This is a genomic window from uncultured Kocuria sp., assembly GCF_947500125.1.
In the GTDB taxonomy this organism is placed as follows: Bacteria; Actinomycetota; Actinomycetes; order Actinomycetales; family Micrococcaceae; genus Kocuria.
In genome coordinates this window covers 1-41031 of sequence record NZ_CANMRA010000030.1, presented here as the reverse complement: position 1 = coordinate 41031, position 41031 = coordinate 1, and the positions used below count along the sequence as shown (strand labels likewise).

The following is a 41031-nucleotide window of genomic DNA, read 5'->3' as shown; positions in this document are numbered from 1 at the left end:
GGCTTCAGGATGGAGGCGGCGTCGATCGCGCCCACGGCCGCGCCGGCGACCTCCGCCGCCGGGACGCCCACCCCGCCCGCGCGCGGCCCGTGGGGCGCCTATCCGGACCGGCGCGAGGCGTGCGCGGCGGTCGCCGACGACTTCCTGGCGCTCGCCCTGCTGCCGGCCGGGCTCTCGGCCGGGCCGTCCGTGGCGGAGGTGCAGGACGTCGAGGACGAGGTGGAGGCGGTGCGGGAGGCCGCTCCTCCGGCGCTGGCCGCGGATCTCGCGCGGGTGCAGCTGCTGGTCGACTCCTACGGCGAGGCCCTGGCGGAGGACCCGTCGGCGCGCTTCGACGGGCAGGCGCTCGACGAGGCGCTCGACCCCGTGCGGGACTGGCTGGACGAGGCCTGCCGGGGCGGGGACTGAGCCGGCGGGCTCAGCGGTGCAGCGTGGCGCCGGGCGCCTCGCCGAACCGGACCCGGTAGGCGGTCGCGAAGCGCCCGGGGTGGGCGAAGCCCCAGCGGGCCGCGACGGCGGCGACCGTCTCGCCCGCGGCCGGGTCGACGCGGAGCAGGTCGCGGCGGGCGGCGTCCAGGCGGGCCTCCCGCAGGTGGCCGACGGGGGTACGGCCGAGCTCCCTGCGGAACGCGGCCTGCAGCCCGCGGGGGCTCATCCGTGCCGCCGCGGCGATCTCGGCGAGACCGATGTCCTCGTGCAGGTTCTCGTCGACGAAGGCGATCGCCCGGCGCAGCTGGGCCGGCAGCGCCGGTGCGCCCCCGGAGGGCGCCGGTTGCGCCAGGAAGGTGTTCGGGAAGCAGTGCAGCAGGGCCGTGGCCATCGCCCGGGACGCCTCGGCCCGCACCAGGGGGGTGCTCAGCGCCTCGGTGTTGGGCAGGAGGTCCTGGTGGAAGTGCCGGACCTGGGAGAGCCAGTACCGCGTCATCCCCGGGGACACGGGCGCGCTGCCCGTGAAGCGCAGCGCGAACTCCGGCGCGCCGAGCAGGTCGCACGCGAGCGCCTCGACGGAGTGGGCGTCCAGGACCACGGTGCTCAGCTCCAGCAGCCCGTCCCACCGGCCGCCGTACAGTCCCTGCGGCAGCAGGAACGGCAGGGGCGTGGTGATCCGCTCCTTCCCGGAGCTGACCGTCAGCCGGCCGGTCAGCACGTGCACGACCGAGTACGTGCCCGAGACGTCGCCCGTGCCCGAGGACTCCGAGGTGGCCAGCAGGAACCGGTGCGCCAGGAGCGGGCCCACCGAGGCCGTCGCCATGCGCAGCTCGAACGAGCCGTCGGTCGGCGCCCGCATGCCGAGCCCGGTGTAGAGCTCGGACATGGCCGCGATGCCCCGGTCCGGGTCCCGCGTGGCGAACGACGTCCGCCGGAGCGGCCCCGCTCCGGGCCGGGAGTCCTCTCCCGGCCCGGAGCTCCCGGACGTGGTCATCGGTGTCCTCGGCGCGTGCGGCGGCGGCCCCGGGACGGGGCCGCCGCCGCACGGTGCGCTATCGGCGGTTGAGGAGGCCTCGCAGCCTGCCGGCGAGACCGCGCCCGCCGGACCTGCCCGCGCCCGCCTGGCCGGCGGCGTTCATGCCGCGGGTGCCCCGGCGGCCGCCGACGGCGCGTCCGGCGGTTCCCCCGCCGGCACGCCCGGTGAAGCTCCTGATGATGCTGTTCAGTCCCACGGTGGACTCCTCGGTGGTCGGCCTGTCGAGCGACTGTCGTCAGCTCACTGCCGACTCTACGCTCGCAGGACGTCCCGGGCCACGGGGCGTTCAGCGCACCTCGTGGCCGGCCGCGCGCAGCGCGTCCTTGACCTCGGCGATCGCGTGGACGGGCCCGAAGTGGAAGATCGAGGCGGCGAGCACGGCGTCGGCGCCCGCGTCCACGGCCGGTGGGAAGTGCTCGGGGGCGCCCGCGCCGCCGGAGGCGATCAGGGGCACGTGCACCCGGGCGCGCACGGCCCGGATCATCTCCAGGTCGAAGCCCTGCTGGGTGCCGTCCGCGTCCATGGAGTTGAGCAGGATCTCCCCCACGCCGCGGTCCTCGGCCTCCCGCGCCCAGTCCAGGGCGTCGAGGCCGGTCAGCGTGCGCCCCCCGTGGGTCGTGACCTCGAAGCCCGAGGGGGTGTTGCCCGTGCGCCGGGCGTCGAGGGAGAGGACGAGCACCTGGCTGCCGAAGTGCCCGGTGATCTCGTCGATGACCTCGGGCCGGGCGACCGCGGCGGTGTTGATGGACGCCTTGTCCGCGCCGCAGCGCAGCAGCCGGTCGACGTCGGCGACCGCGCGGACGCCGCCGCCCACCGTGAGGGGGATGAAGACCTGCTCCGCGGTGCGGGAGACCACGTCGAAGGTCGTCGCCCGGGCCGCCGAGGACGCCGTGACGTCGAGGAAGGTCAGTTCGTCCGCGCCGGCCTCGTTGTAGCGCTTGGCGAGCTCCACCGGGTCACCGGCGTCGCGCAGGTTCTCGAAGTTCACGCCCTTGACGACTCGACCGGCGTCGACGTCCAGGCACGGGATGACACGTACGGCAACGCCCACGGGCGGCACCTCCTCGGCTGCGGGATGGGGCGGGTGGACGGGATCAGATCCGGGCGGCCTGGATCGGGGAGACCAGGATGGCGCGGGCCCCGACGTCGTAGAGGGCGTCCATGACCTTGTTGGTCTCGGACTTGGGGACCATGGCGCGCACGGCCCAGGCGTTGCCGCGGCCGAGCCGGGAGATGGTGGGCCCCTCCATGCCGGGGGTGATCTGGGTGGCGGCCTCGACGTACTCCTCGGCGACGTCGTAGTCCATCATCACGTACTGCCGGGCCACGAGCACGCCCTGCAGGCGGCGCCGCAGCACGGCCAGGCCCTCGGGCTCGGTGGCGGCACGGCTGCGGATGAGCAGCGCCTCGGAGGTCATGATGGGCTCGCCGAAGACCTGCAGGCCCGCGGCGCGCAGGGTGTTGCCGGTCTCCACGACGTCGGCGATGGCGTCGGCCACGCCCAGCCGGATCGAGGACTCCACGGCGCCGTCGAGGCGGACCACGGACGCCTCCACGCCGCGCTCGGCGAGGAAGTCGCGCAGCAGGCCGTCGTAGCTCGTGGCGATCCGCCGGCCCGCCAGCTCGGCGATCGACGAGAACTCGCCCGCCGGTCCCGCGAAGCGGAACGTGGACCGGGCGAAGTCCAGCCCCAGGTCCTCGTCCGCGTGGGCGCCGGAGTCCAGGAGCAGGTCCCGGCCGGTGATCCCGACGTCGAGGATGCCCCCGCCCACGTACACCGCGATGTCCCGGGGGCGCAGGTAGAAGAACTCGACGTTGTTCTCGGGGTCCACGAGCACCAGTTCGCGGGAGTCCCGGCGCTGCCGGTAGCCGGCCTCCTTGAGCATGGTGACGGAGGATTCGGACAGGGCGCCCTTGTTGGGCACTGCGACACGCAGCATGGGGTTCCTTCTCGGCTCAGGGGCTTCGGTGGGGCGGGGACGCCGGTGCGTCGGCGTGCTCAGAGGTGGCGGTAGACGTCCTCGAGCCGCAGGCCCTTCGCGACCATCATCACCTGCAGGTGGTAGAGCAGCTGCGAGATCTCCTCCGCGGCCTGCTCCGAGGTCTCGTACTCGCAGGCCATCCAGACCTCGGCGGCCTCCTCGACGACCTTCTTGCCGATCCCGTGCACGCCGGTGTCGAGCTCGCGGACCGTGCCCGAGCCTTCCGGTCGGGTCACGGCTTTGTCGCTGATCTCGGCGAAGAGGGTCTCGAAGGTTTTCACGACTACCAGGGTAATGGGTCCGCGACGGCCTCCCGACCGGCCGGGGCCCGCACGGCGCCCGGAGCGGGGCTCAGACGCCGAGGGAGCGCAGCAGCAGCGCGGTCCGCACCGCGGCGGCCGTGGCCTCGTAGCCCTTGTCCTCCTGGGAGCCCTCGAGACCCGCACGGTCGAGGCCCTGCTGCTCCGTGTCGCACGTGAGCACGCCGAAGCCCACGGGCACGCCGGTGCGCACGGACACGTCCGTGAGCCCCTGCGTGGCCGCCGAGCACACGTAGTCGAAGTGGGGGGTGCCGCCGCGCACGACCACGCCGAGGGCCACGACGGCGTCCAGGCCCGGGGCGAGGCGCGCCGCGGCGACGGGCAGCTCGAAGCTGCCGGGCACGCGCACGATCGGCGCGTCCCGCACGCCGGCGTCGGCGAGCGCGCGGCGGGCGCCGTCGAGCAGCCCGTCCATGATCACCGTGTGCCAGCTCGAGGCGACGACCGCGACCCGCAGACAGCTCGCGTCGGCGGTGCTGAGGTCGATGTCGGGGGCTCCGTGTCCGCTCATGGGGTGAGGTCTCCTGTGCTGTCGGTGGTGCTGTCGGTGGTGCTGTCGGTGGTGGTGCCGGTGGTGCTGCCGTTCCGGTCGGCCGGGGCCCCTCCGGTGCGGTGGGCGGTGGTGTCGTCGACGTGGTGCAGGCGGTGCCGCATGCGGTCCCGCTTGGTCACGAGGTAGTCGTGGTTCTCCGGGCGGGCCGGCACCTCGTTGGGCACCATCGCCACGACCTCGATGCCCAGGTCGGCCAGGCGCTCGGCCTTGGCGGGGTTGTTGCTCAGCAGCCGGATCCGGGTCAGCCCGAGCCGGTGCAGGATGGCCGCCGCCGCACTGTAGTCCCGGGCGTCGGCGGGCAGGCCGAGCAGCTCGTTGGCCTCGACCGTGTCCGCACCGGCGTCCTGGAGCTTGTAGGCGCGCAGCTTGTTGACCAGGCCGATCCCGCGGCCCTCGTGGTTGCGCAGGTAGAGCAGGGTGCCGCCGTCGTCGGCGATCCGCCGCAGCGCCAGGTGCAGCTGGGGTCCGCAGTCGCACCGGTAGGAGCCGAAGACGTCCCCCGTGAGGCACTCGGAGTGCAGCCGCACGAGCGGCGGGCGGCCCACGGGCACGCGGTCCGGGGTGGGGGCGGTGAGGCTGAGGTGCTCGGCGACCGCGGCCCCGGGTCCGCCCGGCAGCTGCCAGCCGATCACCTCGAACCGGCCCTCGGGCGTGGGCACGACCACCGGCTCGGAGCTGACGAGGGGGGCGTCCGGCCTCATCGGCGGTGCTCCTGCAGCTGCGCCGCCAGGTCCTCGATGCTCACGAGCGGGATGCCGTGCCGGTCGGCGAAGGCGCGCAGGGCGGGCAGGCGCATCATCGAGCCCTCGTCGTGGACGAGCTCGGCGATCACGCCGACCGGCTCGAGACCCGCGAGGGAGCACAGCTCGACGGCGGCCTCGGTGTGCCCGCGGCGGACCGCGACCCCGCCGTCGGCGGCGCGCAGGGGCAGCACGTGCCCGGGCCGGGTGATGTCCCCGGGGCCGGCGGCGGGGTCGGCGAGGACCCGGGCGGTGAGCGCGCGGTCGGCGGCGCTGATGCCGGTGCTCACCCCGTCGCGGGCGTCGCAGGTGACGGTGTAGGCGGTGCCCTTCGAGTCCTCGTTGACGTCGACCATCGGCGGCAGCCGCATCGCGTCCGCCCGCGCCCCGGTCATGGGCACGCACACGACCCCGGAGGTGTGCCGGATCGTGAAGCCCATCAGCGCGGGCGTCGCGTGCTCGGCGGCGAACACGATGTCGCCCTCGTTCTCCCGGTCGGCGTCGTCCACGACGACGACGGGCCGCCCCTGGGCCATGGCCTCGACGGCCGCGTCCACGGGGTCGAGCCGGATCCCGGCGGCCGTCCCGTCCCCGCCGCGGCCCGTTCCCTCGTGGGTGCTGCTGGTGCGCATCATGCTCCTTCTCCTGCCGTGGGCCGGGCCGTCCCCGGCGCCGGGGTGCTGTCGGTCCGGGCGAAGGCCAGCAGCCGCTGGGCGTACTTCGCGAGGACGTCGACCTCGAGGTTGACGGACGCGCCGACGGGGCGGCGCCCGAGGGTGGTCTCCGCCAGGGTCGCCGGGATGAGCCCGACCTCGAACCAGTGCTCGGCGGCCCCGGGCTCGCTGACCGCCGTCACGGTGAGGGACACGCCGTCGACGGCGACCGAGCCCTTCTCGGCGACGAACGGGGCCAGCTCGGCGGGCACGGCGACCCGGACCCGCTCCCACTCCCCCAGGTCCTCCCGGACCGAGACGGTGCCCGTGCCGTCCACGTGGCCCTGGACCACGTGCCCGTCGAGCCGCCCCCCGGCGGGCACGCAGCGCTCCAGGTTCACGGTGTCGCCCGCGGCCAGTCCCCCGAGGGTGGTGCGCACGAGGGTCTCGCCGATGACGTCGGCCAGGAACTGCCCGGAGCCGATCTCGTCCGTGCGGGTGGCCGTGAGGCAGACCCCGTTGACGGCGAGGGAGCCGCCGTGCGGCAGGTCGGCGACGAGCGGCCCGGCGTCCACGAGGAGGCGGGCGCTCGTGCCGTCCGGGGCGGGGGCGACCGAGCGCACGGTGCCCTGGCCGGCGACGATTCCTGTGAACATGCGGTGCTTCCTCTGTCTCTCGGTCTTCGGTCGGTCCGTCCCGGGCTCTCGGGCTCGGAGCGGCTCTGGTCGTGGTCCCGGTGCGGTGGCCGGGGCGGTCGTGGGGCGGGGGTGCCGGGCGCCGCTCAGTCCGGCGGCGCGGGCCGCAGGTGGATCCACAGGTCCGGGCCCAGCTGCTGCACGGGTCCTCCGCCGGTGGGGTCGAGCCGCCACCGGGAGGCGTCCGCGAGGGTGCCGATGCCCAGCTCCTCGAAGGCCGGCCGTCCCGCCCCGAGCACGAGGGGCGCCTGGTAGAGATTGAGCTCGTCGACGAGTCCGGCGCGCAGGAAGCCCGCGGCCACGGTGGCCCCGCCCTCGATCAGCACGTGGCGCGCGCCGGCGTCGTAGAGCTCGGCCAGGGCGGAGTGGGGGTCGTGGGTCGCGACGTGCCGGAAGCGCCCGTCGCTCCCGCGGATCGCGGCGTCCGGCGGCACCGGGCGCAGGCCCATGGCCACGCGCAGGGGCTGCCGCGGGACGGCGCCGCCGTCGCCGGTGCGGGCGGTGAGCCGGGGGTCGTCGGCCAGGACCGTGCCGCTGCCCACGAGGACGGCGTCGGCGCGGGCGCGCAGCTCGTGGCCGTGCTCGCGGGCCGAGGACGACGTGATCCACCGGCTGGTCCCGTCCGCGGCGGCGATCCGGGAGTCGAGGCTCTGGGCGACCTTGAGGGTCACGAACGGGCGCTGGGCGCGCATCGTCTCGCCCCAGCGGTCGTTGAGCCGCTCCGCCTCCTCGGCCAGCAGTCCGGCGCGGACCTCGACCCCCGCGGCCCGCAGGGTGGCGGCTCCGCCGGAGGCGGCGACCGTGCGGTCAGGGGCGCCGTAGACCACCCGGGGCACGCCCGCCGCCGCGATCGCCTCGGCGCACGGGCCGGTGCGGCCCCAGTGGTTGCACGGCTCGAGGGTCACGTACATGGTGGTCCCGCGCAGGTCGGTGCCGGCGGACACGGCGCGCTCCAGGACGTCGACCTCGGCGTGGACGGTGCCCGCCCCGCGGTGGTGGCCGACGTGCAGGATCCGGCCCTCGGCGTCGACGAGGACGGCTCCCACGAGCGGATTGGCCCCGCGCGGGCCGCGCGCCGCCGCGTGCAGGGCGGTCCGCATGACCGACCGCTCGGCGTCGTCGCCGGTCCGGTGCTGCGGGTCCATCGCGTCGTCCTCTCCCGGGTCGGTTCCGGGGCGCAGGACAACGGTGCCGCCGTCGGGACCCAGCGGTCCGGACGGCGCCGTGGCCGGTGCCGTCGACGGCACGGCACGAGAGCCGTTGAACGTGTTGCCTTCCATCCAGACTGTGACTGTCGGTACCGGAGTTCCACCGGTTCGGCCGGGCGACTCGCCGGTGCGGGCGCTGGGCGCCTGCACGGACGTGGTCGTCCGGTTCGCGGACTGTGACCGCCGGTTCGGACTTGCACCGACCCCGGAACACGTTGTTCGTGCCTCGATTATGTCACAGGGCGTGCCGGCGGCGGCCCGCCGCCGTGTCACGGCGGGCCGGCTCAGCCCTGCGCGGAGCGGGCCGCCCCGCGCAGGGCCGTGATCGCCGCTCCGGGGTCCCCCGCGCCGTAGACGGCGGAGCCCGCCACGAAGGTGTCGGCCCCGGCCTCTGCCGCCCGCACGATGGTCTCCTCCGTGATCCCGCCGTCCACCTGCAGGGCCACCCGTCCCCCGCCCGCCCGGATCGCCTCGGCGGCCCGCCGGATCTTCGGCAGCGTGACGTCGAGGAAGGCCTGTCCGCCGAAGCCCGGCTCCACCGTCATGACCAGGAGCATGTCCAGCTCCGGCAGCAGGTCGAGGTACGGCTCCACGGGGGTCGCGGGGCGCAGGGCCATCCCGGCCCGGGCACCGTGGGCGCGCAGCTCGCGGGCCAGCTTCAGCGGGGCGCGCGCGGCCTCGGCGTGGAAGGTCACCGACTCGCAGCCCAGCTCCGCGTAGCCGGCGGCCCAGCGGTCCGCGTCCTCGATCATCAGGTGCACGTCCAGCGGGAGAGGGCTGACGGCGAGGATCCGCTCCACGAGGGGCATGCCCAGCGTCAGGTTCGGGACGAAGTGGTTGTCCATGACGTCCACGTGCACGGCGTCGGCGGTGGCGATCCGGCCCAGCTCGGCCTCGAGGTTGACGAAGTCGGCGGAGAGGATCGAGGGGTGGATGCAGGTTCGGGACACGGGGACTCCTGGTGGTGGTCGGTCGGGCGGGGCGTCAGCGCTTGCGCAGCAGGGCCAGGAACATGGCGTCCGTGCCGTGGACGTGCGGCCACAGCTGGACGGTCGCGGCTCCGGCGTCCCCCTCCCACGGGCGGGACGGGTCGCGGTCCCCCTCGAGGCTGCCGGGCAGGGCCGCGGCCCGGACCGGTTCCAGGGCGTCGACCAGCTCGGCGTCCCGGCGCCCGGCCAGCACGTCCTGGACGACGGTGAGGGTCTCGGCCGCGTGCGGGGAGCAGGTCGCGTAGGCGACCAGGCCGCCGGGACGCGTGACGTCCAGGGCTGCCTCCAGCAGCTCCCGCTGCAGCGGCCCGAGCTCGGCCAGGTCCCGGGGGCTGCGCCGCCAGCGCGACTCCGGGCGCCGGCGCAGCGCCCCGAGCCCCGTGCACGGGGCGTCGACGAGCACCCGGTCGAAGCCGGCCTCCTCCGCGGTGCGGCCGGCGAGCAGCTCGTCGGCGCGGCGGCCGTCCCCCGTGCGCACCGACCAGGCGCGCTCCGGGACCGGGCGCAGGGCCCGGCGCACGAGCTCGGCCCGGTGCGGGGCCACCTCGTTCGCCGTCAGGTGCGCCCCCTGCCGGTCGGCGAGCGCCGCGAGCAGGGCCGCCTTCCCGCCCGGGCCGGCGCACAGGTCCAGCCAGCGCTCGCCCTCCGCCCCGCCGTCGGGGGCGCCGCCCTGCCCGGCGGCGACCAGGGCGCGGGCCACGAGCTGGGATCCGGCGTCCTGGACCCGGACCCCGCCCTCGCGGACGGAGGCCAGCCGGTGCAGGTCGCCGCCGCTGCTCAGGGCCGAGCCCGGGACCAGGGCCCCCTGCTCCGCGCCCGCGGCGAGGGCCTCCGTGAGGTCGCCGAGGCCGGGCAGGGCCACGAGGTTGACCACAGGGGCGGCGTTGTCCGCCTCGAGCAGGGCCTCGATCTCGGCGGGGTCCCGCCCGTGCGCGCCGAGCGCCTGGCGCATCGCCCGGACCACCCAGGCGGGGTGGGCGTGGGCCAGGCCGAGGCGGGCGGTCTCGTCGGCGGCGTCGGCCGTCAGCTCCGCGATCCAGGCGGGCAGGTCCCGGGCCGCGACCTTGCGCAGCACGGCGTTGACGAGCCCGCCGGGGCCCGCCCCGACGACGGCCCGGACGAGGCCCACCGTCTGGTCGAGAGCGGCGTGGTCGGGCACGCGCATGGCCAGCAGCTGGTGGGTGCCCAGGCGCAGGGCGTCCAGGACCGCGCCGTCGAGCTCGCCCAGGGGGCGGTCGACGCAGCGGGCCAGCACGGCGTCCCAGGTGCCCTGCCAGCGCAGCGCCCCGTAGGCCAGCTCCGTGGCGAAGCCCGCGTCCCGCCGGTCCAGGCGGTGGGCCCGGACGAGCTTGGGGAGCACCAGATTGCCGTAGGCGCCCTCCTCGGACACCGCGCGCAGGGTCTCGAACGCCGCCAGGCGGGCCGGGTCGGCCCGCCGCGTCCTCCCGGCGGGCGCCGAGGAGGAGAAGGCCCGGTCGGCCTGTGCCGGCCGGTTGCGCTCGTGCCCCCTGGCGTTGCGCCGGGCGCCCGCAGGCCGCCGGTCGCGCTCGCCCCGTCGGTCGCCCCGCTGCCGGTCGTCGCGATCGCTCACTGGAACACCACCTCGTCCTCCGTGCTGCGGCCCCGCGCCCAGGCGGTGGCCTCCATGGTCGTCTTCCCCGACGGCTGCACCCGGGTGAGCTGGACCGCGTACGAGCCCGTGCCCACGAGCACGGCGTCCCCGCGCAGGACGCACCGTCCGGGGGCGAGCCCCCGCACGTCGGGCCGGGGCACCACGCGCTCGAGCTTGAGCCTCCGGTCGTCGAGCCGGGTCCAGGCGCCGGGCTCGGGGGTCGCCCCGCGCACCCGGTGGGCCACGGCCACGGCGGGCTCCGTCCAGCGGACCCGCCCGTCCTCGGCGGTGAGCTTGGGGGCGTGGGTCACGTCGCCCTGCTGCGGGGCCGGGCGGGCGGAGCCGTCGGCCACGGCGCGCAGGGAGTCCGCCAGCAGGGGCGCCGCCGTGCGGGACAGGCGCTCCAGGACCGTGCCGGCGGTGTCGTCGGGACGGACCTCGTCGGTCATGGTGCCGAGGACGGGCCCCGTGTCCAGACCGGCCTCCAGCAGGAAGGTGCTGGCGCCGACCACCGTGTCCCCGGCCATGAGGGCGCGCTGGACGGGGGCGGCGCCGCGCCACTGCGGCAGCAGGGAGAAGTGCAGGTTGATCCAGCCGTGCGGCACGGCGTCCAGGGCGGCCTGCGGGATCAGGGCCCCGTAGGCGACGACGGCGGCGACGTCCGCGCCCAGTCCCCGGATCCGCTCGGTCAGCTCGGCATCCACCCGGTTGGCCTTGAGCACGGGGATGCCCCGCCGGTCGGCCTCCTCGGCCACGGGCGAGGGGGTGAGCACCTTCTTGCGCCCCACGGGGGCGTCGGTGCGGGTGAGGACGGCCACGACCTCGACGTCGGGCCGCTCGGCCAGGTGGACCAGGGACGGCACGGCGACGGACGGCGTGCCGGCGTAGAGGATCTTCACGGCTCTCCTGACGGGTGGGGACGGGGGCGGGTGCCGGGCTCAGGCCGAGCGGAACGGGCCGGAGCCGAAGGAGGATCCGGCGCCGAAGGAGGTGCCGACGTGCGCGGCGCGCTGCCCGGCCACGCCGCGCACCACCCCGTCGTAGTCGGCGGCGCGGATGGCCCGCATCGCCTCCTTCTTGGCGGCGCCGACCAGCCGGTCGACGTAGAGCCGCCCGTCCAGGTGGTCGGTCTCGTGCTGCAGGCAGCGCGCCAGCAGGCCGGTGCCCTCGACGGTCACGGGCGCGCCGTGCTGGTCGAGGCCGGTGACCCGGGCCCAGTCCCGGCGCGGGGTGTCGTAGGCCAGGCCCGGGACGGAGAGGCAGCCCTCGCCGCCCTCCTGGGGCTCCTCGCCCACCTCCAGGACCGGGTTGACCACGTGCCCCTCGCTGCCCTCGACGGCCCAGGTGAACAGCCGCACGCTCACGCCGACCTGGGGCGCGGCGAGGCCGACCCCGCCGACGTCCAGCATCGTCTCGTGCATGTCCGCGACGAGGCGGCGCAGGGCGTCGTCGAACGCCGTGACCTCCTCCGCGCGGGTGCGCAGGACGGGATCACCGATGGTGCGGATGGGCAGGACGGACATGGAGGGACCTCGCTCTCGACCCGGCAAGTCTACGGGCCGACCGTCCCCCGCGGGCACGCGGGGGGACCGGCGGCCTACGGCTGCTCGCGCAGCGGCGGCGGCGGCACGGGGCGCAGGGCGGGACCCGCGGCGGCGAGAGCCGTCTCCTGGGTCCACAGCCGGTGCAGGGCGCAGAACTTGTACCAGTGCTGCTCGAGCACCGCCGGGACGGCCTGCACGGGCACGACCTCCGTCTCCCCCACCGCCACGCCCAGCAGCAGGTCCGCCTTGCCGTACGCCCACGGCTCCCAGGTGCCGGCGTCCGCGTCCACGAGGGACTCCTCCGCCTTGAGCCCGGCCACGAGCTGGGTCACGACCTTGGGGTCGAGTGACTTCACCCGCCCGTCCCGGTCCGTGCCCTTCGTCTTGTAGTCGATCAGGCACACCTTGCCCGCGATCCGGGCCACGAGGTCGAGGGTTCCCGCGTAGCCCACGGTGGAGTTCCAGACCGTGACCTCCACCGCGAGCGGCTCGGGGGTGTAGAGGTCCCACCACTCGTCGAAGCGCGAGGCGAAGCGCTCCTCGCCGTGCTCCGCCAGGGCGGCCCGGGCGTCCGCCGCCCGGTGGGGCCGGCCGAGGGCCCGCAGGGCGATCTGCTCCGCGTAGGTGTGCACGCGGTCCCCGCGCGCCGCGGCATCGTCACGGTGCCGTTCGGCGGCCTTCGCCGCGTCCCGCACGACGGCGCGCAGCTGGGCCGGCGAGCCCAGCGCCGCGCGCAGCCGGTCGTCCCGCACGGCGGCCTGCGCGGCGGAGTAGCCGTACCAGCCGTCCAGGTCCGTGGCGGCCCGAGAGAGGACCGTGGTGATGGACGGGACGGTCGCCTGGTCCGCGACGGACCTCGCGTACATCCGTCCGTACTCGGTCTGTTCCGCCAGCCTGGGCTGTGTCACGCTGCTCGTCGCCTCTCCTTCGTCCCCGCCCCGGGGCCCGGGGCGGTCCCGGCGCTCCGGGTCCTGGCCCGCAGGCTACCGACCGCCTCGGACACGGGACCCGGCGGCACCGGCCGTGCGGTCCCGCGCCCGGTCCGGGCCCCGGGCGCGACGAAGGCCCCGGCTCGTGGGAGCCGGGGCCTTCCTGGTGGTGCGCGATACTGGGATCGAACCAGTGACCTCTTCCGTGTCAGGGAAGCGCGCTACCGCTGCGCCAATCGCGCTCGACCGGCGGTCTCCGGGGAGATCGTCGAGCGTGGTGGGTGTGCACCGAGGTGGAGACGGGATTCGAACCCGCGTAGACGGCTTTGCAGGCCGCTGCCTAACCACTCGGCCACCCCACCGGGACCTGGTCCTCACGGACAGGGCCGTCGGTCACGACATCGTTCATGCCGATCACTGCGAGCGGACGACGGGAGTCGAACCCGCGACATCCACCATGGCAAGGTGGTGCTCTACCAGCTGAGCTACGTCCGCATGTCTTGCGTCGGTCGACCTCTCGATCTTCCGATCAGGAACTCTAGCACAACCCGTTCCGGCGGTGTTCGCGCCGATCCGGGGCGTGCCGGGATCGACGAGCTCACGATCCGGAAGCGGCCTCGCAGCCGTTCCGTCCGCAGGAGCCCGTCGCTGTTCCTGACAGGTGAAGACTGTACGGGACCGATTTCCGAAACGCCAAATCACGGGCGGCGCCGCGGCGGGACGGGGGCCGGCGGGCCGTGCCCGGACCCGAATTGGCCCGCGGCGCGGATGTGGGTTATGGTTTTCGAGCAGTGAGCGCGATTGGCGCAGTGGTAGCGCGCTTCGTTCACACCGAAGAGGTCACTGGTTCGAACCCAGTATCGCGCACGAGCAGTGCACAGAGGGCCCCGGCTGGAATTCCAGCCGGGGCCCTCTGTCGTCGTCGAGGTGGTCGTCGAGCTCCTCGATGAGGTCGGCGTCGAGGTCCACGGGAGCGCCACGGGGCGCGCGGGCCCGGCGCCGGGAGCCCGGGACGGTGCGCCCGTCCTCCGTGCGCCGCGGCGCACGGAGGACGGGCGCGCACGCTCAGACCGCCGAGACGTCCCCGAGGATGCCCTCACGGGCCAGGGCGGTGAGCCGGGACACGGCGCGGAAGTACTTCTTCTGGTAGCCGCCGGCCATCATCTCCTCGGTGAAGACCTCGTCGAAGGGTCTGCCCGAGGCGATGATCGGCAGGTTCTTGTCGTAGAGCCGGTCCGCCAGGACCACGAAGCGCAGGGCCACGGCCTGCTGCTCGATGGTGTGCACGTCCTGCCAGACCACGGCGTCGATCCCCTCGAGGAGCTTGCGGTACCGGGAGGGGTGCACGCCCGCGAGGTGCTCCACCAGGTCGGCGAACCGGTCCGCGGCCACGACCCGGCCCGAGAAGTGCTCCTCCACGGCACGGTCGAGCTCACCCTCGGACAGCGGCGCCGGGGCCTGCGGCAGGCCCCGGTGGCGGAAGTCCTCGCCGTCGATGCGCAGCACCTCGAACTGGTCGGCCAGCACCTGGATCTCCCGCTGGAAGTCCTGGGCGGCGAAGCGGCCCTCCCCGAGCGAGCCGGGCAGCGTGTTGGACGTCGCCGCGATCCGCACCCCGGAGTCGGCGAGCTCGCGCATCAGCCGGGACATGAGGACCGTGTCCCCGGGGTCGTCGAGCTCGAACTCGTCGATGCACACCAGGGTGTAGGTGCTCAGCGCGTCCACGGCCTTGCGGAACGTCAGGGCCCCCACCAGGTTGGTGTACTCCACGAAGGTGCCGAACGCCTTGGGCCCGGGCACCGCGTGCCACAGCGACGCCAGCAGGTGGGTCTTGCCCACCCCGAAGCCGCCGTCGAGGTAGATCCCCGTCCGGACCTCGTCCCTGCGGGAGCCACCGCCGAAGAGCTTGCTGAAGAACCCGCCGCCGGAGCCGGTCGAGCGGTGGACGGAGTCCGCGAACTTCCGCAGCTCGCGCACCGCCTCCTCCTGGGACGGCTGCTGCGGATCGGGGCGGTAGGTGTCGAACGAGACCTCCCCGAAGCGCTCCGAGGGCCGGAACGCCGACAGCAGTTCGTCCGCCGACACGTGGGGGCGCCGCTCGGTGAGGTGTTCGATCTGGATGCTCACGTGGGAGACCTCTCTGTCCGCCGTGCCCGGCGGTTCGCTGGTTCGGCGCGCCGAGCGGCGCACGCGCGTGCTCCGGCGATTTTACCGGCTGACCGCCGCCAGGGATGCGCTCGCCGCGAAATCCGGGCCCGGTCGGGCCCGGGCGGCTCCCCCGGCGGGACCGGCCGCCGCCGGGACCACTACCCTGGAGGGGACGCCGGTCCGTGCGGACCCGTGCCCCGAAATCCCCACCCCGGAAGGAGTCCCCATGGGCGTTGCCGTGGAGAACAACGAAGATTTCGCGCAGTACGCGCACCCCGAACGACTCGTGTCCACCCAGTGGGTGGCCGAGCACCGGGACGACCCGGGAGTCGTCGTGGTCGAGTCGGACGAGGACGTCCTGCTCTACGAGACCGGCCACGTGCCCGGCGCCGTGAAGATCGACTGGCACACCGACCTCAACCGCCCCGACACCCGCGACTACGTCGACGCGGAGGAGTTCGCCGAGCTCATGGCGCGCAAGGGCATCTCCCGCGACACCACGATCGTGGTGTACGGGGACAAGTCCAACTGGTGGGCCGCCTACGCGCTGTGGGTGTTCGAGCTGTTCGGCCACCCGGACGTCCGGCTCATGAACGGCGGGCGGGACAAGTGGGTGGCCGAGGGCCGCGAGCTGTCCACCGAGAAGGTCGTGCCCGAGCGCGCCGACTACCCCGTGGTCGAGCGCGACGACACCCCGATCCGGGCCTACCAGGAGGACGTGCTGGCGCACCTGGGCGAGCAGCCGCTGATCGACGTCCGGTCCCTGCCGGAGTACACGGGCGAGCGCACGCACATGCCCGACTACCCCCAGGAGGGCACCCTGCGCGGGGGGCACATCCCGACCGCGGCGTCCGTGCCGTGGGCGCGGGCCGCCGCCGAGGACGCCACGTTCCGCTCGCGCGAGGAGCTCGAGGCGATCTACCGCGACGAGGTCGGACTCTCCGACGACGACGACATCATCGCGTACTGCCGCATCGGCGAGCGCTCCAGCCACACGTGGTTCGTGCTCAAGCACCTGCTGGGCTTCGAGCGGGTCCGCAACTACGACGGGTCCTGGACCGAGTGGGGCAACTCCGTGCGCGTGCCGATCGTCCTGGGCGAGGAGCCCGGCGAGGTCCCGGGGTCGGCCCGATGAGCGGGGCCCTGCCCGCCCAGCTCGAGGAGCTCGTCGCGGACTTCACGGCGGTGCCGCAGGAGGACAAGCTCGAGCTCCTGCTCGACTTCTCCCGCTCCCTGCCGGCGCTGCCGGACCGCCTGGGCGAGCACCCGGAGGAGCTCGAGCAGGTCGTCGAGTGCCAGTCGCCGCTGTTCCTGACGGTCGAGTGGGAGGAGGGCGCCGTCCCCGGCCCCGGCGCCCCGGTGCGGCTGTTCTTCTCCGCCCCGGCGGAGGCCCCGACCACCCGCGGCTTCGCCTCGATCCTGCACGAGGGCCTCGACGGGCTCCCGGCCCAGGAGGTCCTGGACGTCCCCGACGACCTGCCGGAGCGCTTCGGGCTCACCCAGCTCGTGTCCCCGCTGCGGATGCGCGGGATGTCCGCGATGCTGGCCCGGATCAAGCGGCGGGTCCGCGAGCTCCAGGACGACTGAGGGCCCGGGGCACCGGCATGGCGAAGGCGTCCCGCGGCACGGGCCCCACCGCGGCCGTCGCGCTGCTGGCGGGCGAGCGCGTGGCCTTCACGCTGCACGAGTACGCCCACGACCCGGCGGCGGCGTCCTACGGTCTCGAGGCCGCCGCCGCGCTCGGGCGCGACCCGGACCAGGTGTTCAAGACCCTGCTGGTCGTGCACGAGCGGGAGTGGGCGGTCGCGGTGCTGCCCGTGTCCGCGCGGCTGTCCCTGCGCGCGGCCGCGGCCGCCCTGGGCTGGAAGCGGGCGGCCCTGGCCGAGCCCCGGCTCGCGGAGCGGCGCACCGGCTACGTGGTGGGCGGGATCTCGCCCCTCGGGCAGAAGACGCCCTCCCCCACCCTGCTCGACGATTCCGCGGAGGCGTGGTCCACGGTCCTCGTCTCCGGGGGACGGCGGGGGCTCGACGTCGAGCTGCCGCCGGCCGAGCTGCTGCGGCTCACGGGCGGGCGCACGGCCGCGCTCCGGTCCTGACCGGGCTCACCGGGTCCGGGCGCGCACGGGCCCGAGGGTCCGGGCGTCCTGGGCGAGCCGGCCCGGCAGCCAGCGCCGCACCGCGTCCTCCCAGCGCTGCGGGTCCACGTTCCACTCCTTGGTGTGCCGGGCGCGGGCGAAGGGCACGAACTCCACGAGCCGGTTGAGCTCCGCCAGCCGACGGGAGCTGGCGGCCGGGACGAACTCGTCGTCCACGGAGTGCAGCACCAGGGTGGGCGTGCGCAGGTGCTCGGACCGGGAGAGCCAGTCCAGGGCCTTGAGGTCCACCGGCGCGGCGAGACCTGTCAGCATCCGCCCCGCGGGGTGGGAGATCAGGTTCGTGGCCAGCCGGCCGATCCCCGAGGGGATGCGGCGGGTGCGGGAGTGGTGGGCGATCAACTCGAACCAGTCCACCACCGGGCCGGTGAGCACGAGGGCCGCGATGTCGTCCCGGTAGAAGGACAGGTCCGCCGTCTGCAGCGAGATCGCCCCGCCCATGGACCAGCCGAAGAGCACGATCTGCGTGGCGCCGCGGGACTTCGCGTAGCTGATCGCCGTCTGCACGTCCTTCCACTCCGTGAAGCCCAGCCCGTACCGGAAGTCGTGCGTGGGCGGCGCCTCCCGGTCGTTGCGGTAGGAGATCAGCAGGGAGGTCAGCCCGAGCTCCCGGGCCACCGGCACGGCGCGGACCGTCTCCATCCGGTTGGCGCCGCGCCCGTGCACCATGATCGCCCACGGACCCGGGAGGACCCGCGGCCGCTCGCCCTCCGGGGTGGGCCCGCCCTCCGCGGGGACCACCCAGCAGGGCGCCGGCCCGACCTCGATCGGGATCTCCACCTCCTCGAACGGCAGGCCCGCCGCCCCGGGGTCCGGGTAGACCGTCCCCGACCAGAAACCGCGGGTCGCCCGGAAGAGGTCCCCCGAGTAGACCTCCTCGACCACCCGGGTCACGGTCCCCTCCTGCGGGGAGTAGGAGCGGATCGCGCCGATGCGGGCGTGGCCGCGGCCCGCGTCGAAGCGCAGGCTGTAGGTCCCCGCCACCGTGGTGTCCACCGTGGCCGGGAGCCGCACGAGCGTCGTCGCGGACGGGTCGCCGTCCGCGCCGGTGCGGGTGACGCCGAGGATCTGCAGGTCCTCGGACCGGTACTTCGGGGGGACCACCACCTGCCGCGCGAAGTAGGCGGCCGCCGCGCTCGAGAGCCCGAAGGACAGGGACGCCGCCCCCACGGTGACCGCCGCGCCGACCACGGCGCCGCGCGCCCACTGCGTCGCGGACGGGGGCTCGGGGGCGGCGGGGACCGGCAGGGGGCGGCGAGGCATGACCCCAGTCTTCCACGCAGCACGGGCATAACCCGGAGGGACGCGTCGTTGTGCTGGCCGGGCGGTCCGCGCCCGCGCGGCCCCGCGCCGCCCCCTGCGGACCGCCGAGCGGGCCCCGCACGGAGCCCGCTCCCCGGAGCACCGACCCCATCCCGGAGGACGAGACCATGAGCGAGACCACCAGGCACGGCGACCGCCCCGACACGACCGGACGGAGCGAGGAGGACTGGCGCTCGATCCTGTCCCCCGAGGAGTACCACGTGCTGCGCGAGGCCGGCACGGAGCGGCCCTTCACCGGCGAGTACTGGGACACGAGGACGGAGGGCGTCTACCAGTGCCGCGCCTGCGGCGCGGAGCTGTTCCGCTCCGAGACCAAGTTCGACGCCCACTGCGGCTGGCCCTCCTTCTACGCCCCGCTGGCCGAGGACCGGGTCCGCTACATCAAGGACACGGCCCTGGGCATGGAGCGGGTGGAGGTCCGGTGCGCCGCCTGCGACTCGCACATGGGCCACGTCTTCGGCGGAGAGGGCTTCCCCACTCCCACCGACCTGCGGTACTGCATCAACTCGGTCTCCGTCCGCCTCGTGCCCGCCTCCTGAGCGGTCCCGCCCGAGCGGAGCAGGGGTGACCCGGACCACGCCGATCGCGCGCCCGCGGCGTGGCACGGCCGGCCGGGACGCCCGGACGGCCTACCCTTCCAGTGTGAGCGCGGTGAACGGCCTGTCCGAGGTGTACCAGGGCTTCCAGGACGCCCTGGAGCAGCTGCGCCGCACCGGCGGCCGGGACGGTGTCGAGCTCACGGCGATCCCCGCCCCCACGCATCTGGCCCCGTTCGCGGCCGCGGTGCGCGCCGAGGTGCGGACACTGCCCGAACGGCTCCGTGCCCCCGCCCTCTCTGCCGGCCCCGGAGCCCCGCCGGCGGCCGGTCCGGGCGCGGCGCCCTCGGGCGGGACGGCCGAGGCCCCGGGCGAGGAACTGGCCACCGGGCGCTTCGTGCTCCTGCACGACCCGTCCGAGCCCGCGGCGTGGGGCGGTCCGTTCCGGATCGTCACCTGGGCGCGGGCGGCGGCGAGCCGGGAGATCGGCTGCGACGACACGGCCGGCGCGATCACCTGGACCTGGCTGCTCGAGGCCCTGGAACGTCACCGGGCCGGATATTCTCGGGAGGGCGGCACCGCGTCCCGGGTGCTCGCCGAGGGGTTCGGCCTGCTCGGCGACCAGGAGGAGGGGGCCGACGTCGAGCTGAGGGCCTCCTGGACGCCCGACGGCCCCGACGTGGCTCCGCACCTCGCGGCCTGGGCGGACACGGTCTGCACCTTCGCGGGCCTGCCGCCCTATCCGCGGGGTGTGACCGTGCTGCACCCGCGCCGCTGACCACCGACCCGCACGCGCCCCGCCGGGGCCGACACAGAATCGAAGACGCTCCTTGACCAGCCCAGCCGACCGCCGATCCGCGCCCGACGAGCCCTCGACCTCCGTGGTCGCCGGTTTCGAGGACTTCGAGATCCCCGACAGCGTCCACCTCGCGGCACCGTTCGACGGGATCCCTCCCGTCATCGACACCGTGGCGGGCCTCGAACGGGCCGCCGCCGCCGTCGCCGAGGGCTCCGGCCCCGCGGCGATCGACACCGAGCGGGCGTCGGGCTTCCGCTACGGGCAGCGCGCCTTCCTGGTGCAGCTGCGGCGCGAGGGCGTGGGCACCGTCCTGATCGACCCGGAGGCCACCGGTTCCCTGGCCGTGCTGGGCGAGGCGCTCTCCGGCGTCGAGTGGGTGCTGCACGCGGCCACCCAGGACCTGCCCTCCCTGCGCGCGCTCGGCATGGAGCCGGACCGGCTCTTCGACACCGAGCTGGGCGGCCGCATCGCCGGGCTGCGGCGGGTGGGCCTGGCCGCGGAGACGGAGGAGCTGCTGGGCTACACGCTCGCCAAGGAGCACTCCGCCGTGGACTGGTCGAAGCGGCCCCTGCCGAAGGACTGGCTCAACTACGCCGCGCTCGACGTGGAGATGCTCATCCAGCTGCGCTGGGCCATGGAGGAGCTGCTGCGGGAGAAGGGCAAGCTCGAGTGGGCGCTGGAGGAGTTCGAGGCCGTGCGCACCGCGGAGCCCGCGCCCCCGCGCCAGGACCCGTGGCGCCGGACGTCCGGGATCAACAAGGTGAAGGGCCGGCGCCAGCTCACCGCGCTGCGCGCCCTGTGGGAGGAGCGGGAGCGGCTCGCCCAGTACAAGGACGTGGCCCCCGGGCGGCTGCTGCCCGACGCCGCCCTGGTGGCGGCCGCGACGGCCATGCCGCGCACCGTGCCGCAGCTCCTGGCGACTCCCGGCTTCCACGGCCGGCTCGCGGCACGGGAGGCTCCCCGATGGCTGCGGGCGGTCGCCGAGGCACGCAACGCCGCGGAGCTCGTCCCCTTCACCGTGAAGTCGGACGCCCTGCCGCCCGTGAAGGCGTGGGAGGTCAAGCGCCCCGAGGCCGCCGCGCGGCTGAAGTCCCTGAAGCCGCTCGTGGCCGAGCTCGCCGAGACGCACGAGCTGCCGACCGAGAATCTGCTCACCCCGGAGCACCTGCGGCGCTTCTGCTGGCAGCCGCCGAAGAGCACCACCGACCAGGCGGTGGCGGACCGTCTGCGGGACCTCGGGGCGCGCCGGTGGCAGGTCGAGCTGACGGCGCCGGTCATCGGCCCGGCGTGGCGGGAGCTGCGGGCCCGCAAGCGCGCCGCCCGTCAGGCGGAGCGCGACCAGCCGCCGGCCGGGGACGAGGACGCTCCCGCCGCCTGAGCCCTGCCTCCTGCGCCGTCCCCCGGGCCGGCGAGCGGAGGACGGGAGGCCCCCCGGGACGACGACGGGCCCCGGCCGGTGGCCGGGGCCCGTCGCCCTGTGCGCTCCGGGAGCCGTGCGCCCCGGTCCCCGCGACCGCCGCCGCCCGGCACCGGTGCTCTCCGGTACCGGGCGGCGGGGGTGCTGCGGATCAGCTCTGCTGGTCGCCGGGGGCCGGGTGCGGCTCGGCCGGATCCATGGGGCTCTCCGGGGTGACCGGCTTCGCGCTCTGCAGGTCCGCGTAGCCGGTGCCCGACGCGCCGGCGCTCGACGTCCCGCCGCTCGCGGACGTCCCGCTGGAGGAGGCCGCTCCGGCCGAGGAGCCGGAGACCTTCTCCTTGACGGACGAGGACGCGTCGGAGGCCTTGGTGCCCACGGTGTCGGCCGCCTTCTTGGCGCCGTCGGCCAGCTTGCCGCCGACCACCGGCACCTCGGACTTCACCCAGTCGGTCCCCTCGGAGACCTTCTCCTGGACCTTGGGGTCGTGCCAGGTCTTCACGGCGTTCTGCTTCAGGGTCTCGTAGCTCTTGCGGCCCGAGGCCGAGCCGACCACGAAGCCGACCCCGAATCCGGTGACGAAGATGAGTCGCTTGATCATGGTGCTGTCCTTCCGTCGGTCCCGGCGCGGCGGCCGGGTCCGGGGCGGAGCCGGTCCTGCACGGCTCGTCCCGCTGACTGCTGTCTTCATCATCCTACTGATGAACCGGTGCGGCGGACACCGGTGCGGTGCGGCTCCGCTCACAGCGATCAGCCGGAGGGGGCACCGCCGGGGCCGGGCGAGCCCTCCGGGCCGCGGCGCCTAGACTGGCGTCGGACCCCGCATCCCCGCCGTCGAGAGGACCCTGATGCCCGAGCTCCCGACCCCCTCGTCCGCCCCCTCCCGCCGCACCGTCCTCGGCCTGACCGCGGTCGGCTCGACCGCGGTGCTCACCGCGTGCGCCGGTGAGGAACCGCCGGCGCCCGGGGGCACGGGCAGCGCCGCCCCCGTGGACGCGGGCCCCGTCGAGGACCTGCCGGTGGGCACCGCCGTGAAGTTCGACCGGGACGGCGTGCAGGCCGTCGTGAGCCGGCCGGGCCCGGACACGGTCGTCGCGTTCTCCCCGGTGTGCCCCCACCAGGGCTGCATGGTGGCCCCGCGGGAGGAGCTCTACGTCTGCCCGTGCCACTCGTCGCAGTTCGACCTCTCGACGGGCGAGGTCCTGGCGGGCCCCGCCGAGACCGGGCTGGAGCCGTATCCCGCGAGCGTGGAGGGCGGCCGGATCCTGCTGGGCTGAGCGGGCTCAGCCCCGGCGCGACCGCGGCAGCGACGCCCCGCGGGCGTCCTCGGCCGGGCCGCGCACGGCCTCCGGCTCGGAGCCGGGGGCGTCGCCCTGCACCGGACGGGCGTACGGCACCCGGGTCCCCAGCACGGACGCCAGCGTGTCCTGGGCGACGCGCTGGGCGGTCAGCCCGACCCGGGCGAGCACCTGGGAGCGGGAGCCGTGGACGAGGAACTCCGTGGGCAGGCCCACCTCGTTGAGCGCGGTGTCGACCCCGGCCGCGCGCATCTCCTGGCGGATCCGGGAGCCGATCCCGCCGGCGCGCACACCGTCCTCGACGACGACCACGATCCGGTGCTGGGCCGCGAGCTCGATGACCGAGGCCGGCACGGGCAGCACCCAGCGGGGGTCGACCACCGTGGCGGAGACGCCGTGCGCCTCGAGCCGGTCGGCCACGTCCAGCGCCAGGCCGCTCATGGCGCCGACGGACACGAGCAGGACGTCCCGGCGGGCGCCCTCCGTCCCGCTCTCCCCGCCGCGGCGCGCGAGCACGTCCACGCCGTCCGCGAGCCGCTCGACGGCCGGCACCGGGGTGCCCACGGCGCCCTTGGGGTACCGGATGACGGTGGGGGCGTCGTCGACGGCCACCGCCTCGCGCAGCTCCTCGACCAGGGTCGGCTCGTCGCGCGGGGCGGCGAGGTGGAGCCCGGGCACGATCTGGAGCAGGGCCAGGTCCCACATGCCGTGGTGGCTGGGGCCGTCGGGGCCGGTGACCCCGGCCCTGTCGAGGACCACCGTGACGCCGGCCCGGTGCAGCGCCACGTCCATGAGGAGCTGGTCGAACCCGCGGTTGAGGAACGTGGCGTAGAGGGCCACCACGGGGTGCAGTCCCCCGTAAGCCATGCCGGCGGCCATGGCGATGGCGTGCTGCTCGGCGATGCCCACGTCCACGACGCGGTCGGGGTGGGCCGCCTGCATCTTCTGCAGGCCCACGGGGATGAGCATGGCACCGGTGATGCCCACGACGTCCTCGCGCTCGTCGGCGATCCGGGCGATCTCGTCGCGGAACACCGCCGTCCAGCTGCGCTCGGAGCTCGTCGCCGTGGAGCGGCCGGTGACGGGGTCGATGACGCCCACGGCGTGGAACTGGTCGTCCTCGTTGGCGGTCGCGGGCCCGTAGCCGTGGCCCTTCTCGGTGATCGCGTGCACGATGACCGGCCCGCCGTAGTTCTTGGCGTTGGTCAGGGCCTGCTCGACGGCCTCGAGGTCGTGCCCGTCGACGGGGCCGACGTACTTCATGCCGAGATCCTCGAAGATGCCCTGGGGCACCACGACGTCCTTGATGCCCTGCTTCATCCCGTGCAGACCCCGGTAGAACATCTCCCCCACCGGGCCGGAGTGCTTCAGCAGGTCCTTCACGGTCTCGAGGGTCTGCTCGTAGCGGCGGTCGGTGCGCACGGCGTCGACGCCCTGCTGCACGCTGGCCTGGAGCTCCGCGAGGTGGTTGGCGAAGCCGCCCACGGTCGGGGCGTAGGACCGGCCGTTGTCGTTGACCACGATGACGACCTTGCGGTCGCGGTCCGAGGCGATGTTGTTGACGGCCTCCCAGGCCATTCCGCCGGTGAGCGCCCCGTCCCCCACGAGCACGACCGTGTGCCGGTCGTGCCGGCCGGTCATGGCGTGGCCGCGGGAGATGCCGTCGGCCCAGGACAGGGAGGAGGACGCGTGCGAGGACTCGACGATGTCGTGCTCGGACTCCCGGCGGTCCGGGTAGCCCGCGAGGCCGCCCTCCTGGCGCAGGGTCTCGAAGTTCTGGCGGCCGGTGAGCAGCTTGTGCACGTAGGACTGGTGCCCGGTGTCGAAGACCACGGAGTCCTTGGGCGAGTCGAAGACCCGGTGCATCCCGAGCGTCAGCTCGACGACGCCCAGGTTCGGCCCCAGGTGACCGCCCGTCGCGGAGACGTGGGTGACGAGGAACTCGCGGATCTCCTCGGCCAGCCGGCCCAGTTCCGCACGGCTCAGCCCTGCGAGGTCCTCGGGCCCGGACACCCGCTCCAGCACGCTCATGGTTTCTCCCGCTGTCCTCGCCCGTCGTAGTCGCTCGCACCGTGTTCCCGGGGACCGGGGCGGCGCGCTCCCCCGATCCTACTCGGTCGTTCCGACAGGGCCGTCAGCACACGGGGGCCCGGTCCGTTCCCGGACCGGGCCCCCGTGTGCTGCGAACTCCCTGGGATCAGGAGCCGGCGATGTTCCTGAGCACGTACTGCAGGATGCCGCCGTTGCGGTAGTAGTCGGCCTCACCCGGCGTGTCGATGCGCAGGTCCGCGTCGAACTCGACGGTGGAGCCGTCCTCCTTCGTGGCGGTGACCGCGAGCGTCTTCGGGATGCTGCCCTCGTTGAGGCCGGTCACCCCCTGGATGTCGAAGGTCTCCGTGCCGTCCAGGCCGAGGGAGTCCGCGGACTCGCCGGCCGGGAACTGCAGCGGGAGCACGCCCATGCCGATGAGGTTCGAGCGGTGGATGCGCTCGTAGCTCTGGGCGATGACGGCCTTGACGCCCAGCAGGGAGGTGCCCTTCGCGGCCCAGTCGCGCGAGGAGCCGGAGCCGTACTCCTTGCCGCCCAGCACGACCAGCGGGACGCCGGCCTCCTGGTAGTTCATCGCGGCGTCGTAGACGGCGGCCTGCGGACCGCCCTCCTGCGTGAAGTCGCGGGTGTAGCCGCCCTCCACACCGTCCAGGAGCTGGTTCTTGATCCGGATGTTGGCGAAGGTGCCCCGGATCATGACCTCGTGGTTGCCGCGGCGCGAGCCGTACGAGTTGAAGTCCTTGCGCTGGACCCCGTTCTCGATGAGGTACTTGCCGGCCGGGGTGTCGGACTTGAACGAGCCCGCCGGGGAGATGTGGTCGGTCGTGACCGAGTCGCCCAGCTTCAGCAGCACGCGGGCGCCCGCGATGTCCTCGACCGGGGTCGTCTCCATCGTCATGCCCTCGAAGTACGGGGGCTTGCGGACGTAGGTGGACTGCGGGTTCCACTCGAACGTCTTGCCGGTGGGGGTGTCCAGGTTCTGCCAGCGCTCGTCGCCGTCGAAGATGGTGCCGTACTCGCGGGTGAACATCTCGGTGTCGATGGACGCGTCGATGATCTTCTGCACCTCGGCCGGGTCCGGCCAGATGTCCTTGAGGTACACCTCGTTGCCGTCGGCGTCCTGGCCCAGGGACTCGCTCTCGAAGTCGAAGTCCATGTTGCCGGCCAGGGCGTAGGCGATGACCAGCGGCGGGGACGCCAGGTAGTTCATCTTCACGTCCGGGTTGATCCGGCCCTCGAAGTTGCGGTTGCCCGAGAGCACCGAGGTCACGGCCAGGTCGTTGTCCTGGATGGCCTGGGAGATCTCGTCCTCGAGGGGACCGGAGTTGCCGATGCAGGTGGTGCAGCCGTAGCCCACGATGAAGAAGCCGAGCTCCTCCAGCGCCGGCACCAGACCGGACTTCTCGTAGTAGTCGGTGACGACCTTCGAGCCCGGGGCGATCGAGGTCTTGACCCACGGCTTGGCCTTGAGCCCCTTCTCGACGGCGTTGCGCGCCAGCACCGCCGCGGCCATCATGACCGACGGGTTCGAGGTGTTGGTGCACGAGGTGATCGAGGCGATCGAGACCGCGCCGTGGTCGAGCTCGAACTCCCGGCCGTCGGGCATGGTCACGGGGACCTGCTTGGTCGGGCGTCCGTCCTCGGCGTAGGTGTGGTGCTCGCGCGGGCGGTCCGCCTCGGACTGGTGGTCGTCCGCGGTGTAGCCGGGGGCGTCCGAGGCCGGGAAGGACTGCGCGGCCACGTCGTCCACGCTGTCGCCGGAGGCGCCGTCGTCGACGTGCGTGGCGTAGTTCTTGATGTCCTCGTGGAACTGCGCCTTCGCGTCGGTGAGCGAGATGCGGTCCTGCGGCCGCTTCGGCCCGGAGATCGAGGGGACCACGGTGGAGAGGTCCAGCTCGAGGTACTCCGAGAAGGTGATCTCCTCGGACGGGTCGTGCCACATGCCCTGTTCCTTGATGTACGCCTCGACGAGGTCGATCTGCTCGTCGGAGCGCCCGGTCAGGCGCAGGTACTCCAGGGTGACGTCGTCGATCGGGAAGATCGCGGCGGTGGAGCCGAACTCGGGGCTCATGTTGCCGATGGTGGCGCGGTTGGCCAGGGGCACGGCTCCGACGCCCTCGCCGTAGAACTCGACGAACTTGCCGACCACGCCGTGCTCGCGGAGCATCTCGGTGATGGTCAGCACCACGTCGGTGGCCGTGGCGCCGGCCGGGATCTGGCCGGTCAGCTTGAAGCCGACCACGCGCGGGATGAGCATGGAGATGGGCTGGCCGAGCATCGCGGCCTCGGCCTCGATGCCGCCCACGCCCCAGCCGAGCACCCCGAGGCCGTTCTCCATGGTCGTGTGCGAGTCGGTGCCCACGCACGTGTCCGGGTAGGCGCGCAGCACGCCGTCGACCTCGCGGGTCATGACGACGCGGGCCAGGTTCTCGATGTTGACCTGGTGGACGATGCCCATGCCCGGGGGGACGACCTTGAAGTCGTCGAACGCGGTCTGGCCCCAGCGCAGGAACTGGTACCGCTCCCCGTTGCGCTCGTACTCGATGTCCATGTTGATCCCGATCGAGTCCGAGGTCCCGAAGGAGTCGATCTGCACGGAGTGGTCGATCACGAGCTCCGCCGGGGCGAGCGGGTTCACGCGGGAGGGGTCGCCGCCGAGGTCCGCGATGGCCTCGCGCATGGTGGCGAGGTCCACGATGCAGGGCACGCCGGTGAAGTCCTGCATGATCACCCGGCCCGGGGTGAACTGGATCTCGATGCTGGGCTCAGCCGTGGGATCCCAGTTGGCCAGGGCCTCGATGTGCTCGGAGGTGATGTTGGCGCCGTCCTCGGTGCGCAACAGGTTCTCGAGCAGAACCTTCAGGCTGTACGGGAGCTTCTGCGCACCCTCCAGCGTGTTCAGTCGGAAAATCTCGTATTCGGTGCCTTTGACGTCGAGAACGCCCTTGGCCCCGAAGCTGTCCACCGTGCTCATATGCGTGGAACTCCTCTCGCCACCGTCATGGAAACGCCCGCGGGAGGACACCGGCGAAGTGCCGGGGGTTCTCCCGTGAACAGTCACCGTCAGTGTAGCCCGTGTGAGCCCGGTGACTCCGAACCGCCCCGGGAGGTCGCCGTCACGGAGCCGGCGGCTGCCGTCAGGGCTCCAGGACCGCCAGGGTCTCGACGTGGTGGGTGTTCGGGTACATGTCGAACGCGCGCACCTCCCGCACGTGCCACCCGGCGCGGCGGAACCGGCCCAGGTCCCGCGCCAGCGTGGCCGGGTCGCACGCGAGGTACGCGATCCGGCGCGGCGCGATCGCCACGAGCTGGTCCACGACGGCCCGTCCGGCGCCCGCGCGGGGCGGGTCCAGGACCACGACGTCGGGGCGGGCCGCGGCGCCGCCCCGCGCCGGGCGGCGGCGGCCTCGCCCGGGGGCCCCCCGCGGCCAGGTCCGCGCCAGCACCTTGTCGACGCTCCCCCGCTCGACGCGCACCTCCGGCCGGCCTGCGAAGGCCCGCCGGGCGTCGGCACTGGTGACCGGCGAGCCCTCGACCGCCACGACGGTGCCCGTCTCCCCCACGGCGTCCGCGAGCGCCGCCGTGAACAGGCCCGCGCCCGCGTAGAGGTCGAGGGCGTGCTCCCCCGGGCGGGCCCCGGCGGCCGCGGGCACCTCCCGGTGCAGCAGCTCGGGGGCGGCGCGGTGGATCTGCCAGAACCCCTCGGCGGAGACCTCCCAGCGGTGCGGGCCCGCGTGCTCGACGACGGACGGCCGGCCCGCCCACGTCTCGGGCTCGCGCTGCCCCTCGGCGCGGGCGGTGACGGAGACGTCCCGGTCCACGGTGAGGCGCGTGAGCTCGTGGCGCAGCCGCTCCCGGTCGGCCCCGGCGGCGAGGCTCAGGTGCACCAGCGGCGTCCCGCCGTCGGCGGGGGCCGCGACGTCGACCCGCTCCGCCCCGCGAAGGTCGAGGCGGCCGAGCCGCAGGCCGTCGATGGCGGGGACCACGAGCGGGAAGGAGTCCACCGGCACGACGGCGGCGCTGCGGTGGGGGTGCATCCCGATCCGTCCCGCGGGGTCGACGGCGAAGTGCGCCCGGGTGCGCCAGCCGCGGCCCAGCGGGTCCTCCCCCGGCATGGCCTCCACGGTGATCCCGGTCTCGAGCCCGGCCAGGCGGGAGAGCTGCTCGGCCACCACGGCGGCCTTGAGGTCGCGCTGGGCCGCCAGCTCGGCGTGGCCGAACTCCGCGCCGCCGACGGGCGGCTCGCCGCGCCGCCAGGAGAGCAGGGGGTCGGCCGGGGCCCACACGTGCTCCGTCCTCCGGCGGGGGTCCGCCTCGAGGACGGCCACGACGTCGCCGCGCCAGAACCGGGCCGCGGGGCCGCTGTCGGTGAGGCGGACGCGGACGAGCTCGCCGGGCAGGCCGTGGCGGACGAACACCACGCGGCCCTCGCCGGTGCGGGCCACGGTGTGGCCGCCGTGGGCGATCTGGCCCAGGCGCAGCTCGAGCTCGACGGGCTCCGCGGACCCTGCGGATTCAGTGGACCCGGCGGGGACCGGGGGGCGGGACGGGATCACGGCTGGGACGCTCTCTGCTCGGGGGCGGACTCGGGGCCCGTGTCCTCGCCGGAGGCGGAGGACAGGTGCCAGGGCACGGAGGCCGTCATGACCCCGCGCTCCTGGTGCAGGCGGGCCCGCAGCGGCCGGATAGCCTGGTTGTGCAGCAGCCGCTCCCACCGGTGCCGCACCACGTACTCGGGCAGGTACACCACGACCAGGTCCCGGGGGGATTTGCGGCGCACCCCGCGCACGTGGTCGAGGACCGGGCCGATGGTGTCCCGGTAGGGCGCGTGGAGGACGGTGACGGGCACCGGGATCTCGAGGCGCTGCCACTCGGCGAGGATCCGGCGGGTGGCGGCGGCGTTCGTGTCCACGACGACGGCCTCGAGGGTCGAGGGCCGGGACGCCCGGGCGTAGGCCAGGGCGCGCATGAGGGGCTTGCGGACGGAGGAGACGTAGATGATGGCGTGCACCCGGGAGGGCAGGGCCCGGACCGGGGAGTCGGGCCGCAGCGCGAGCTCGGCGTCCACGGCGTCGTAGTGCCGGCGGATCCCCGCCATCACCGCGCTGAGGACGGCGATGGCCACGATGGTGATCCACGCGCCCTGCGTGAGCTTCGTCACGAGCACGACGACGAGCACCGCCGCGCAGAGGACGAAGGCGATCAGGGCCACGGCCCGGCGGGCGAACAGCTCGCGGCGGACCCCCGGGTGCGGGCGCATCCGCCGCACGCGCGCCCAGTGCCGCACCATGCCGGCCTGCGTGAGGGTGAAGGAGACGAACACGCCCACGATGTAGAGCTGGATGAGGCTGTTGACGTTGGCGCCGAACGCCACGGTGAGGACCACGGCGACGAGCAGCAGCAGCAGGATGCCGTTGGTGAACGCGAAGCGGTCCCCGCGCGCCTGCAGCTGCCGGGGCAGGAAGGCGTCCCGCGCCAGCCGGGACGCGAGCGTGGGGAAGCCGGAGAAGGCGGTGTTCGCGGCGAGGATCAGCACGCCCACCGTCGCGGCGACGAGCACGAAGAACCACAGGGAGTCGGTGCCGAAGACGGTCTTGGCGAGCTGGCCCAGCACGGGGTCCTGGAAGAAGTCGGGCCCGGGGAGCCGGCCGTCCACGAGCAGCTGCTCCTCCGGGTCGCCCACGACCACGACGTCCGTGCGGTCCGCGAGGTACATCACGCCCGCCAGCAGGGCCGCCGCGAGCGCGCCGAGCACCCCCAGTGTGGCCGCCGCGTTGGCCGCGCGGGGCTTGCGGAAGTACGGCACCGAGTTGGTGATGGTCTCCACGCCGGTCAGGGCCACGGCCCCGGAGGAGAAGGCCCGCAGCACCACCAGGGCACCCGCCAGGCCGGCCAGCCCGGCGTCGAAGCCGGCGGCGGGCAGGATCTCCCGGTCGGCGCTGGGGGCGTCCCCGAGGGAACCGGTGAGGTCCTGGCCCAGGCCCACGAGCAGCAGCGCGGCCAGGACGGCGAGGAAGAAGTAGGTGGGCACGGCGGCGGCCCGGCCCATGAACTTCAGGCCGCGGAGGTTGAGCAGCCCCACGAACAGGATCCCGGCCACGGCCAGCTCCACCCGCCACCCGGCGACCTCGGGCAGCGCCGCCGTGACGTACTGCGCGGCGGTGGCCATGGACACCGCCACGACGAGGGCGTAGTCGGCCATCAGGGCCGCGCCCACGCCCACGCCCGCGGTGCGGCCGAGGTTCTTGGAGACGATCTCGTAGTCGCCGCCGCCCGAGGGGTAGGCGCGCACGTTCTGCCGGTAGGCGGTGATCACCACGGCGAGCACCACGAGCACGGCCAGGCCCACCCACGGGGAGACCGCCACGGCCGTGGTGCCCGCGAGCGCGAGCGTGAGAATGATCTCGTCCGGGGCGTAGGCCACCGAGGAGAGGGCGTCCGCCGAGAAGACCGGCAGCGCCGTGCGCTTGGGCAGCACGGCGTCGCTGAACCGCTCGTTGTGGATGGGCTTGCCGACGAGTGCGCGCCGCACGGCCCGGGGAATGCTCTGCACGGCTCCCCACGGTAGTCCGTCCCGCTCCGATTGTCCGCCGCACCGGTGGTGAGCCGCGAGCCCGGGGGTGACCTAGGCTGAGACGCATGGCGCATTTCGTGATCATGGGCGTGGGGCGCGTCGGCGTGATGGTCGCCCACACCCTCGAGGACTCCGGGCACACCGTGGCGGTGATCGACCAGGACGACCGTGCCTTCCGGCGGCTGCGGAAGTCCTTCGAGGGTAAGAAGGTCACCGGACTCGGCTTCGACCAGGAGGTGCTGCGCCGGGCCGGCATCGAGGAGGCCTACGCCTTCGCGGCCGTCTCGAGCGGGGACAACTCCAACATCATCGCGGCCCGGGTGGCGCGCGAGACCTTCAAGGTCCGGCACGTGGTGGCCCGGATCTACGACCCCTCCCGGGCGGAGTTCTACCAGCGCCTGGGGATCCCCACCGTCGCCGCCGTGCGCTGGAGCGCCGATCAGGCGCTGCGCCGGATCCTGCCCGAGCAGACGATCACGGCCGACTTCCGCGAGGCCTCGGGACGGCTGCAGCTGGGCGAGCTGTCCCTGGACGACTCGTGGTCCGGTCTGCACCTGGACGCGATCGAGGAGGCCACGGGGGTGCGCATCGCGTTCGTGACACGTTTCGGGGAGGGCGTCCTGCCCGGTCCCGACATGAGCTACCAGCAGGGGGACGTGGTGCACGCCATGATGCGCACCGACGACGTCGAGGCCGTGTCCCGCGTCCTGTCCCGCCGGCCCGACCCGGACGTGCTCGACTTCGCCAACTCCCTGCGCCGGGAGTCCGAGGACGCGCCCGGCTCCGACGACACCTCCCGGGGAGGATCCTGATGCGCGTGGTCATCGTGGGCGCGGGCGCCGTGGGCGCCTCGATCGCCCGAGAGCTGCTCTCCCACCAGCACGAGGTGGTGATCTTCGACGAGAAGCCCGAGGTGATCGGCCGCTCGGACCTGCGCGGCGCCCAGTGGATCATCGGGGACGCCTGCGAGCTCTCCACGCTGCGGGAGGGCGGGCTCGAGGAGACCGACGTCGTCGTCGCCGCCACGGGCGACGACAAGGCGAACCTCGTGGTCTCCCTGCTGGCGCGCAGCGAGTTCGGCGTGCCCCGCACGGTGGGCCGGGTCAACAACCCCAAGAACGAGTGGCTGTTCGACGACGCGTGGGGCGTGGACGTGGCCGTGTCCACGCCGCGGCTGATGACCGCGCTCGTGGAGGAGGCGGTCGAGGTCGGCGACGTGGTGCGGCTGCTGACCCTGCAGACGGGCGGGGCGACCCTCTCCGCCTACACGGTCCCGCACGAGCACCCGATCATCGCCACGATGGTCTCCCAGGTGCCGTGGCCGCCGGACGTGACGCTCGTGGCCATCCTGCGCGACGGAGTGCCCATCACCCCCTCCGGCGACGACGTGGTCGAGGGCGCCGACCAGCTCTTCTTCGTCTCCACCACGGAGGGCGAGGCGCAGCTGCGCGCGATGTTCACGACCGCCGGCCGGCACGAGCCCCACCGGGGCTGAGCCCGGCGGACGGCCTCAGGGGGTGTCCTGCTCCTCGGCCGCGATCTGCTCCGGGGGCCGGGAGACGAGCCACGCGAGCCACAGGGTCAGCGCGTACAGGGGCACGCCCATGACCAGGCGCGCCACCCCCAGCCCGGTGAGGTTCTCCGCGAGGTACAGGGGCACCTGCACGAGGAGACGGGCCGCGAACATGGCCATGAGCATCACCGTGGCCACCTGGTAGGCACGGCGGCGCACCGGGACGTCGCGCCACTGGGTGCCCTCCCCGCGGATGTACCCGTAGAAGACGCCGAGCAGCGGCCAGCGGGCGAGCAGGGACAGCCCGAGACCGGCGAACCAGGCGGCGTTGATCCAGAAGCCGGGGACGTAGTAGTCCAGCGCCTCGCCGGTGGCCCGCGCGAACAGTGCGCAGACGCCCACGCCCACGAAGCCGGAGACGGCCTGCACGAGGCTCTGGCGCTGGACGAGGCGCAGCACGGTGAAGAGGGCGGCCGTGCCCAGCGACGCGGCGAGGGCCACCCCGAGGGTGTTGCCGACGAGCAGCACGGCCAGGAACACGAAGCCCGGCAGGATCGTCTCGGCCAGGCCGCGCCAGCCGCCGACCGCGTGCAGCACGTCGAGCTGGCCGTTGTCCTTGCGCCGCATGCCCGAGCGCGCGGCGTAGGCGGCCATCGAGCGCTCCACGTCGTTGCCGCGCCCGGGCTCGCCCGCGGTGCTCCCGGGCTCGGAGGGATCCGTCATCTGCTGACCTGCTTCATCTGCTGACCTGCTTCGCGATGATCTCGTAGCGCGGGTTGAACATCGAGGGGCGCCCGTCCCGGAAGCTCACCACGCCCGCGCAGCGCAGCCGCGTCCCCGCGGTGACGCCCGGCACGCTGCGCTGGCCGTGCCACACGAGGCGCAGGGGACGGGGGGCGACCGGGCCCTGCTCCCCCTCCTGCTGCGGACAGTCCGGCACGAGCAGCGCGGTGTAGTTCTGCGCGCCCGTCACCGGGGGAACGGTCACCTCCACCACCAGGCCGGTCGCCATCACCCGGCGGCGCCCCCCGGCGGCCGTCGAGGGATCCAGGTCCCCCGCGCACACGGGCGCCTCGGCGACCACGTCGATGGCCCCGGTTCCCGGCGTCGGCCGGGTCAGCCCGTTCCCTGTCCTCGTCATGGCTCAGCCGATCTCCGTGATCTCGGGGCCGCGCCGCGGCGGCCGGGCGGGCTCGGGCTCCGGTTCCGGCTGCGCGTCCGGGGCGGGGCGGCGCACCGCGTCCTCGGGGACGACCAGCGTCAGCAGCTCCCGGGGCGGCATGGGCCGGTCGCCGCGCACCACGACGAGCTCGCGCACGACCTCGTCGAGGGCCGCTGCGGACTCGGCGGTCACCGCGGCGGTGCCCGTGAACACCGCGCGCACGAACCAGCGGGGCCCGTCGATGCCCACGAAGCGGGCGAGGCGGAAGCCGCGGGTGCCGTCGGAGGCCGTGGCGGGGAAGCGGGCGACGACCTGGAGCCCGAAGGGACCCTCCTCGACCGTCGGCTCGCCGTTGCTCGTGCGCAGCGACTGCACGAGCTCGCGGCGGACCTCGTCCCACAGACCCTCGGAGCGGGGCGCGGCGAACGCCTGGACCTGGACCGAGCCGCCCTCGAGGTCCAGGGCGACCGCGCGGGGGCGCTGCGTGCGCTCGTCGACCTCGAGCCGCACGCCCAGCCCCGTGCGGGGGCGCACGAGCACGGCGCCGAGGTCGAGGTAGCCCTCGCGACCGTCGATCTGGGAGACGTCGAGAGGGCCCTGCGGCTCCTGGCGCCGTGCCGCCGCGGCGTCCTCCGCACTCGGCGCGGCCTCCGGCTGCTGCGGGGCGGCGTCCTGCGCCGCGGACTGCTTCTTCTTGCGACCGAACATGTTCTCGTTCTCCTCCGCCGGCACGCGGTGCCGGCTCGTGGCGTGAGCTCGTGGGGGTCGGCTCGTGGGGGTCGGCTCGTGGATCAGGCGGTGCCGCTCGAGCCGAAGCCCGTTCCGCCGCGCGCCGAGCCGGGCAGGACGTCGACGACCTCGAAGACGGCCTGCTCGACGCGCTGGATGACGAGCTGGGCGATGCGGTCGCCGCGGCGGACCGAAAAGGACTCGGCGCCGTCGGTGTTGAGCAGGGTGACCATGATCTCGCCCCGGTAGCCGGAGTCGACCGTGCCCGGGGCGTTGACGACCGTGATGCCGTGCCGGGCGGCCAGTCCCGAGCGGGGGTGCACGAACCCGGCGTATCCCTCGGGCAGCGCGATCGCCACGCCCGTGGGCACCAGGGCCCGTTCCCCGGGCCCGAGGACCACGTCCTCGCGGGAGCGCAGGTCCGCGCCGGCGTCCCCGGGTTTCGCGTACACGGGCAGGGGAAGGTCCGGGTCCAGGGCCTGCAGCGCGATGCTGAGCGGGCGCCCGTTGCCCGACGGCGGCCGGTGGCCTGTCGACTGGTCGTTCACAGTGCCCCACTCTAACGCGCCGGACCACGGGCGCGGCCGTGAGACGCTAGAGCCATGTCCCACCCTGCTTCCTCCAGTGCGTCCCCGGCCGACGGCCCCCGCGACCCCCGCCGGTCCTCCTCCGAGCGGCCCGGTGCCGGGATCCTCTACGAGGAGAAGCTCACCCCCGCGTGGTGGATGTGGCTCCTCGTGCTCTTCGCGGGCGTCGTGGCCCTGGTCGCGCTCGCCCCCATCGACCTGTGGGTGGCCGGCGCGGCGGCCGTCGTGGTCGGCGGCGGCACCGCCGTGGCCCTCGTGGCCTCCAGCACCACCATCGTCGTCACCGACGAGTTCCTCCAGGTCGGCCGGGCCCGCATCGAGCGACGCTTCGTGGGCGAGGCCGAGGCCTTCCGCGGCGACGACGTCCGCCGGGTCCGCGGTCCCGAGCTGGACGGACGGGCCTTCATGAACTTCCGGGCGTCCGTGGGCCCGGTGGTGCGGATCCGGATCACCGACCCCGTCGACCCCACGCCCTACTGGCTGACCTCCACCCGGCACCCCGAGCGCGTCGTCGAGGTGCTGTCCGCGCGTCCGTGAGCGCGGCCGGGGCCACCGGATGGAAGAACCCCGCCGCGACGACCGTCGCTGCGGGGTTCTTCCGAGATTCTCGGACGAGCTCGACCCTGTGGGGCTCAGCCCACGCATTCGACGCAGTACTTGACGCCGTTCCTCTCCTCGGCGATCTGGGAGCGGTGGCGCACCAGGAAGCACGAGCCGCAGGTGAACTCGTCCTCCTGGGCCGGCAGCACGACGACGGACAGCTCCTCGTTGGAGAGGTCCGCGCCGGGCAGCTCGAAGCTCTCCGCCGCGGCCGCCTCGTCCTCGTCCACGCTGCCGGACTGCGGATCGCTGCGACGCGTCTGCAGCTCCTCGATCGAGTCCTCCTTGAGCTCGTCGTCCTGCTTGCGCGGCGCGTCGTAATCAGTGGCCATGTCCGGTCTTCGCTCCAATAGGGGTCCGAGGGCGGGCTCGGGCTCGGGCACGGCGCTGCGCCGCCCGCCGGGCTCTGTGTCGCGTAGATTGTTCACCATCCAGGGGCAAAAATCCAACCGTGCACGGGCCCGCGAACACGCGGCGGAGACCGTCCGCGGACGGCCTCCGGCCGGGGTCGTGCGACGGCCAGTAGGATTGGGGGGCAGGACCGGGCCGGCACGTCGGCCGTGACCGACGGACCCGCCCCGCAGCGCCCGCTCGACGACCCCGAGCGCACCCGAGAACCATCCCGGAGGAATGACAGCATGGAGCAGTTGCGCCTGGCAGGTGTGCACGACGACGGTGAGCACCTGGTCGTCGAGGACGAGGCAGGCACCCGCCACCTGTTGCGGATCGACCAGGAGCTGCGCCTGGCCGTCCAGCGCGCCCGGCGGCTGCCGGGCGCCCGACAGCGGGGATCGGGCCAGTTCGGCCCCCGCGAGATCCAGGCCCGGTTCCGCTCCGGGGCCACGGTCGAGGAGATCGTGGCCGAGAGCGGCTGGGAGTCCGCCCGGGTCCGCCGCTACGAGTGGCCGATCCTCGCCGAGCGTGCCCACGTCGCCGCCGAGGCGCAGAAGGTCGAGATCGTGGACCGCTCCGCCCATCGCGGCTACCACTCCGTCTTCGAGGGCGAGCCCCTCACCCTCGGCCGCGCCGTGGCCCACCGGGCCGGCGACCTCGGGGTGGACCCCTCCTCCCTCGAGTGGGACTCGTGGCAGCGGGAGGACCACCTGTGGGCGGTGGTCGCCCGGTTCTCGGTGGTCGACCCCTCGGCCGCGCCCGACCACGACGAGCCGCTGGCCGAGTGGCTCTACAACCCCGCGAACCAGAGCGTGCGGCCGGCGAACCCGTGGGCGGAGACCCTCACCGAGGCCGGTCCCCCGGACACACCCCTCGGCACGGGCCTCGGCGTCCTCGACGGGGGTCTCGACCCCGAGCTCACGCAGCTGCGCCGGTCGGCTGTGGAGGCCGACGACCTGCTCGACGTCCTGCAGGCCCGCCGCGGGCAGCGCATCGGGGAGGACGTCGACGGGGACGACGCCCTGGCCGAGCTCCTGGGCCGCGGCATGGGCCATGTCGAGCGTCGGCCCCGTCCGCTCGCCGCCCCCGAGGACAGCTCCGTCTTCGACCGGCCCTTCCAGCCGGCCACGCGGTTCCCCGAGTCCGGCGCCGCGCCGGAGCCGGCCTCCGGACCGGCCGGAGAGCCCTCCGCCGGGTCGGACGAGCGCTCCGGGGGCGTGCCCACCAAGAAGACCGCTGAGGAACCCGCTGCGGAGCCCGCTGCGGAGCCCGCCGGTGGCCTCGTCGAGGAGCCCCCCGCACAGGACGGCGCGGCGGAGCACACCCCCGGGAGTGCGCCGGAGCGTGTCCGGGAGCGGACCGGCGAGCGCGCCGCGGACCGCCCCGGGACAGCGCCCGCCGCGGACGCCCCCGGTGCCGGGACCTCCGGGGCAGAGACTCCCGGGTCCGAGATCTCCGGGTCCGGGACCTCCGGGTCCGAGAGCTCCGGGGCAGAGACTCCCGGGGCCGCGGACGCCGCGGGCGGGAACTCCCCGGGCGAGGACTCCGCCGGCGGGGCCGCCGCGGTCTCCCGCGAGGCCTCCGAGGAGCCCGCCCCCGCGGAGGGGACCACGCCCGAACGGCCCCGCCCGCGCAACAAGACGGCCAAGGCCCGGCGCTCGGCCCGGTCCTCGGTCCCCAGCTGGGACGAGATCGTCTTCGGCAGCTCCTCCGACTGAGCCCACGGTGCCGGTGCGTGCCGTCCGGCGCCCGCGGCCCGGCGCGGGTTAGAGTGCACGCAGCAGGGGACGGCTCCGCGCCGTTCCTCCGGGTTCGTGCGCTCCCCCATCCCGCGCGCGGTCCGGACGGACGACACCACGTCAGGGGCAGCACGGCATGGGCAATTCCATCGAGGACGATCTCTTCGGGGACGACGAGCGCGACGCCGCCGTCCCGGACCCCGGCGCCTCCGGCGACGGCGGCGCCCCAGCCGCTCCGGCGGGGCCGGCCGAGCTCGTCCAGGGCTCCGGTCCGGGACGGTTCGTCGCCGGGCTGGTCCTGGGCGCGGTCGTGCTCGTGGTGCTGGTCGGTGCCGGGGCGCTCTACCTGGGCGGAGTGGGGCGCGATCTCTTCGGCGCCGGCCGGGAGGCGGAGTTCGTCCCCGCCCCCGCGGTGACCAGGACGCCGTCCGCCACGGCCACCGCCTCGCCGACACCGTCGCCTTCGCGCACGCCCTCCCCCACGCCGAGCCCCTCGCCGGAGGCCCCCGCCCCGCCGCCACCGGCCCCGGAGCCGGTGGCGCCGCCCGCGCCAGTGGTTCCCGCCCCGGCTCCGGTGGTCCCCGAGCCGGTCGCGCCGCAGCCCGTCGTCCCCGCTCCCGTCCCGCCGCAGCCCGTGGTTCCCGCCCCGGCGCCCGCGCCTCCCGCCCCGCCGCCGTCCTCGCAGGCCCCGGCGGAGCCCGAGCCCGCGGCGCCCGAACCGCCCGCGGAGGACGGCGGACAGGCCACGGACGAGCAGGTCACGGACGAGGAGGCCGCGGACGACGAGGCCGCGGTCGAGGAGGACGAGCTCGCCGGGCCGGCCGCCGCCGAGGAGGGCACCGACGAGGGCACCGACGAGGGCACCGGCGAGGGCACGGACGAGTAGCCGAGGGCGCCCGGCGACTCCTGGAGCGCGGGGCGCCCGGCCCCGGCACGTCAGCGGGGCGCTCAGGCCAGGCGCAGCAGCGGGACCTCCCGCTCGGCCCGGGTGAGTGAGCCGTGCTGACCGACCATGGACAGGACGCTGGGGCGGAGCCGGCCCAGGTCGAACAGCGCCAGCGGCTCCCGGGCCAGCACGAGGAGGTCGCCGATCCGCCCGCGCACCGCGTCCCGCACGAGCGCCGGCGGACCGAAGTAGCCGGCGTCGAGAGCGGCCTCCCGGGAGAGCATCCACACCCGGGAGCCGAAATGCTCCCGCCAGGCGGCCACGAGCGCCCGGACGTCCTGCGCGGTGGCGTCCTGCTCCAGGTGCAGCTGCACCGTCCGCGGCTCGCCGGCCGTGTGCCGGACGCCGTCCAGCAGACCGGGCAGCTCGGAGAAGTCGACGCGGGCGTCCCGGGGGACGTCCACCATGCCGTGGTCGCCGGTCACCAGCACGGTGGTGCCGGCCGGCACCCGGGCCACCAGCCGGCGCAGCGAGGCGTCGAGCTCCTCCAGCTGCGCCGTCCACTCCCAGGACTCCCAGCCCCGGGCGTGTCCGGTGCGGTCGAGCTCGTCCCAGTAGAAGTACATGAGGGCGTCGCGGCCCGCGGCGAGCTGGTCGAGCGCGGTGCTGACCCGCGCCGCCGGTCCCTCCGCGGCCACGAACCGGCCCCCGCGCAGGGCGGCGTCGGTGAGCCCGGACCCGGCGAACTTCTGCCGGCTGACCGTGACCACGTCGAGGTGCTCGGCGGCGCGCTCGAAAACCGTGGGCAGCGGCTGCCACGTGCGCGGGTCCACGGCGGCGTCCCAGCCGCCGAGCTGGTTCACGACCCGGTCGCGGGCGGGATCCAGCACGTCGTAGCCCACGAGTCCGTGCGCCCCGGGGGCGGCGCCCGTGCCGAGGGACGCCAGCGAGGCCGCCGTCGTCGTGGGGAACGCCGCGTCGAGGGTGGCCAGGCTCCGGGCGCCGGCCAGGCCGGGGGCGTGCCCGGCACGGGCCCGCAGCTGGGCGCGTCCCAGTCCGTCCACCATGACGACGACGACCCGGCGGGCGGCGGGCAACCCCAGCACGTCCCGGAAGCCGGGCACGCCCAGGGACGCCGCGGCCGAGGACATGACCTCCGCGACCGAGCGGCTGCCGTAGCGCGGCGGCCCGGGCAGGTCGGCGGGCAACGCGGGCAGGACCTCCTGGACCGCCCTCATCGGGCGGCGCCGCCGTCCCGGCCGGTGAACCGGTCGGTGAACCGGGTGCGCGGGGTGGCGGCGGCCGCCCGCCGCGGGGCCGGCGTGCGGCCGTGGGCCGGCTGGGCGATCTGCGCGCCGTCGGTCAGCGGGGAGAGGTTGGCCCGGCGCAGCGTGCGCGCGAACTCCCGGGCCCCCTCGACGGCGGTCGGGCCGTCCGCCTCCGCGCTGATCCGCAGCACGATGTCCTCCCGGGCGGCCGTGCCGGTGTAGCCGTGGTCCGCCTGGCACTGGGGGTCCTCGCACAGCGCGGGCGTCAGGTCCACGTGCAGGGTGCCCGTCCACGCGATGGCGAGGGTCACCTCCGAGATGGGGCTGTCCGGACGGTAGTTGGCCGGCTGGTAGTACGAGTAGCTGAGCGTCACGGAGCGGATCTGGGAGATCCCCACCGTCTCGGTGGAGACGCGGGCGACCACGTCCCGGCCGCTCTCGTCGAACTCCTCGTCGTCCACGTGCGTCACGTGGAGCACGTCCTCGGCGAGCACCAGCACGGTGGTGTGGCGGTGCACCTCCGTCCGGTCGATGTGGGTCTCCAGCTGCACGAGGTGCGAGACCGGGGACCGGCCGTCCAAGGAGTCCTGGACCACGTCGATCACCAGCTGCGGATAGAAGCCGGCCTTGTTGATGTCCTCGACCAGCCGCTGGCCGCGCTCACCTGAATACGTCATGGGGGACATTTTCCCCCACGGCCGCGCCCGCGCCCAACACGGGCCGTCAGGGCACGCGGAAGTAGCAGCGCTCCTCCCCGCCGCCCTGGTCCTCGCAGACCCGTTCCAGCACCACCGGGCTCTCCTCCGGCGCCGGGCTGGGGGTCGCGTCCGCGCTGCGCGTGACCGTCGGCGTCGCGCCGGGATCGGGCACCCGGTCCGCGGAGCCCAGGGGGTCGAGCAACAGGTAGCCGCTGAGCAGCGCCGTCATCCCCACCAGGGTCACGAACACGCCCGTCACGGCGCTGCCGCGGCGGCGGCGCCCGGTCCGCGCCGAGGCGAGCACCGCCGTCCGACTCCCCGCGGCCGAACCCCGGCCCGGGCGGCCCCGGCCGGGATCCGCTCCGGGCCCTCCGGCGTCGGAGGGGCCCACAGGACCCCGGCCGGCCCCTCCGTGCCCGGCCCCGCCCCGCCCGGACGCCGTGCTGTCGGCCACCTCGGGGTCGGCCGTCCC

General features: G+C 74.7%; 43 protein-coding genes, 4 tRNA genes, 1 pseudogene and 1 riboswitch. Of the genes and pseudogenes, 14 read left to right on the top strand and 34 right to left on the bottom strand.

Annotated elements, in window-relative coordinates:
* The coding region (locus Q0817_RS16570; protein ID WP_298590730.1) for a hypothetical protein at positions 1-408 on the top strand (408 nt) is incomplete at its 5' end.
* Positions 409-418: 10 nt separating this feature from the next.
* On the opposite strand, the gene Q0817_RS16565 is transcribed toward Q0817_RS16570, so the two are convergent.
* The 18 genes from Q0817_RS16565 to Q0817_RS16480 all read right to left on the bottom strand — a co-directional run bounded on the left by Q0817_RS16565 (position 419) and on the right by Q0817_RS16480 (position 13185).
* Positions 419-1423 (bottom strand): AraC family transcriptional regulator, encoded by a 1005-nt coding sequence (locus Q0817_RS16565; RefSeq protein WP_298590728.1) that lies wholly within the window; start codon positions 1421-1423, stop codon positions 419-421.
* Between the two features lie 58 nt (positions 1424-1481).
* Positions 1482-1661 carry a hypothetical protein gene (locus Q0817_RS16560; RefSeq protein ID WP_298590725.1) on the bottom strand — a complete coding sequence of 60 codons (180 nt, stop codon included), beginning with the start codon at positions 1659-1661 and terminating at the stop codon, positions 1482-1484.
* 90 nt (positions 1662-1751) lie between these two features.
* Complete coding sequence (gene hisF, locus Q0817_RS16555) at positions 1752-2516, bottom strand: imidazole glycerol phosphate synthase subunit HisF (protein WP_298590721.1); 765 nt, start codon at positions 2514-2516, stop codon at positions 1752-1754.
* A 43-nt stretch (positions 2517-2559) separates the two neighbouring features.
* The gene (gene hisG / locus Q0817_RS16550) at positions 2560-3405 is read right to left on the bottom strand and encodes an ATP phosphoribosyltransferase (RefSeq protein ID WP_298590718.1); all 846 of its coding nucleotides are present in this window, start codon (positions 3403-3405) and stop codon (positions 2560-2562) included.
* Between the two features lie 59 nt (positions 3406-3464).
* Positions 3465-3728, bottom strand: a complete 264-nt coding sequence (locus Q0817_RS16545; RefSeq protein ID WP_298590715.1) for a phosphoribosyl-ATP diphosphatase — start codon at positions 3726-3728, stop codon at positions 3465-3467.
* A 70-nt stretch (positions 3729-3798) separates the two neighbouring features.
* The gene (ribH, locus tag Q0817_RS16540; RefSeq protein ID WP_298590712.1) at positions 3799-4278 is read right to left on the bottom strand and encodes a 6,7-dimethyl-8-ribityllumazine synthase; all 480 of its coding nucleotides are present in this window, start codon (positions 4276-4278) and stop codon (positions 3799-3801) included.
* Positions 4275-5021 (bottom strand): GTP cyclohydrolase II, encoded by a 747-nt coding sequence (locus tag Q0817_RS16535; protein WP_298590710.1) that lies wholly within the window; start codon positions 5019-5021, stop codon positions 4275-4277. Before Q0817_RS16535 ends, ribH begins: the two co-directional genes overlap by 4 nt.
* Positions 5018-5596: a 3,4-dihydroxy-2-butanone-4-phosphate synthase gene (gene ribB / locus Q0817_RS16530; RefSeq protein WP_298590740.1), complete on the bottom strand. Its 579-nt coding sequence runs from the start codon at positions 5594-5596 to the stop codon at positions 5018-5020. The genes Q0817_RS16535 and ribB overlap by 4 nt, the downstream gene beginning before the upstream one ends.
* Positions 5597-5691: 95 nt before the next feature.
* Positions 5692-6369, bottom strand: a complete 678-nt coding sequence (locus Q0817_RS16525; protein ID WP_298590708.1) for a riboflavin synthase — start codon at positions 6367-6369, stop codon at positions 5692-5694.
* Positions 6370-6494: 125 nt separating this feature from the next.
* Positions 6495-7688 carry a bifunctional diaminohydroxyphosphoribosylaminopyrimidine deaminase/5-amino-6-(5-phosphoribosylamino)uracil reductase RibD gene (ribD, locus tag Q0817_RS16520; RefSeq protein ID WP_298590706.1) on the bottom strand — a complete coding sequence of 398 codons (1194 nt, stop codon included), beginning with the start codon at positions 7686-7688 and terminating at the stop codon, positions 6495-6497.
* A riboswitch (FMN riboswitch) is annotated at positions 7671-7834 on the bottom strand. Its footprint overlaps the gene before it by 18 nt.
* A gap of 66 nt (positions 7835-7900) precedes the next feature.
* Complete coding sequence (gene rpe / locus Q0817_RS16515) at positions 7901-8566, bottom strand: ribulose-phosphate 3-epimerase (protein WP_298590704.1); 666 nt, start codon at positions 8564-8566, stop codon at positions 7901-7903.
* Between the two features lie 34 nt (positions 8567-8600).
* On the bottom strand, positions 8601-10196 hold the full coding sequence (locus Q0817_RS16510) for an RsmB/NOP family class I SAM-dependent RNA methyltransferase (protein ID WP_298590702.1): 1596 nt from the start codon (positions 10194-10196) through the stop codon (positions 8601-8603).
* Positions 10193-11116, bottom strand: coding sequence for a methionyl-tRNA formyltransferase (gene fmt / locus Q0817_RS16505; RefSeq protein ID WP_298590700.1), 924 nt, complete (start codon positions 11114-11116; stop codon positions 10193-10195). Before fmt ends, Q0817_RS16510 begins: the two co-directional genes overlap by 4 nt.
* A 39-nt stretch (positions 11117-11155) precedes the next feature.
* Complete coding sequence (def, locus tag Q0817_RS16500) at positions 11156-11740, bottom strand: peptide deformylase (RefSeq protein WP_298590698.1); 585 nt, start codon at positions 11738-11740, stop codon at positions 11156-11158.
* Between the two features lie 74 nt (positions 11741-11814).
* The gene (locus Q0817_RS16495) at positions 11815-12669 is read right to left on the bottom strand and encodes a cytochrome (RefSeq protein WP_298590696.1); all 855 of its coding nucleotides are present in this window, start codon (positions 12667-12669) and stop codon (positions 11815-11817) included.
* Positions 12670-12857: 188 nt separating this feature from the next.
* Positions 12858-12932: transfer RNA gene (locus tag Q0817_RS16490), tRNA-Val, on the bottom strand.
* Between the two features lie 49 nt (positions 12933-12981).
* A tRNA-Cys gene (locus Q0817_RS16485) sits at positions 12982-13052 on the bottom strand.
* Between the two features lie 60 nt (positions 13053-13112).
* Positions 13113-13185 (bottom strand) — tRNA-Gly (locus Q0817_RS16480).
* A 300-nt stretch (positions 13186-13485) separates the two neighbouring features.
* Here Q0817_RS16480 and Q0817_RS16475 point away from each other — a divergent pair.
* Positions 13486-13557 (top strand) — tRNA-Val (locus tag Q0817_RS16475).
* Here Q0817_RS16475 and Q0817_RS16470 read toward each other — a convergent pair.
* Positions 13531-13659: a hypothetical protein gene (locus Q0817_RS16470; protein WP_298590694.1), complete on the bottom strand. Its 129-nt coding sequence runs from the start codon at positions 13657-13659 to the stop codon at positions 13531-13533. The genes Q0817_RS16475 and Q0817_RS16470 overlap by 27 nt on opposite strands.
* Positions 13660-13755: 96 nt before the next feature.
* The gene (gene zapE, locus Q0817_RS16465) at positions 13756-14817 is read right to left on the bottom strand and encodes a cell division protein ZapE (RefSeq protein WP_298590693.1); all 1062 of its coding nucleotides are present in this window, start codon (positions 14815-14817) and stop codon (positions 13756-13758) included.
* A gap of 247 nt (positions 14818-15064) precedes the next feature.
* On the opposite strand from zapE, the gene Q0817_RS16460 reads away from it, so the two are divergent.
* From Q0817_RS16460 to ybaK, 3 genes are read left to right on the top strand one after another with little or no spacing between them, the layout of a single operon-like run.
* Complete coding sequence (locus Q0817_RS16460) at positions 15065-15973, top strand: sulfurtransferase (protein ID WP_298590691.1); 909 nt, start codon at positions 15065-15067, stop codon at positions 15971-15973.
* Complete coding sequence (locus Q0817_RS16455) at positions 15970-16425, top strand: SufE family protein (protein ID WP_298590689.1); 456 nt, start codon at positions 15970-15972, stop codon at positions 16423-16425. Before Q0817_RS16460 ends, Q0817_RS16455 begins: the two co-directional genes overlap by 4 nt.
* Before the next feature lie 17 nt (positions 16426-16442).
* Positions 16443-16934: a Cys-tRNA(Pro) deacylase gene (ybaK, locus tag Q0817_RS16450; RefSeq protein WP_298590687.1), complete on the top strand. Its 492-nt coding sequence runs from the start codon at positions 16443-16445 to the stop codon at positions 16932-16934.
* Positions 16935-16940: 6 nt separating this feature from the next.
* Here the strand turns inward: ybaK and Q0817_RS16445 are convergent, their stop codons facing one another.
* Entirely contained in the window at positions 16941-18254 is a 1314-nt protein-coding gene (locus tag Q0817_RS16445) for a S9 family peptidase (protein WP_298590685.1), read from the bottom strand.
* Between the two features lie 167 nt (positions 18255-18421).
* Between Q0817_RS16445 and msrB the strand changes: the two genes are divergently transcribed.
* The 3 genes from msrB to Q0817_RS16430 all read left to right on the top strand — a co-directional run bounded on the left by msrB (position 18422) and on the right by Q0817_RS16430 (position 21027).
* Entirely contained in the window at positions 18422-18853 is a 432-nt protein-coding gene (gene msrB, locus Q0817_RS16440) for a peptide-methionine (R)-S-oxide reductase MsrB (protein ID WP_298590683.1), read from the top strand.
* Between the two features lie 103 nt (positions 18854-18956).
* Positions 18957-19628, top strand: a complete 672-nt coding sequence (locus tag Q0817_RS16435; RefSeq protein WP_298590681.1) for a DUF3000 family protein — start codon at positions 18957-18959, stop codon at positions 19626-19628.
* A 103-nt stretch (positions 19629-19731) separates the two neighbouring features.
* The gene (locus Q0817_RS16430) at positions 19732-21027 is read left to right on the top strand and encodes an HRDC domain-containing protein (RefSeq protein ID WP_298590737.1); all 1296 of its coding nucleotides are present in this window, start codon (positions 19732-19734) and stop codon (positions 21025-21027) included.
* Between the two features lie 190 nt (positions 21028-21217).
* Here the strand turns inward: Q0817_RS16430 and Q0817_RS16425 are convergent, their stop codons facing one another.
* Positions 21218-21664, bottom strand: a complete 447-nt coding sequence (locus Q0817_RS16425; protein WP_298590679.1) for a hypothetical protein — start codon at positions 21662-21664, stop codon at positions 21218-21220.
* Positions 21665-21911: 247 nt separating this feature from the next.
* Between Q0817_RS16425 and Q0817_RS16420 the strand changes: the two genes are divergently transcribed.
* Positions 21912-22340, top strand: coding sequence for a Rieske (2Fe-2S) protein (locus Q0817_RS16420; protein ID WP_298590678.1), 429 nt, complete (start codon positions 21912-21914; stop codon positions 22338-22340).
* Between the two features lie 6 nt (positions 22341-22346).
* Here Q0817_RS16420 and dxs read toward each other — a convergent pair whose 3' ends face one another.
* The 4 genes from dxs to Q0817_RS16400 all read right to left on the bottom strand — a co-directional run bounded on the left by dxs (position 22347) and on the right by Q0817_RS16400 (position 30963).
* The gene (gene dxs, locus Q0817_RS16415) at positions 22347-24392 is read right to left on the bottom strand and encodes a 1-deoxy-D-xylulose-5-phosphate synthase (RefSeq protein ID WP_298590677.1); all 2046 of its coding nucleotides are present in this window, start codon (positions 24390-24392) and stop codon (positions 22347-22349) included.
* A gap of 166 nt (positions 24393-24558) precedes the next feature.
* On the bottom strand, positions 24559-27384 hold the full coding sequence (locus Q0817_RS16410; protein WP_298590676.1) for an aconitate hydratase: 2826 nt from the start codon (positions 27382-27384) through the stop codon (positions 24559-24561).
* A gap of 163 nt (positions 27385-27547) precedes the next feature.
* A complete protein-coding gene (locus Q0817_RS16405; protein ID WP_298590675.1) occupies positions 27548-28966 on the bottom strand; it encodes a class I SAM-dependent RNA methyltransferase in 1419 nt (472 codons plus the stop codon).
* Positions 28963-30963 carry an APC family permease gene (locus Q0817_RS16400; protein ID WP_298590674.1) on the bottom strand — a complete coding sequence of 667 codons (2001 nt, stop codon included), beginning with the start codon at positions 30961-30963 and terminating at the stop codon, positions 28963-28965. Before Q0817_RS16400 ends, Q0817_RS16405 begins: the two co-directional genes overlap by 4 nt.
* Positions 30964-31049: 86 nt before the next feature.
* On the opposite strand from Q0817_RS16400, the gene Q0817_RS16395 reads away from it, so the two are divergent.
* Positions 31050-31796: a TrkA family potassium uptake protein gene (locus tag Q0817_RS16395; protein WP_298590673.1), complete on the top strand. Its 747-nt coding sequence runs from the start codon at positions 31050-31052 to the stop codon at positions 31794-31796.
* Positions 31796-32479 (top strand): TrkA family potassium uptake protein, encoded by a 684-nt coding sequence (locus Q0817_RS16390; RefSeq protein WP_298590672.1) that lies wholly within the window; start codon positions 31796-31798, stop codon positions 32477-32479. Before Q0817_RS16395 ends, Q0817_RS16390 begins: the two co-directional genes overlap by 1 nt.
* 15 nt (positions 32480-32494) lie before the next feature.
* On the opposite strand, the gene Q0817_RS16385 is transcribed toward Q0817_RS16390, so the two are convergent.
* The 4 genes from Q0817_RS16385 to dut all read right to left on the bottom strand — a co-directional run bounded on the left by Q0817_RS16385 (position 32495) and on the right by dut (position 34936).
* Positions 32495-33220 (bottom strand): DUF3159 domain-containing protein, encoded by a 726-nt coding sequence (locus tag Q0817_RS16385; protein WP_298590671.1) that lies wholly within the window; start codon positions 33218-33220, stop codon positions 32495-32497.
* 13 nt (positions 33221-33233) lie between these two features.
* Positions 33234-33638 (bottom strand): hypothetical protein, encoded by a 405-nt coding sequence (locus Q0817_RS16380; protein ID WP_298590670.1) that lies wholly within the window; start codon positions 33636-33638, stop codon positions 33234-33236.
* A gap of 3 nt (positions 33639-33641) precedes the next feature.
* The gene (locus Q0817_RS16375) at positions 33642-34367 is read right to left on the bottom strand and encodes a DUF3710 domain-containing protein (protein WP_298590669.1); all 726 of its coding nucleotides are present in this window, start codon (positions 34365-34367) and stop codon (positions 33642-33644) included.
* A gap of 83 nt (positions 34368-34450) precedes the next feature.
* Positions 34451-34936, bottom strand: a complete 486-nt coding sequence (gene dut, locus Q0817_RS16370) for a dUTP diphosphatase (RefSeq protein ID WP_298590668.1) — start codon at positions 34934-34936, stop codon at positions 34451-34453.
* 54 nt (positions 34937-34990) lie between these two features.
* On the opposite strand from dut, the gene Q0817_RS16365 reads away from it, so the two are divergent.
* A complete protein-coding gene (locus Q0817_RS16365) occupies positions 34991-35512 on the top strand; it encodes a DUF3093 domain-containing protein (protein ID WP_298590667.1) in 522 nt (173 codons plus the stop codon).
* A 95-nt stretch (positions 35513-35607) separates the two neighbouring features.
* Here the strand turns inward: Q0817_RS16365 and Q0817_RS16360 are convergent, their stop codons facing one another.
* Positions 35608-35907 carry a DUF4193 domain-containing protein gene (locus Q0817_RS16360; RefSeq protein ID WP_298590666.1) on the bottom strand — a complete coding sequence of 100 codons (300 nt, stop codon included), beginning with the start codon at positions 35905-35907 and terminating at the stop codon, positions 35608-35610.
* A gap of 306 nt (positions 35908-36213) precedes the next feature.
* Here Q0817_RS16360 and sepH point away from each other — a divergent pair, with 306 nt between their 5' ends.
* Positions 36214-37686, top strand: a complete 1473-nt coding sequence (sepH, locus tag Q0817_RS16355; protein WP_298590663.1) for a septation protein SepH — start codon at positions 36214-36216, stop codon at positions 37684-37686.
* Between the two features lie 157 nt (positions 37687-37843).
* Positions 37844-38593: a hypothetical protein gene (locus Q0817_RS16350; protein WP_298590660.1), complete on the top strand. Its 750-nt coding sequence runs from the start codon at positions 37844-37846 to the stop codon at positions 38591-38593.
* Between the two features lie 62 nt (positions 38594-38655).
* Here Q0817_RS16350 and Q0817_RS16345 read toward each other — a convergent pair whose 3' ends face one another.
* The 3 genes and pseudogenes from Q0817_RS16345 to Q0817_RS16335 all read right to left on the bottom strand — a co-directional run.
* Entirely contained in the window at positions 38656-39831 is a 1176-nt protein-coding gene (locus tag Q0817_RS16345) for an alkaline phosphatase family protein (protein WP_298590657.1), read from the bottom strand.
* Entirely contained in the window at positions 39828-40538 is a 711-nt protein-coding gene (locus Q0817_RS16340; protein ID WP_298590654.1) for a DUF5998 family protein, read from the bottom strand. Before Q0817_RS16340 ends, Q0817_RS16345 begins: the two co-directional genes overlap by 4 nt.
* A gap of 46 nt (positions 40539-40584) precedes the next feature.
* Positions 40585-41031 (bottom strand): annotated as a pseudogene (locus tag Q0817_RS16335) (hypothetical protein); the annotation flags it as partial.

Coding starts and splice junctions, on each gene's coding strand:
- dxs (WP_298590677.1), bottom strand. CDS start 24,392: ATGAGCGTGCTGGAGCGGGTGTCCGGGCCCGAGGACCTCGCAGGGCTG.
- Q0817_RS16420 (WP_298590678.1), top strand. CDS start 21,912: ATGCCCGAGCTCCCGACCCCCTCGTCCGCCCCCTCCCGCCGCACCGTC.
- Q0817_RS16395 (WP_298590673.1), top strand. CDS start 31,050: ATGGCGCATTTCGTGATCATGGGCGTGGGGCGCGTCGGCGTGATGGTC.
- Q0817_RS16445 (WP_298590685.1), bottom strand. CDS start 18,254: ATGCCTCGCCGCCCCCTGCCGGTCCCCGCCGCCCCCGAGCCCCCGTCC.
- sepH (WP_298590663.1), top strand. CDS start 36,214: ATGGAGCAGTTGCGCCTGGCAGGTGTGCACGACGACGGTGAGCACCTG.
- Q0817_RS16535 (WP_298590710.1), bottom strand. CDS start 5,021: ATGAGGCCGGACGCCCCCCTCGTCAGCTCCGAGCCGGTGGTCGTGCCC.
- Q0817_RS16375 (WP_298590669.1), bottom strand. CDS start 34,367: ATGTTCGGTCGCAAGAAGAAGCAGTCCGCGGCGCAGGACGCCGCCCCG.
- Q0817_RS16345 (WP_298590657.1), bottom strand. CDS start 39,831: ATGAGGGCGGTCCAGGAGGTCCTGCCCGCGTTGCCCGCCGACCTGCCC.
- Q0817_RS16390 (WP_298590672.1), top strand. CDS start 31,796: ATGCGCGTGGTCATCGTGGGCGCGGGCGCCGTGGGCGCCTCGATCGCC.
- ribH (WP_298590712.1), bottom strand. CDS start 4,278: ATGAGCGGACACGGAGCCCCCGACATCGACCTCAGCACCGCCGACGCG.
- ybaK (WP_298590687.1), top strand. CDS start 16,443: ATGGCGAAGGCGTCCCGCGGCACGGGCCCCACCGCGGCCGTCGCGCTG.
- Q0817_RS16565 (WP_298590728.1), bottom strand. CDS start 1,423: ATGACCACGTCCGGGAGCTCCGGGCCGGGAGAGGACTCCCGGCCCGGA.
- hisG (WP_298590718.1), bottom strand. CDS start 3,405: ATGCTGCGTGTCGCAGTGCCCAACAAGGGCGCCCTGTCCGAATCCTCC.
- Q0817_RS16385 (WP_298590671.1), bottom strand. CDS start 33,220: ATGACGGATCCCTCCGAGCCCGGGAGCACCGCGGGCGAGCCCGGGCGC.
- Q0817_RS16360 (WP_298590666.1), bottom strand. CDS start 35,907: ATGGCCACTGATTACGACGCGCCGCGCAAGCAGGACGACGAGCTCAAG.
- Q0817_RS16350 (WP_298590660.1), top strand. CDS start 37,844: ATGGGCAATTCCATCGAGGACGATCTCTTCGGGGACGACGAGCGCGAC.
- ribB (WP_298590740.1), bottom strand. CDS start 5,596: ATGGCCCAGGGGCGGCCCGTCGTCGTCGTGGACGACGCCGACCGGGAG.
- def (WP_298590698.1), bottom strand. CDS start 11,740: ATGTCCGTCCTGCCCATCCGCACCATCGGTGATCCCGTCCTGCGCACC.
- Q0817_RS16365 (WP_298590667.1), top strand. CDS start 34,991: ATGTCCCACCCTGCTTCCTCCAGTGCGTCCCCGGCCGACGGCCCCCGC.
- Q0817_RS16525 (WP_298590708.1), bottom strand. CDS start 6,369: ATGTTCACAGGAATCGTCGCCGGCCAGGGCACCGTGCGCTCGGTCGCC.
- Q0817_RS16455 (WP_298590689.1), top strand. CDS start 15,970: ATGAGCGGGGCCCTGCCCGCCCAGCTCGAGGAGCTCGTCGCGGACTTC.
- Q0817_RS16410 (WP_298590676.1), bottom strand. CDS start 27,384: ATGAGCACGGTGGACAGCTTCGGGGCCAAGGGCGTTCTCGACGTCAAA.
- Q0817_RS16425 (WP_298590679.1), bottom strand. CDS start 21,664: ATGATCAAGCGACTCATCTTCGTCACCGGATTCGGGGTCGGCTTCGTG.
- msrB (WP_298590683.1), top strand. CDS start 18,422: ATGAGCGAGACCACCAGGCACGGCGACCGCCCCGACACGACCGGACGG.
- Q0817_RS16380 (WP_298590670.1), bottom strand. CDS start 33,638: ATGACGAGGACAGGGAACGGGCTGACCCGGCCGACGCCGGGAACCGGG.
- Q0817_RS16460 (WP_298590691.1), top strand. CDS start 15,065: ATGGGCGTTGCCGTGGAGAACAACGAAGATTTCGCGCAGTACGCGCAC.
- Q0817_RS16340 (WP_298590654.1), bottom strand. CDS start 40,538: ATGACGTATTCAGGTGAGCGCGGCCAGCGGCTGGTCGAGGACATCAAC.
- ribD (WP_298590706.1), bottom strand. CDS start 7,688: ATGGAAGGCAACACGTTCAACGGCTCTCGTGCCGTGCCGTCGACGGCA.